The sequence below is a fragment of the Sphingomonas molluscorum genome (assembly GCF_039522995.1).
Taxonomy (GTDB): domain Bacteria; phylum Pseudomonadota; class Alphaproteobacteria; order Sphingomonadales; family Sphingomonadaceae; genus Sphingomonas; species Sphingomonas molluscorum.
The window spans coordinates 386,798-442,693 of the sequence record NZ_BAAAEL010000001.1 but is presented as its reverse complement, the minus strand read 5'-3'; the positions used below and the strand labels follow the sequence as shown (position 1 = coordinate 442,693).

Annotated in this window: 54 protein-coding genes and 1 pseudogene (2 of these 55 only partly in view); 26 read left to right on the top strand and 29 right to left on the bottom strand. The window is 69.3% G+C overall.

Translation table 11 applies throughout. From position 1 onward, the window contains the following. The 8 genes from lptG to ABDZ92_RS02175 form a co-directional block, all read right to left on the bottom strand. On the bottom strand, positions 1–438 hold the 5' end (the start) of the coding sequence (gene lptG, locus ABDZ92_RS02210; protein WP_164521168.1) for an LPS export ABC transporter permease LptG. The gene continues 660 nt to the left of window position 1, outside the view; only the first 438 of its 1,098 coding nucleotides appear in the window; the start codon lies at positions 436–438; its stop codon lies beyond the left edge, outside the window. Then, positions 435–1,634: an LPS export ABC transporter permease LptF gene (gene lptF / locus ABDZ92_RS02205; protein ID WP_206432111.1), complete on the bottom strand. Its 1,200-nt coding sequence runs from the start codon at positions 1,632–1,634 to the stop codon at positions 435–437. Before lptF ends, lptG begins: the two co-directional genes overlap by 4 nt. Positions 1,635–1,913: 279 nt before the next feature. Then, complete coding sequence (gene spt / locus ABDZ92_RS02200; RefSeq protein WP_125959000.1) at positions 1,914–3,176, bottom strand: serine palmitoyltransferase; 1,263 nt, start codon at positions 3,174–3,176, stop codon at positions 1,914–1,916. Positions 3,177–3,237: 61 nt separating this feature from the next. Beyond that, the gene (locus ABDZ92_RS02195) at positions 3,238–3,483 is read right to left on the bottom strand and encodes an acyl carrier protein (RefSeq protein WP_125958999.1); all 246 of its coding nucleotides are present in this window, start codon (positions 3,481–3,483) and stop codon (positions 3,238–3,240) included. A 69-nt stretch (positions 3,484–3,552) separates the two neighbouring features. Next, positions 3,553–4,458, bottom strand: a complete 906-nt coding sequence (locus ABDZ92_RS02190; RefSeq protein ID WP_125958998.1) for an SDR family oxidoreductase — start codon at positions 4,456–4,458, stop codon at positions 3,553–3,555. Next, the gene (gene proB / locus ABDZ92_RS02185) at positions 4,455–5,573 is read right to left on the bottom strand and encodes a glutamate 5-kinase (RefSeq protein ID WP_125958997.1); all 1,119 of its coding nucleotides are present in this window, start codon (positions 5,571–5,573) and stop codon (positions 4,455–4,457) included. Before proB ends, ABDZ92_RS02190 begins: the two co-directional genes overlap by 4 nt. 18 nt (positions 5,574–5,591) lie before the next feature. Further along, on the bottom strand, positions 5,592–6,638 hold the full coding sequence (gene obgE / locus ABDZ92_RS02180; protein ID WP_125958996.1) for a GTPase ObgE: 1,047 nt from the start codon (positions 6,636–6,638) through the stop codon (positions 5,592–5,594). A 29-nt stretch (positions 6,639–6,667) separates the two neighbouring features. Next, a complete protein-coding gene (locus ABDZ92_RS02175; protein WP_125958995.1) occupies positions 6,668–7,261 on the bottom strand; it encodes a TetR/AcrR family transcriptional regulator in 594 nt (197 codons plus the stop codon). 43 nt (positions 7,262–7,304) lie between these two features. On the opposite strand from ABDZ92_RS02175, the gene ABDZ92_RS02170 reads away from it, so the two are divergent. From ABDZ92_RS02170 to ABDZ92_RS02150, 5 genes are all read left to right on the top strand, one after another. Next, entirely contained in the window at positions 7,305–8,153 is an 849-nt protein-coding gene (locus ABDZ92_RS02170; protein ID WP_125958994.1) for a metal-dependent hydrolase, read from the top strand. Positions 8,154–8,391: 238 nt separating this feature from the next. Beyond that, complete coding sequence (locus tag ABDZ92_RS02165) at positions 8,392–8,589, top strand: hypothetical protein (RefSeq protein WP_125958993.1); 198 nt, start codon at positions 8,392–8,394, stop codon at positions 8,587–8,589. 9 nt (positions 8,590–8,598) lie between these two features. Then, positions 8,599–9,330, top strand: a complete 732-nt coding sequence (gene recO, locus ABDZ92_RS02160) for a DNA repair protein RecO (protein ID WP_125958992.1) — start codon at positions 8,599–8,601, stop codon at positions 9,328–9,330. 46 nt (positions 9,331–9,376) lie between these two features. Continuing rightward, positions 9,377–10,423 (top strand): 3-isopropylmalate dehydrogenase, encoded by a 1,047-nt coding sequence (gene leuB / locus ABDZ92_RS02155; protein ID WP_125958991.1) that lies wholly within the window; start codon positions 9,377–9,379, stop codon positions 10,421–10,423. Further along, on the top strand, positions 10,420–11,538 hold the full coding sequence (locus tag ABDZ92_RS02150) for a glycosyltransferase family 2 protein (RefSeq protein WP_125958990.1): 1,119 nt from the start codon (positions 10,420–10,422) through the stop codon (positions 11,536–11,538). The genes leuB and ABDZ92_RS02150 overlap by 4 nt, the downstream gene beginning before the upstream one ends. A 183-nt stretch (positions 11,539–11,721) precedes the next feature. On the opposite strand, the gene ABDZ92_RS02145 is transcribed toward ABDZ92_RS02150, so the two are convergent. Beyond that, entirely contained in the window at positions 11,722–12,966 is a 1,245-nt protein-coding gene (locus ABDZ92_RS02145) for a phospholipid carrier-dependent glycosyltransferase (RefSeq protein ID WP_125958989.1), read from the bottom strand. 130 nt (positions 12,967–13,096) lie between these two features. Here ABDZ92_RS02145 and ABDZ92_RS02140 point away from each other — a divergent pair, with 130 nt between their 5' ends. From ABDZ92_RS02140 to ABDZ92_RS02125, 4 genes are read left to right on the top strand one after another with little or no spacing between them, the layout of a single operon-like run. Then, positions 13,097–14,305 (top strand): trans-sulfuration enzyme family protein, encoded by a 1,209-nt coding sequence (locus tag ABDZ92_RS02140; protein ID WP_125958988.1) that lies wholly within the window; start codon positions 13,097–13,099, stop codon positions 14,303–14,305. Then, a complete protein-coding gene (apaG, locus tag ABDZ92_RS02135; RefSeq protein WP_125958987.1) occupies positions 14,302–14,700 on the top strand; it encodes a Co2+/Mg2+ efflux protein ApaG in 399 nt (132 codons plus the stop codon). Before ABDZ92_RS02140 ends, apaG begins: the two co-directional genes overlap by 4 nt. After that, positions 14,697–15,488 carry a LysR family transcriptional regulator gene (locus ABDZ92_RS02130; protein WP_272695237.1) on the top strand — a complete coding sequence of 264 codons (792 nt, stop codon included), beginning with the start codon at positions 14,697–14,699 and terminating at the stop codon, positions 15,486–15,488. The genes apaG and ABDZ92_RS02130 overlap by 4 nt, the downstream gene beginning before the upstream one ends. Then, positions 15,485–16,039 (top strand): GNAT family N-acetyltransferase, encoded by a 555-nt coding sequence (locus tag ABDZ92_RS02125; RefSeq protein ID WP_241211688.1) that lies wholly within the window; start codon positions 15,485–15,487, stop codon positions 16,037–16,039. Before ABDZ92_RS02130 ends, ABDZ92_RS02125 begins: the two co-directional genes overlap by 4 nt. A 9-nt stretch (positions 16,040–16,048) precedes the next feature. Here the strand turns inward: ABDZ92_RS02125 and ABDZ92_RS02120 are convergent. The 4 genes and pseudogenes from ABDZ92_RS02120 to rplU form a co-directional block, all read right to left on the bottom strand. Next, positions 16,049–17,271 (bottom strand): annotated as a pseudogene (locus ABDZ92_RS02120) (threonine synthase). Between the two features lie 79 nt (positions 17,272–17,350). Continuing rightward, positions 17,351–17,911 carry a GNAT family N-acetyltransferase gene (locus tag ABDZ92_RS02115; RefSeq protein WP_125958984.1) on the bottom strand — a complete coding sequence of 187 codons (561 nt, stop codon included), beginning with the start codon at positions 17,909–17,911 and terminating at the stop codon, positions 17,351–17,353. A 175-nt stretch (positions 17,912–18,086) separates the two neighbouring features. Next, a complete protein-coding gene (gene rpmA / locus ABDZ92_RS02110) occupies positions 18,087–18,356 on the bottom strand; it encodes a 50S ribosomal protein L27 (protein WP_125958983.1) in 270 nt (89 codons plus the stop codon). A 24-nt stretch (positions 18,357–18,380) separates the two neighbouring features. Continuing rightward, entirely contained in the window at positions 18,381–18,707 is a 327-nt protein-coding gene (gene rplU, locus ABDZ92_RS02105) for a 50S ribosomal protein L21 (RefSeq protein WP_125958982.1), read from the bottom strand. Positions 18,708–18,988: 281 nt separating this feature from the next. Here rplU and ABDZ92_RS02100 point away from each other — a divergent pair, with 281 nt between their 5' ends. The 6 genes from ABDZ92_RS02100 to ABDZ92_RS02075 all read left to right on the top strand — a co-directional run bounded on the left by ABDZ92_RS02100 (position 18,989) and on the right by ABDZ92_RS02075 (position 26,332). After that, entirely contained in the window at positions 18,989–20,278 is a 1,290-nt protein-coding gene (locus ABDZ92_RS02100) for a GumC family protein (protein ID WP_164521167.1), read from the top strand. Positions 20,279–20,991: 713 nt separating this feature from the next. Continuing rightward, positions 20,992–21,927 (top strand): sulfate adenylyltransferase subunit CysD, encoded by a 936-nt coding sequence (cysD, locus tag ABDZ92_RS02095; RefSeq protein ID WP_125958980.1) that lies wholly within the window; start codon positions 20,992–20,994, stop codon positions 21,925–21,927. Between the two features lie 124 nt (positions 21,928–22,051). Continuing rightward, positions 22,052–23,971, top strand: a complete 1,920-nt coding sequence (gene cysN / locus ABDZ92_RS02090; RefSeq protein WP_125958979.1) for a sulfate adenylyltransferase subunit CysN — start codon at positions 22,052–22,054, stop codon at positions 23,969–23,971. Beyond that, positions 23,968–24,717, top strand: coding sequence for a 3'(2'),5'-bisphosphate nucleotidase CysQ (locus ABDZ92_RS02085; RefSeq protein ID WP_272695234.1), 750 nt, complete (start codon positions 23,968–23,970; stop codon positions 24,715–24,717). Before cysN ends, ABDZ92_RS02085 begins: the two co-directional genes overlap by 4 nt. Before the next feature lie 18 nt (positions 24,718–24,735). Next, entirely contained in the window at positions 24,736–25,527 is a 792-nt protein-coding gene (locus tag ABDZ92_RS02080; protein ID WP_125958978.1) for a sulfite exporter TauE/SafE family protein, read from the top strand. Between the two features lie 70 nt (positions 25,528–25,597). After that, positions 25,598–26,332 (top strand): cytochrome b, encoded by a 735-nt coding sequence (locus ABDZ92_RS02075; protein ID WP_125958977.1) that lies wholly within the window; start codon positions 25,598–25,600, stop codon positions 26,330–26,332. On the opposite strand, the gene ABDZ92_RS02070 is transcribed toward ABDZ92_RS02075, so the two are convergent. The 5 genes from ABDZ92_RS02070 to ABDZ92_RS02050 all read right to left on the bottom strand — a co-directional run bounded on the left by ABDZ92_RS02070 (position 26,329) and on the right by ABDZ92_RS02050 (position 31,927). Beyond that, positions 26,329–27,057 (bottom strand): metallophosphoesterase family protein, encoded by a 729-nt coding sequence (locus ABDZ92_RS02070; RefSeq protein WP_125958976.1) that lies wholly within the window; start codon positions 27,055–27,057, stop codon positions 26,329–26,331. The genes ABDZ92_RS02075 and ABDZ92_RS02070 overlap by 4 nt on opposite strands. Then, positions 27,041–27,829 (bottom strand): nucleotidyltransferase family protein, encoded by a 789-nt coding sequence (locus ABDZ92_RS02065; RefSeq protein ID WP_125958975.1) that lies wholly within the window; start codon positions 27,827–27,829, stop codon positions 27,041–27,043. The genes ABDZ92_RS02070 and ABDZ92_RS02065 overlap by 17 nt, the downstream gene beginning before the upstream one ends. 825 nt (positions 27,830–28,654) lie before the next feature. Next, positions 28,655–29,683: a glycoside hydrolase family 5 protein gene (locus ABDZ92_RS02060; protein WP_241211687.1), complete on the bottom strand. Its 1,029-nt coding sequence runs from the start codon at positions 29,681–29,683 to the stop codon at positions 28,655–28,657. After that, positions 29,680–30,570, bottom strand: coding sequence for a P-loop NTPase family protein (locus ABDZ92_RS02055; RefSeq protein ID WP_241211686.1), 891 nt, complete (start codon positions 30,568–30,570; stop codon positions 29,680–29,682). Before ABDZ92_RS02055 ends, ABDZ92_RS02060 begins: the two co-directional genes overlap by 4 nt. 19 nt (positions 30,571–30,589) lie before the next feature. Beyond that, entirely contained in the window at positions 30,590–31,927 is a 1,338-nt protein-coding gene (locus tag ABDZ92_RS02050) for an AAA family ATPase (RefSeq protein ID WP_164521166.1), read from the bottom strand. A 148-nt stretch (positions 31,928–32,075) separates the two neighbouring features. Here ABDZ92_RS02050 and ABDZ92_RS02045 point away from each other — a divergent pair, with 148 nt between their 5' ends. The 4 genes from ABDZ92_RS02045 to ABDZ92_RS02030 all read left to right on the top strand — a co-directional run bounded on the left by ABDZ92_RS02045 (position 32,076) and on the right by ABDZ92_RS02030 (position 35,838). Continuing rightward, the gene (locus ABDZ92_RS02045; protein WP_164521165.1) at positions 32,076–33,302 is read left to right on the top strand and encodes a GumK N-terminal domain-containing glycosyltransferase; all 1,227 of its coding nucleotides are present in this window, start codon (positions 32,076–32,078) and stop codon (positions 33,300–33,302) included. A 135-nt stretch (positions 33,303–33,437) separates the two neighbouring features. Continuing rightward, positions 33,438–34,019: a calcium-binding protein gene (locus ABDZ92_RS02040; protein WP_125958971.1), complete on the top strand. Its 582-nt coding sequence runs from the start codon at positions 33,438–33,440 to the stop codon at positions 34,017–34,019. Beyond that, complete coding sequence (locus ABDZ92_RS02035; protein ID WP_125958970.1) at positions 34,016–34,948, top strand: class I SAM-dependent methyltransferase; 933 nt, start codon at positions 34,016–34,018, stop codon at positions 34,946–34,948. Before ABDZ92_RS02040 ends, ABDZ92_RS02035 begins: the two co-directional genes overlap by 4 nt. Next, positions 34,945–35,838, top strand: coding sequence for a sulfotransferase domain-containing protein (locus tag ABDZ92_RS02030; RefSeq protein WP_125958969.1), 894 nt, complete (start codon positions 34,945–34,947; stop codon positions 35,836–35,838). Before ABDZ92_RS02035 ends, ABDZ92_RS02030 begins: the two co-directional genes overlap by 4 nt. Before the next feature lie 492 nt (positions 35,839–36,330). Here the strand turns inward: ABDZ92_RS02030 and ABDZ92_RS02025 are convergent, their stop codons facing one another. After that, entirely contained in the window at positions 36,331–37,230 is a 900-nt protein-coding gene (locus ABDZ92_RS02025) for a TraB/GumN family protein (protein WP_125958968.1), read from the bottom strand. 305 nt (positions 37,231–37,535) lie between these two features. Here ABDZ92_RS02025 and ABDZ92_RS02020 point away from each other — a divergent pair, with 305 nt between their 5' ends. From ABDZ92_RS02020 to ABDZ92_RS02000, 5 genes are all read left to right on the top strand, one after another. Next, positions 37,536–37,979 (top strand): GNAT family N-acetyltransferase, encoded by a 444-nt coding sequence (locus ABDZ92_RS02020; RefSeq protein ID WP_125958967.1) that lies wholly within the window; start codon positions 37,536–37,538, stop codon positions 37,977–37,979. Between the two features lie 336 nt (positions 37,980–38,315). Next, complete coding sequence (locus ABDZ92_RS02015) at positions 38,316–39,182, top strand: glycine--tRNA ligase subunit alpha (protein ID WP_125959237.1); 867 nt, start codon at positions 38,316–38,318, stop codon at positions 39,180–39,182. Further along, positions 39,179–41,701 carry a glycine--tRNA ligase subunit beta gene (gene glyS, locus ABDZ92_RS02010; RefSeq protein ID WP_343761399.1) on the top strand — a complete coding sequence of 841 codons (2,523 nt, stop codon included), beginning with the start codon at positions 39,179–39,181 and terminating at the stop codon, positions 41,699–41,701. Before ABDZ92_RS02015 ends, glyS begins: the two co-directional genes overlap by 4 nt. Positions 41,702–41,798: 97 nt before the next feature. Continuing rightward, the gene (gene ppdK / locus ABDZ92_RS02005) at positions 41,799–44,465 is read left to right on the top strand and encodes a pyruvate, phosphate dikinase (RefSeq protein WP_125958966.1); all 2,667 of its coding nucleotides are present in this window, start codon (positions 41,799–41,801) and stop codon (positions 44,463–44,465) included. Then, complete coding sequence (locus ABDZ92_RS02000) at positions 44,462–44,668, top strand: hypothetical protein (RefSeq protein ID WP_125958965.1); 207 nt, start codon at positions 44,462–44,464, stop codon at positions 44,666–44,668. Before ppdK ends, ABDZ92_RS02000 begins: the two co-directional genes overlap by 4 nt. Before the next feature lie 185 nt (positions 44,669–44,853). Here ABDZ92_RS02000 and ABDZ92_RS01995 read toward each other — a convergent pair whose 3' ends face one another. The 8 genes from ABDZ92_RS01995 to ABDZ92_RS01960 are packed head-to-tail and all read right to left on the bottom strand — an operon-like array spanning position 44,854 to position 52,620. Beyond that, entirely contained in the window at positions 44,854–45,477 is a 624-nt protein-coding gene (locus tag ABDZ92_RS01995) for a hypothetical protein (protein WP_125958964.1), read from the bottom strand. Between the two features lie 34 nt (positions 45,478–45,511). Next, a complete protein-coding gene (locus tag ABDZ92_RS01990) occupies positions 45,512–46,510 on the bottom strand; it encodes a type II secretion system F family protein (RefSeq protein WP_206432110.1) in 999 nt (332 codons plus the stop codon). A gap of 4 nt (positions 46,511–46,514) precedes the next feature. Further along, positions 46,515–47,492, bottom strand: coding sequence for a type II secretion system F family protein (locus ABDZ92_RS01985; protein WP_125958963.1), 978 nt, complete (start codon positions 47,490–47,492; stop codon positions 46,515–46,517). Positions 47,493–47,537: 45 nt separating this feature from the next. Beyond that, positions 47,538–48,824 (bottom strand): CpaE/TadZ family protein, encoded by a 1,287-nt coding sequence (locus ABDZ92_RS01980; RefSeq protein WP_125958962.1) that lies wholly within the window; start codon positions 48,822–48,824, stop codon positions 47,538–47,540. Continuing rightward, on the bottom strand, positions 48,824–49,525 hold the full coding sequence (locus ABDZ92_RS01975; protein ID WP_125958961.1) for a CpaD family pilus assembly lipoprotein: 702 nt from the start codon (positions 49,523–49,525) through the stop codon (positions 48,824–48,826). The genes ABDZ92_RS01980 and ABDZ92_RS01975 overlap by 1 nt, the downstream gene beginning before the upstream one ends. A 20-nt stretch (positions 49,526–49,545) precedes the next feature. After that, positions 49,546–51,063 carry a type II and III secretion system protein family protein gene (locus ABDZ92_RS01970; RefSeq protein WP_125958960.1) on the bottom strand — a complete coding sequence of 506 codons (1,518 nt, stop codon included), beginning with the start codon at positions 51,061–51,063 and terminating at the stop codon, positions 49,546–49,548. A 1-nt stretch (position 51,064) separates the two neighbouring features. Then, a complete protein-coding gene (cpaB, locus tag ABDZ92_RS01965) occupies positions 51,065–52,099 on the bottom strand; it encodes a Flp pilus assembly protein CpaB (RefSeq protein ID WP_125958959.1) in 1,035 nt (344 codons plus the stop codon). Positions 52,100–52,149: 50 nt separating this feature from the next. Next, positions 52,150–52,620, bottom strand: coding sequence for an A24 family peptidase (locus ABDZ92_RS01960; RefSeq protein WP_125958958.1), 471 nt, complete (start codon positions 52,618–52,620; stop codon positions 52,150–52,152). A 47-nt stretch (positions 52,621–52,667) separates the two neighbouring features. Here ABDZ92_RS01960 and ABDZ92_RS01955 point away from each other — a divergent pair, with 47 nt between their 5' ends. Together ABDZ92_RS01955 and ABDZ92_RS01950 are read left to right on the top strand one after the other, a co-directional pair. After that, on the top strand, positions 52,668–53,618 hold the full coding sequence (locus tag ABDZ92_RS01955) for an alpha/beta fold hydrolase (RefSeq protein ID WP_125958957.1): 951 nt from the start codon (positions 52,668–52,670) through the stop codon (positions 53,616–53,618). Beyond that, positions 53,615–54,709, top strand: coding sequence for an NAD(P)/FAD-dependent oxidoreductase (locus ABDZ92_RS01950; RefSeq protein ID WP_125958956.1), 1,095 nt, complete (start codon positions 53,615–53,617; stop codon positions 54,707–54,709). The genes ABDZ92_RS01955 and ABDZ92_RS01950 overlap by 4 nt, the downstream gene beginning before the upstream one ends. Positions 54,710–54,713: 4 nt before the next feature. Here the strand turns inward: ABDZ92_RS01950 and rnhA are convergent, their stop codons facing one another. Continuing rightward, the gene (gene rnhA, locus ABDZ92_RS01945) at positions 54,714–55,175 is read right to left on the bottom strand and encodes a ribonuclease HI (protein ID WP_125958955.1); all 462 of its coding nucleotides are present in this window, start codon (positions 55,173–55,175) and stop codon (positions 54,714–54,716) included. Continuing rightward, positions 55,172–55,896: the 3' portion of a homoserine kinase gene (thrB, locus tag ABDZ92_RS01940; protein WP_125958954.1), read on the bottom strand. Its footprint extends 229 nt past the window's final position; 725 of the gene's 954 nt are visible here — the last part of the coding sequence; its start codon lies off the right edge, out of view; the stop codon is at positions 55,172–55,174. Before thrB ends, rnhA begins: the two co-directional genes overlap by 4 nt.

Genomic DNA, 55,896 nt, shown 5'->3' with positions numbered 1-55,896 from the left:
GTAGTCGACCTTCTCCCACTGGGTGAGCGTGGCCGTTGCGCGCGAGACGATGCGGTCGTTGAACAGGAAGGAGATGGCCGCCACGCCCAGGCTCGCCACCAGCAGCGGGGCGAGCACCTGGTGCGCCGACAGCCCCGACGCCTTCATCGAGATGACTTCGCTGTTTTGGTTGAGCTGCATCAGCGTCAGGATCGTGCCGAGCAGCACCGAGAAGGGTAGGAAGCGCGCGATGATCTGCGGCATGCGCATCGAGACGTAGTGCCAGACCTGCGCATCGGTGTTGCCGGGATAGGCTAGGATCTTGGCGCTTTCGCTCAGCAGGTCGAGCGCCTGGAGCACCAGCACCAGGGCCGCCAGGATGCCGAAGGTGCGCACCAGGAACAGCCGCACCATGTAGAGCGCGATCGTCTTGGACGGGAAGGGGGAGTTGGCCTTCATGCCCGTTTCTCCCGCCGGCGGCGGCCGGGCAGGAAGCGCACCAACGCCTTCAGCCCCTTGTCGAACACCCGTTCCAGGGCGCCGATCGGCTGGCCGCCCGGCACATGGGCGATCGTATAGTACATCCAGAACACCAGCCCGGCGAAGATCAGGAACGGTCCCCACAGCGCGATCGCCGGGTCGACGCGGCCGAGCGATCCGAAGGCTTCGGCATATTCGTTCACCTTGTGATAGGTGACGATCATCACGATCGACAGGAACACGCCCAGCGCCGAGGTCGAACGCTTGGGCGGGACCCCCAGCGCCAGCGCCAGCATCGGCAGCAGGAACATGGTCGCCACCTCCACCAGGCGGAAGTGGAAGTTCGCCCGCGCGCTGGCGCGCGTCTCCGGCGTCTCCCCTTGGTCGCGGCCGATGATCGCGAGCTCCGGCAGCGTGCGTTCGAGATCGCGGCCGCCGCGGGCGCGGAAATTGCCGAACTTGGGCAGGTCGATCGGCAGGTCGTGCGAGCTGAAGCTCAGCACCCGCGGCGTTCGAAAGCCCGGCTGGTCGTGCAGCAGCGTGCCGTTGGTCAGGCGGAAGATGATGGTGTTGGGATCGTCGGTGCCGAGGAACTGGCCGCGCTCGGCGGTTGCCGCCAGCCAGCCGCCGTTCGGCCGCGCCACCCGCACGAAGATGCCGCGCAGCTCGGCGCCGCCCTCATGGCTTTCCTCGATGCGCAGCGTCATGCGGTTGCCGAGGTTGGTGAACTCGCCGATCTTGATCGACGCACCGAGCGCACCCGAGCGCAGCTCGAACCGCAGCCCCTCGTAATTGTAGCGCGCCCAGGGCTGGACGAAGCCGACGATGGTCAGGTTCAGCAGCGCCAGCGCGATCGCGTAAAGATAGGGCGTGCGCAGCAGCCGGCCGTAGCTCATGCCGACACCGCGCAGCACGTCGAGCTCCGAGGTGGTGGCGAGCTTTCGGAAGGCGAGCAGCACGCCAAGCATCAGCCCGATCGGGATGCCAAGGCCGAGATATTCGGGCAGCAGGTTGGCGAGCATCCGCCACACCACGCTGACCGGCCCGCCTTCGGATGCCACGAAGTCGAACAGCCGCAGCATGCGATCGAGCACCAGCAGCATCGCTGCGATGATGAGCGTCGAGAACAGCGGCACCGCGATGAGCCGCGCCATGTAGCGATCGATCGACTTCATGCGGGGGGCGATGTGCTTTCGAGGGCGGTTGCAGGAATCCCGCAGCTATAGCGGAGGGGCGGGCCTGTGCCAGCCCCTCGATCGGTGTTGGTCCCGCGCCGCCGGCAATCCGTCATGCGGACGAGAATGCGCGTTCGACCGCCGCGAAGGAGAAGCCGTACCCCGGCGAAGGCCGGGGTCCAGGTGCGAAGGTCTTGGCAAGGGAGCGCAACGCAACACGCGCCTTCCCAACTGGGCCCCGGCCTTCGCCGGGGTACGGGGACGCTCGAGTTGAGGTGCTTACCCGAGTACGCCCACCGCCTTGCCGGCCGCCTGGAACATGCCCAGCACCTTCTGGATCTGCTCGGGCGTGTGCTCCGCGCACAGCGAGCAGCGCAGCAGGAACGTGCCGGCCGGGGTCGCGGGCGGGCGGGCCATGTTGACGTAGAGGCCACCCTCCAGCAGCGCCTGCCACATCGCCACCGCCTGGGTCTGGTCCTCCAGGATCACCGCGAGGATCGCGGAGTCCGGCGTCTCGGTGCCGAGACGGAAGCCCATGTCCTTGAGGCCGGCGTGCAGCGTGCGCGCGCTTTCCCACAGGCGGGCGCGCTTTTCATGGGCGTGCTGCAGTTTGCGGATCGAGACGGCGGCGGTCGCGACCACGCTCGGCGGCAGCGAGGCGGTGAAGATGTACGGGCGGCAGGCGAGGCGGATCGCCTCGAACTTCGGGTGGTTCGACACGCAGAAGCCGCCGACGGTGCCGACCGATTTGGAGAAGGTGCCGACGATGAAGTCGACGTCGCCCTCGCAGCCTTGCGCCTCGTACACGCCGCGGCCGTTGGGGCCGTAGAAGCCCATCGAATGCGCCTCGTCGGACAGCACCATCGCGCCATGCTTCTTGGCGACGGCGACCATCTCTTTCAGCGGGGCGACGTCGCCGAGCATCGAATAGACGCCCTCCAGCACGACGAGCTTGCCGGCGTCCTTGGGCAGGCGGCCGAGCCGCTTGTCGAGATCGGCGATGTCGTTGTGGCGGAAGCGAACGACCTCGGCATAGCCCTGCTTGCAGCCGTCGTAGATCGAGGCGTGGCTGTCGGCGTCGAGGATGACGTAGTCGCCCTTGCCGGCCAGCGTCGAGATCATGCCGAGATTGGCCATGTAGCCGGTCGAGAACACGATCGCGCCCGACACGCCGTAGAAGTCGCGCAGCGCCTGCTCGACTTCCATGTGGTCGCGGAAGGTGCCGTTGAGCATGCGGCTGCCGTTGGTGCCCGATCCGAACTGGTCGAGCGCATCCTTGCCGGCCTGGATCACGTCCGGGTCGAACGTCATGCCCATGTAGTTGTAGGTGCCGAGCAGGATCGTGTCGCGGCCGGCGATTACTGCCTCGGTCGGCGACTTCACCTGCTCCATGACGATCGCGAACGGATCGGTCACGCCCGTGTCGATCAGCGCCTGGCGTTCGGCGATCAGCGCGTCGAACTTGCTCATCAGGTCACGCTCCGGCGCGGCGGCCGGCGGATCGACGGGGAGCTGGTGCTGGGTGGCGGCGGCTTCGGTCATCTGTGTTTTCCCGGGAACACCATCGGGCGGTTCCGGCGCGCGCCGGTTCGCCCGAACGGCGTTAGTCCTGCTTGAGCTTGGCGACGGCGTCGGTGAGCTGGCCGACGGTCTCGATCTCCGCCTGCATGTTCATGGTGATGAGGATGTCGAACTCGTCCTCGACCGCTGCCACGAAATCCATCACGGTCAGGCTGTCCCATTCGAGGTCGCCCGCGAAGGTGGTGGTCTCGGTCAGCGCCACGCCCTTCTTGTTGAACGGCTCGATCAGGCGGGAGACGGTGTCGAAGATGGCGGCGCGATCGCTCACAGGGCGTCCTTTGCAGATGGGGCGGTTCCTGGGCTGCGTGGCGCAGAAATCCGGCACGATTTTGGCGCTCTATAGCAGCCGGTTGGCGCGATACCATGCCGCGGTGGCGGCGAGGCCGTCGGCGGTCGCGATCCGCGGGCGCCACAGCGCTTCGGGCGGCTGCGTATCGGGCGACGAAGTCCAGTCGGGATGCGCCATATAGGCGGCGCGGTCCGGGGTGAGCTTCGCCTTGTCCCCGCGCGCCAGCCGGTCGAGCCGCGCGCCCAGCCGCAGCACGCCGGCGGGAAGCGACAGCGGCAGCACGCGGCGGCCGACGGCGGTGCCGATCGCGCGCGCAAAGCCGGTGTGCGTCCAGGCGCCGGGCGTGCCGTCGTCCGGTTCGTAGATCGCGCGGCCGGTGTCCTGCCCCGCCAGCGCCAGCAGCAGCCGGGCGAGGTCGTCGACATGGATCAGCGACAGCCGGCCGGCCGGCGGCATCGGCAACACGCCAAACCGCGCGGCGCGGAACAGCTCCAGCATCTCCAGGTCGCCGGGGCCATAGACGGCGGGCGGGCGCACCATCGTCCAGGCGAGCGGGGAGGCGCGCACCGCATCCTCGGCCCCGGCCTTGGAGCGGCCATATTGCGAGAGGCCCGGCTCGCGCGCGGCGAGCGAGGAGACGTGGACGAAGCGTCCGACGCCGGCGGCTTCGGCCGCGGCGAGCACCGCGCGGGTGCCGTCGATGTTGCCGCGGGTGAAGCCCTCCGGCGTCGGCGCGTTCACCACGCCGGCGATGTGGATCACCGCGTCGGCGCCGCGCACCAGATCGGCGAGCGCGTCCGGCGTGTCGAGTGCCCCCTGGACCCAGGTGACGCCCGCCTGCGGAGGCTGCGGCCGGCGGGTGAGCGCGCGCACGCTGTGCCCGGCCTCCAGCGCTAGCGCGAGCGTCCGGCGGCCGACGAAGCCGGTGGCGCCGGTGATCGCGAGGACGCTCATGCGACCACCATGTGGTTGCGGTGGACCAGCGCGGCGCGCGGTGCGTGGCCGAGGATCGCGTCGAGTTCGTCGCTGCGGCGGCCGACGATGCGCACCGCCTCCTCCGCGTCATATTCGCTGAGGCCCCGTGCGACCGGCTGGCCGGCTTCGTCCAGGATCATCACCAGGTCGCCGCGCGCGAACCGTCCTTCGACGCGGGTGGCACCGGCCGGCAGCAGGCTGCGCCCGTCCTGGAGCGCGCGCGCCGCACCGGCGTCGATGTGGATGGTCCCGCAGGCGACGAGGCGCCCTTGCAGCCATGCCTTGCGTGCGGGCTGGGCGGGGCGGGCGACGAACACGGTGCCGCGGCCGGTGTCGGCAAAGCGGGAGAGCGGGCGATCGACACGGCCCGAGGCGATGGCGAGGTGCGCGCCGGCGGCGGTCGCGATCCTGGCTGCCTGGACCTTCGACACCATGCCGCCCGATCCCATGCCGGAGGCGGAGCGGCTGTCGGCCATCGCCTCCACCGCCGCGTCGATGCGCTCGACCCGCTCGATGAAGCGGGCATCCGGATCATGGGTGGGATTGCGGTCGTAGAGCCCGTCGATGTCGGACAGCAGCACCACGCCGTCGGCCCCCGCCGCCTGGCCGACGCGCGCGGCGAGCCGGTCGTTGTCGCCGAAGCGGATCTCTTCCGTGGCGACACTGTCGTTCTCGTTGACCACCGGCACGACGCCTAGCGTCAGCAGCCGGCCGAGCGTGGCGGCGACGTTCAGGTAGCGGCGGCGCTGCTCCAGGTCGTCCAGCGTCACCAGCAGCTGTGCGGCGGTGAGGCCTCGGTCGGCCAGCAGCTCGGCCCAGGCGCCCGAAAGCGCGATCTGCCCGGTGGCAGCGGCCGCCTGCGCATCCTCCAGGCTGGCACGGCCGCCCTTGGGCAGCCCCAGCCGGCGCGCACCGAGCGCGATCGCGCCGGAGGAGACGACGATCACCTGCTGGCCGGCGGCGTGACGCTCGGCGATGTCCTCGACCAGGCCGCCCAACCAGTCGCGCCGGATCGCGCCGCCGGCGTCGACCAGCAGCGCGGAGCCGACCTTGACCACCAGGCGCGGGCAGGCGGCGGGGGCGAACAGCGACATGGGGCTAGGCCGCCTGCCTCAGATCGGCGACCATTCGATCGGATCCTCGCCCTCGTCGCTGTCGTCGACCTGCGGGTTTTCCGGATCCATCAGCTCGATCAGCTGGTCGAGCACCCAGTCGACGCCGACGCCGCTGGCACCCGACATCGGGATCACCGGCGCGCCGCTCGCCTCTTCCAGCTCAGCCGAAAGGGCGGCGATGAGTTCGTCGTCCAGCGTGTCGATCTTGTTGAGCACGACGATCACGCGCTTGTCGGTCAGGCCCGCGCCGTAATTCTCGAGCTCCGCGCGCACGATCCGATAGCTCTCGGCCACGTCGGCGTCATTGGCGTCGACCAGGTGCAGCAGCACGCGGCAGCGCTCGATGTGCCCCAGGAAGCGGTCGCCGATGCCGGCGCCTTCGGCCGCACCCTCGATCAGGCCGGGGATGTCGGCGATCACGAACTCGCGCATCTTGTGGCTGACCACGCCCAGCTGCGGGCGGGTGGTGGTAAAGGCATAGGCGCCCACCTTGGCCTGGGCGTTGGTCACGGCGTTGATGAAGGTCGACTTGCCTGCGTTGGGCAGGCCCACCAGCCCGACGTCGGCGAGCAGCTTCAGGCGTAGCCACACCCAGGCTTCGTCGCCCGGCCAGCCGGTGCCGTGCTGGCGCGGCGCGCGGTTGGTCGAGGTCTTGTAGCTGGCGTTGCCGCGGCCACCGTCGCCACCGCGCAGGAACACCTCGCGCTGGCCGGCGCGGGTGAAGTCGAGCAGCACGGTTTCCTTGTCCTCGGCGAGGACCTGGGTTCCCACCGGCACCTGGATGACCAGATCGTCCCCGCCGCCGCCGGTCTTGTTCGAGCCCGAACCGCCCTTGCCGCGCGGTGCCCGGAAATGCTGGGTGTAGCGAAAGTCGATCAGCGTGTTGAGGCCGGGAACGGCTTCGAACACGATGTCGCCGCCCTTGCCGCCATCGCCGCCGTCCGGGCCGCCATACTCGATGTATTTTTCGCGGCGGAAGCCGACGGCACCCGGGCCGCCCGTTCCGGAGCGGACAAAAATCTTGGCTTGGTCGAGAAAATGCATGGAAGCCGCTTTACGTGCGCGCGGGGCTTTTATCCACCGCCCTCGTGCAGGTCGGCATAGGAGGACAGCAGCCGCTGCCGGGCGAGCGTGCGGGCGCGGTCGCGCGGCAGGCCCAGCGCCTTGGCCATGGCGCCGCCGAGCAGCGCGTCGCCGAGCGCGATCAGGACGAGGTGCAGCGTCTCGTCCGCGAGCGGCAGGTCGCCGAGGCCGGAGTCGGTTGCGAGTTCGTCCACCAGGCGATGGATCGCATCCAGCACCGGATCGAGCAGCTGGTGGTTGCCCGACAGGATCATCCAGCTGGCGAGCGCGCCCGCACCCTGGTGCCCGAACGCGTCAAAGGTGAGGTCCACCACTTCGCTCGGATCGCCCTTGCTGCGCGCGCGCAGCGCCGCGGCGGCGATTTCGGCGGTGATGGTCGCGGCCATGCGTTCGGCCAGCGCCTCCTGCAGCCCGGCGGCCGAGCCGAAATGGTGGAGCAGGTTCGCATGGGTGCGGCCGATCCGCGCGGCGACGGCCTTCAGCGTCACGCTCTGCGGGCCGCTTTCGACCAGCAGCGCGCGGGCGGCCTCGAGCGCTGCATCCCGCGACTCTGCCGAAGATAGGCGCCGGCGCGTTATTGACATGAATGTAAGTAGTTCATAGCTCCAGAATGACTGGAGGAATTTCATGGCGAAGGCAAAGACTCCTGCGGACCTCATGATCACGCCGCGCGACCTGCGCTTCGGGCGTGGGCAGGCGCGGCGGCGCTGGTGGCTGAACGACGATCCGGTGGCGACCGCGCTGTTCAACGCGCTGTCGGTCACCTTCCCCAAGGGCGAGGCGTTCTTCATCGAAAGCGTGCGGCGGTTCCGGGAGGGCGTGTCGCCGCGGCTCGCCGACGAGATCGCCGCGTTCGTCCGGCAGGAGGCGATTCACACCCGCGAGCATGTCGCCTTCAACCGCCACGTCGCCGAGCAGGGCTATGACGTGTCGCGGCTGGAAGCACGGGTGGACGAGGAACTGGCGATCGCCCGCGCGCGCCCGCCGATCGTCTCGCTGGCGGCGACCCTGTGCCTGGAGCATTTCACCGCCATCCTGGCGCACGCGATCCTGGCCGATCCGCGCCATCTGGAGGGCGGTGACCAGAGTGCGGCCGACCTGTGGCGCTGGCACGCGATCGAGGAGATCGAGCACAAGGGCGTCGCCTATGACGTGTGGATGCACGCCACCCGCGACTGGAGCCGCTGGCGGCGCTGGGTGGTGAAGGCGCATGCGATGCTGATCGTCACCGCCCGCTTCCTGAGCGGCCGCACCCGCGGCATCCTCGACCTCTTGGAGCAGGACGGGCTCACCGGGCCCCGCGTGAAGTGGCGGCTGTTCCGCTATGCGTTCGGACGGCCCGGCGTGGCGCGCAGCCTGGTGCGGCCGTGGATCGCCTTCTTCCTGCCGGGCTTCCACCCCTGGAACCACGACGACCGCGCGCTGATCAACAAGGCGGACAGCGAGTTCGCGGCCGCGCGGCTGGCGGTGGCGTAGGGGGCGCACGCCCGCCCCTTCATCTCCAGCCCGTTTGTCTCGAGTAGGGATCGAGCTTGTCGAGAGCCCGTATCGAGAGAGCCGCAACGGCCGACCTCTCGATACGCCGTCTCGACAAGCTCGACGGCTACTCGAGGCAAACGGGTGGGGAGGGGATCCGGAGCAAGGGGGACGGACAAGACGCCCTGCTTGCCTCCCCCCACTGGAACCCCATCGCCCGATGCGGCATGGCGGGCCCATGCGCACCATCTCGCACGATGTCGCCGTCCGGCTCTACCACCTCGATGACGAGGGCGGCGTGGCCACCACCATCCTCTACGGCACGCTGGCCGAGGCGCTGGCGCGCGCGGCGGCCGAGCCGGAGGAGGTCCAGGCCGGCCTCTACCTCCAGACCAGCAACGACGTGGTGTCGTACCTGGATTACTGCGAGGGCTGAGGCGCGCCCATGCACCTGATCGCCGAGGCCATCCTGCTGTCCGTGCGCGGGCATGGCGAGCATGGCGCGGTGGTGCGGGCGCTGACCGAACGCGCCGGGGTGCAGCCGGGCTATGTCCGCGGCGGACGCTCGCGGGCGCTGCGGCCGGTGCTCCAGCCGGCGAACCTCGTGCGCGGCGAATGGCGCGCGCGCACCGAGGAGCAGCTGGCGGCGCTGACGGTCGAGCTGGTCCACAGCCGCGCGCCGTTGTTCGCCGAGCCGCTCGCGGCCGCCGCGATCGAATGGGCATGCGCGCTCACCGCCACCGCCTTGCCGGACGGGCTGCCCTATCCGCGGCTGCACGCGGCGCTCTCGGCGGTGCTCGACGCGGTGGAGGCGGCGCCGGCGGCGCGGGGCTGGGCGGCGGCGCTCGCCCGCTACGAACTGCTGGTGCTGGCGGAGCTCGGCTTCGGCCTCGACCTGGAGCGCTGCGTCGCCACCGGCGTGGACGAGGACCTCGCCTTTGTGAGCCCCAAGAGTGGCGGCGCCGTCAGCCGCGCCGCGGCCTCAGGCTATGAAACCCGGCTGCTCCCGCTGCCCGCCTTCCTGCGCGAAGGCGGCGAGGCGGATTGGCCCCAGCTGTTCGACGCGCTGCGGCTGACCGGCCATTTCCTGGAGCGCGACGTGCTGGTCGGGCGCGGGGCGGAGGCGCTGGCGGCGCGGCAGCGGCTGGTCGAAAGGCTGAAAAGGGCGGTTGCGTGAGCGAGGCGGGCGGGGCAATTCGCGAAACCCAGCCGAAGGGAATGGAATGTCGCTGATCGCCTTGTTGCCCGGAGACGGGATCGGACCCGAAGTTGTCACCCAAGCCCGCCGCGTGCTCGAGGCCTTGTCGCTCGACCTGGTGTTCGAGGAAGCGCCCGTCGGCGGCGCCGCCTATCTGCAGGAGGGGCATCCGCTGCCCGCAGCCACGCTGGCGCTCGCCAAGCGCGCCGACGCGGTGCTGTTCGGCGCGGTCGGCGATCCGCGCTTCGATGCGGTCGAGCGTGCGTTCCGGCCCGAGCAGGCGATCCTGGGGCTGCGCCGCGAGCTGGGGCTGTTCGCCAACCTGCGCCCGGCCAAGCTGTTTCCGGGGCTGGAGGACGCTTCCGCGCTCAAGCCCGAGGTTGCGGGCGCGATCGACATGGTGATCGTGCGCGAGCTCAACGGCGACGTTTATTTCGGCGAAAAGGGCCGGCGCACGACGCTCGAAGGTCTGCGCGAAGGCTATGACCTGATGAGCTACGACGAACGCGAGGTGGAGCGGATCGCCCGCGTCGGCTTCGAGACCGCGCGTGTGCGAAGCAAGCGCCTGTGCTCGGTCGACAAGGCCAATGTGCTGGAAACCAGCCAGCTGTGGCGCGACGTCGTCAACAGCGTCGCCACCGAATATCCCGACGTGCACCTCACCCACATGTACGTCGACAACGCCGCCATGCAGCTGGTGCGCAACCCCGGCCAGTTCGACGTGATCGTCACCGGCAACCTGTTTGGCGACATCCTGTCCGACCAGGCGAGCATGTGCGCGGGCTCGATCGGCATGCTGCCCTCGGCCGCCCTCGATACGGGCAAGAAGGGCCTGTACGAGCCGATCCACGGCTCCGCGCCCGACATCGCTGGCCAGGGCAAGGCCAATCCGTGCGCGACGATCCTGTCGGCGGCGATGATGCTGCGCTACTCGCTCGACGACGAAGCTTCGGCCGAGCGGATCGAGCGCGCGGTAGAGGGGGCGCTGACCGCGGGCGTACGGACGCCCGACCTGGGCGGCACCGCCACCACCGCCGAAATGGCCGACGCGGTCCTGGCTCGGCTGGCGTGAACCCGGCGCTCGCGCTCGCGGTCGTCGTCCCGGTCTTCAACGAGCGCGCCAATGTGGCGCTGCTCGTGGAGAAGCTGGCGGCGGCGCTCGCGGGCCGGGCGTGGGAGGTGATCTTCGTCGACGACGACAGCCCGGACGGCACGGCCGAGGTCGCGCGCGCCCTGGCGGCGACCGACCCCCGGGTGCGGGTGATCCAGCGGATCGGCCGGCGCGGCCTGTCGACCGCGTGCATCGAGGGGATGTGCGCCACCGCCGCCCCGGTGGTGGCGGTGATCGACGGCGACCTCCAGCATGACGAGACGCTGCTCCCGCGCATGCTCGACGCGCTGGAGGGCGACGCGGACCTCGACCTGGTGATCGGCTCGCGCTTCGTGGACGGCGGCGGCACCGGGGAGTGGGACGCCGACCGCGTCGCCAAGTCCGCCTTCGCCACCAGGCTGTCGCGCCGGCTGCTGAAGGCCGATCTGTCGGACCCGATGAGCGGATTCTTCGCGATCCGCACGCCACTGGTGCGTGCGCTGGTGCCGTCGCTGTCGGGGATCGGCTTCAAGATCCTGCTCGACATCGTGACGGCAAGCCCGCGGCCCCTGCGGTTCGTGGAGCTGCCCTATGTGTTCCGCACGCGCGTAGCCGGCGAGAGCAAGCTCGACCATGTCGTGGCGCTCGAGTATCTGATCGCGCTCTACGACCGCATGTTCGGGCGGATCGTGCCCGTGCGCTTCGTGCTGTTCTCCGCGATCGGCGCGGCGGGCGCGGCGGTGCACCTGGGGCTGCTGGCCCTGCTGCTCGAACTCGCGCCGATCGGCTTCGTCGCCGCGACCATCCTCGCCACCGTCGCCGCGATGACGTTCAACTTCTTCCTCAACAACGCGCTCACCTATCGCGACCGCCGGCTGAAGGGCGCGCGGGCGCTGCTCGACGGCTGGGTGTCCTTCTGCCTCGTGTGCTCGGTGGGGGCCGTGGCCAACGTCGGCGTCGCCGCGTTCCTCTACGACGTGCGGGGCGGGGCCTGGGCGGTGCCGGCGCTCGCGGGCGTGCTGGTGGGCGCGGTGTGGAACTTCGCCCTGTCGAGCCGCTTCACCTGGGGACGCTATGGCCGCAGGGCGGCGGCGTGAGGCATCGGTCGGATTGACATCCCTCCTTTCCCGTTTGTCTCGAGTAGGGATCGAGCTTGTCGAGAGCCCGTATCGAGAGAGCCGCAACCGCTGACCTCTCGATACGCCATCTCGACAAGCTCGATGGCTACTCGAGGCGAACGGATAAGGCGAAAGGGCGCAACGCCTGCGCTGAACGTCGCTTCACCGCCAGCTGTCGAACCACATCCACCGGTTGAACGCGCCCGGACCGTCCAGCGGTGCCGCGCTCAGGATCGGCCAGAAGTGGAAGAAGGCGAACAGCGCCGCGAACAGGAAGATCTCGTCCAGGTAGCGGCGCCGGCTCTGCGGAAAGGCGTGAAAGGCCGCGGCGATCGCCACGCACAGGAAGATTCCCGACAGGTGGTAGTAATAGAAGAAGCCGAGCGACTTGGGGATCGCCGCCCAGATCGCCAGCGAGGCCACCCACAGCAGCCCCGCGCCGCCGATCGCGGCCGAGCGCCGCCGCAGCCCCGCCCATAGGCAGGCCGCCACCGCGACCAGGCCACCGTACCAGATCACCGGATTGCCGATCAGCAGCACGCCGCGCTGCACGCCCCCGTCGGGCTCGTAGAAATACCAGATCGGGCGGATCAGCAGCGGCCAGCTCCACCAGTCCGACTGATAGGGATGCGGCGGCAGCAGCTGCGTCTGGCGCTCGTACATATAGTGCTGGAACGGGATCAGCTCGCCCAGCGTCATCGGATCGAGGCGGTAGAAGAAGGCCGGCAGGAAGGTGAGGAAATAGGTGGCGATGCTCACCAGCCCCAGCACCAGCACGGCGGCGAACCCGTTGACGCCGGAGAAATAGCGGTCGCGGTCGCGCCACTTGGTCCAGAGGATCAGCAGGCAGGCAAAGGCGACATAGGGCGCCGCCACCCATTTGGTGCCGACCGACAGGCCGAACAGCACCGCCGACAGCAGCAGCCGCGGCCACACGCGTCCGCGGGGGCCACGCATCGCCCACAGCAGCGACGCGATCGCGCAGGTGACGAACGCGCCGAGGAACCCCTCCAGCATCGCGATCCGCGCCTGGATATAGACGGTCTGGTTGAGCAGCACGAACGCGGCGCCCAGCACCGCGATGCGGGCGCGGCCGAACAGCAGCCACAGGATGGCGAACACGCCCAGCACGGTTGCCGTGCCCGCCAGCGTCGACAGCGCCCGCCACCCGATCGGGTTGTCGCCGAACAGATGGATGCCGAGACCAATCAGCTCCTTTGCGACCAGCGGATGTTCGGTATTGGCCGGCTCCGCGAGCGCCCACAGGGTTCGTGCGGCCGGGACATAATGGACCTCGTCGAAGGTCAGCACCGACGGGGCACCCAGTCGATAGCAGAACAGCAGCTGCGCGGCCGCGCCGATCAGCAGGGCCAGGGTCCACGGGCGATCGCGCAGGCGGGAGAGCATGGCCGTGCTGATAGGTTGGAAGCGCCGCCGGGGATAGGGCGCGCAGCGTAGGCGCCGTACCGCCGCGGCGGAGCATCGGGCCTGCCCCAAGTGCTTGCACGGCCAGCCTCAAGGGAGCAAAGCGAGCGCCATGAAGCGTACCACCGGACAAGACCGCACGATCACCCGCAACTGGCGCCCGGCGACGCAGGCCGTGCGTGGCGGCACCGCCCGCAGCGAGTTCGGCGAAACCTCCGAGGCGTTGTTCCTCACCTCGGGCTATTGCTACGACAAGGCAGGCGACGCCGCCGCGCGCTTTGCCGGCGAGCAGCAGGGGATGACCTATTCCCGCCTCCAGAACCCGACCGTGGAGATGCTGGAGGAGCGGATCGCGCTCTTGGAAGGCGCCGAGGCGTGCCGGACGATGGCGTCGGGCATGGCGGCGATGACCGCGGCGCTGCTCTGCCAGCTCCAGCAAGGCGACCATGTCGTCGCCGGCCGGGCGCTGTTCGGGTCATGCCGCTGGCTGACCGACACGCTGCTGCCCAAGTTCGGCATCGAAACCACCGTGGTCGACGCGCGCGACGCGCAGCAGTTCGCCGACGCCGCGCGGCCCAACACCAAGGTGTTCTTCTTCGAAACGCCGTCCAACCCCACGATGGACGTGGTCGACCTGAAGGCGGTGTGCGGCATCGCGCGCGAGCGCGGCATCGTCTCGGTCGTGGACAATGCGTTCGCCACGCCGGCGCTGCAGCGGCCGATGGAGTTCGGCGCCGACGTCGTCGCCTATTCCGCGACCAAGATGATGGACGGGCAGGGTCGTGTGCTCGCCGGTGCGGTGACCGGCAGCAGTGCCTTTATCAACGACGTGCTGCTGCCCTTCACCCGCAACACCGGCCCGACGCTGTCGGCGTTCAACGCGTGGGTGGTGCTCAAGGGCCTGGAGACGCTCGACCTGCGCATCCGCCGCCAGAGCGAGAATGCGCTCGCGGTCGGCCACTTCCTGGAAACGCGCGTGCCGCGGATCAACCATCCCGGCCTGCCGAGCCATCCGCAGCATGCGCTGGCGATGGCGCAGATGGATGCGGCCGGTCCGATCTTCTCGTTCGAGGTCGATGGCGGGCGCACCCAGGCGCACGCGCTGCTCGACGCGCTGGCCCTCATCGACATCAGCAACAACATCGGCGATTCGCGCTCACTGATGACGCATCCGGCCTCCACCACCCATGCGAGCGTCGCCGAGGACAAGCGCGTCGAGATGGGCATCGGCGAGGGCCTGTTGCGCCTCAACGTCGGGCTGGAAGACCCGCAGGACCTGATCGAGGATCTCGACCAGGCGCTCACCGCGGCGGGGCTGTGAAGGCGTTCTTCCCCTATGTGGCCGAGACGCGCGGGATCACCGTGCGCGTCTCCGTCAGCTATCTGGCGGAACAGTCGGAGCCGGCGCAGGCGCGCTGGTTCTGGGCCTATCACATCCGCATCGAGAACAACGGCGAGCGCGCCGTCCAGCTGCTGACCCGCCACTGGGTCATCACCGACGGCCGTGGCGAACGGCACAGCGTCGAGGGCGAGGGCGTCGTCGGCGAGCAGCCGCTGATCCTTCCCGGCGCCAGTTACGACTATGTGTCGGGCTGCCCGCTCACCACTTCCACCGGATCGATGCAGGGCAGCTATCATATGCTCGACACCGAAGGCGCCGCGTTCGACGTGGTCATTCCGAAGTTTGCGCTGACCGCACCGGCGGTGGGCGCGTGAAGCGGACGCACCTGCCGCTGAACGGCCTGCGCGTGCTCGACGCGGCCGCGCGCCACCTGTCCTTCACCCGCGCGGCGGACGAGCTGGCGGTGACGCCGGCGGCCGTCGGGCAGCAGGTTCGCGCGCTGGAGGACACGCTGGGCGTGGTGCTGTTCCGCCGCACCACCAAGGGGCTGGAGCTCACGCCGGAGGGCGAGGCGGGCCTCGCGGCGCTGCGCGATGGTTTCCTCCAGTTCGAGGAAGCGGTGCGCGCCATGCAGGCGGGCCAGTCGTCCAAGTCGTTGACCATCGCTGCGCCGCGTGACCTCACCCAGAAGTGGCTGATGCCCAAGCTCGCGGAGATTGCGCGCGTCGACCGCGAGCTCCGCTTCGTACTGGTCGCCGCCGACGATGCCGTCGAGTTCACCGAGGCGAACCTCGATCTCGCGATCCGCTGGGGCGAGGGGCCGGGCGTCCACGAGGGCGAGGCGCTGGAGTCCGAGGGGCTGGTGACGGTGGCCGCCCCCGGATCCGCCACCGACACGGTGATCGGCTGGCCGGGCTGCCCGGGTGGCGAGGCGCAGGCGCTGGTGCAGGTCGCCGATGCTGGCCTCGCGATCGACGCGGCGGCCGCCGGTCTGGGGCGTGCGACCGTGCCCGAGCTGCTCGCGCGCGCCGATCTCGCCGCCGGCCGGGTGGTGGCACTCGGGGAGGCGCAGGTGGGGCGGGAGGGCTATTGGCTGGTCGCCCCGCTGCCGCAATGGCGCCAGAAGAAGGTCCGGGCATTGGTCGAGGCGCTCGGCGCGTGAACCCGGTGCCGGCGGCACTGCCGGTGCTGGCGACGCCGCGGCTGCGGCTGCGCGCGCTCGAAGCCGCCGATGCGGAGGCGCTGCACCCGACGCTCTCCGATCCCGCCAGCATGACCTGGTGGTCGCATCCGCCGATGGAGAGCCTGGCGGCGACGCGCGCGCACCTGGAGCGCAACGCCGCCTCCTCCGATTGGCGCAACTGGGTGTTCGTGCCGCGCGAAGGCGGGTCGGCGATCGGCTTCGTCGCGGTGGGCGAGAAGCGCAACGGCGCGTGCGAGCTCGGCTACATGATCGCCCGCGAACATCGGGGCTCGGGACTGGCGCGCGAGGCGGTGTCGGCCGTGCTCGACCACCTCTTCGCCGCCGAGGGCCGCCGCCGGGTGTTCGCCGATACCGACCCCGACAACTTGGCCTCGCGCGCGCTGCTGGAACGCCTGGGCTTCACCCTGGAAGGCCGCCTGCGCGCCGAATGGGAAACCCACATCGGCATCCGCGACAGCCTGATCTACGGCCTGCTGCGCGACGAGTGGCTGGACGCCCGCCCGCGCTGAGGCGCCCGGCTACAGCGTGCTCAGGTCGATCTCGCCATTGCGGTCCAGCCAGTTGTCGGCCGGCGGCATCGGGTACTTCAGCCCCGTCGCGCAGTTGAACAGCACCGTGCGCTCCTCGGGATCGACCAGCCCGTCGGCGAGTGCCTGGCGTAGGCGGCAAGCGTCGCGCCGCCCTCCGGACAGAGCAGCAGGCCGTCCTTGCGCGCGGCCTCGTCCACCGCAGCGAGGATCGCAGGGTCGCCGACCGCAAGCGCCCGGCCGCCCGACTCGCGCACCGCCCGCAGGATCAGGAAGTCGCCTACCGCGCGCGGGACGCGGATGCCGGCGGCGACGGTGGCGGCATCCTCCCAGCGCTCGGCATGTTCCTCGCCCGCCTCGAACGCGCGCACGATCGGCGCGCAGCCGGATGCCTGCACGGCGTACATGCGCGGGCGCTTCGACCCGATCCAGCCGAGCCGCTCCATCTCGTCGAACGCCTTCCACATGCCGATCAGGCCGGTGCCGCCGCCGGTGGGGTAGAAGATCGCGTCGGGGAGCTCCCAGCCGAACTGGGCGGCGAGCTCCAGACCCATCGTCTTCTTGCCCTCGATCCGGTACGGCTCCTTGAGCGTCGAGAAGTCGAACCAGCGGCCCTCGGCGGCTCCGCGCGCGACGATCGCGCCGCACTCGTCGATCTGGCCGTTGACCCGCCAGACGCGCGCGCCCTGCGCGGCGATCTCGCGGACGTTCACCTCCGGCGTCTCCTCCGGGCAGAGCACCACCGTCTCGATGCCGCAGCGCGCGGCATAGGCAGCAAGCGCCGCGCCCGCATTGCCGTTGGTCGGCATCGCGATGCGGGTGACGCCCAGCTCGCGCGCCATCGCCACCGCCATCACCAGCCCGCGCGCCTTGAACGAGCCGGTGGGAAGCCGCCCCTCGTCCTTGACGATCGCGCCCGGGCCGCCCGAGCGCGGGATCGGCACCAGCGGCGTCTCGATCTCGCCCAGCGATACGATGCTCTCGGTCCGTCGGACTGGCAGCAGCTCGCGCCAGCGCCATAGGTCGGTCGGCCGCGCGGCGATCGCGTCCCGCGACACCGCCCGCCCGAGCGCCGCCAGGTCGTAGCGGACGAGCAGCGGCCGCCCCACCCGGGAGAGGCCATGCAGCCGGTCGGCTTCATAGCGCTCGCCCGTCATTGAGCATTCGAGGTGGCTGACGAAGGTCGGCCGATCGCGGTGCAGATTCTCGTTCACACCGCCTGCTTAGACCGCGTGCCGCCGCGCTGTCACGCACCCGGGGGCGGGCCGCCGCACACGACTCGCCCCTCGTCGATCAGGCCGCGAGCGGCGGTGCGTCGCGGGGATCGGGCAAGGCCGGATCGCCCGCGAGCCCGCGCGAATACTGCAGGGCGGGCACCTCGCCGCCGCGCGCGCGACAATGGGCGAGGGCCTGCTCACCGGTCGGGCGGAAGCCCAGCTTGCGCAGCACCCGCCCGGAGGCGGGATTGTCGACGAAGTGGTAGGCAGAAACCTCGGGAATCCGCAGCGTGTCGGCGATCGCAAGCACGGCCCGCGCCGCCTCGGTCGCATAGCCGCGGCCCCAGGCATCGGGCGTGATCCAGTAGCCGAGCTCGTGCGCGCCCGCGTCGCTCCGGTGGAGGCCGGCGCCGCCCACCAGCCGGATGCCGTCGCCCTCGTGTGCGAACACCAGCAGCGAAGGGGTGCGCGGGGCCTGCGGCATGCGCAGGAATGCCTCGGCATCGCCCAGCGCATAGGGCCAGGGCATGCGGCTGGTGTTGCGCGCGACGGCTTCGTGGCCCGCGGCGCGGGCGAGCTGAGGCGCATCCTCGACCCAGCCGGGCCGCAGCGTCAGGCGTTCGGTACGGGCGAACATGTCCGCTCTCCTCTTGCGCGGGCGCCTACGCCGTCATGATGACAGCGGCGCGACCGTTTCGGGCAGAGGGAGCAATAAAAAAGGGAGCCGGGGCGGACCCGTCTCCCTTGTTGGCTGGTCCCGCTGGCTGCGGGACCCGGGTCGCCCTGGTGGGCAACCCGGTTGGTTGCCCTATTTATTCAGCCGCAATCGCCGGCATGTCGACCGAGCAGAATTTACGGCCAAGCTTGCCCTCGCGGAACGACACGCGGCCGTCGACGAGCGCGAACAGGGTATGATCCTTGCCCATGCCGACGTTGGTGCCCGGGTAGAACTTGGTCCCGCGCTGGCGCACGATAATGTTGCCCGCGACCACTTCCTGGCCACCGAACTTCTTCACGCCAAGGCGACGGCCGGCCGAATCACGACCGTTGCGCGACGAACCGCCTGCTTTCTTATGTGCCATGGTTCAAACTCCTCGTGTTCGCGCTCAGGCGGCTGCGCTGTCGTCAGCGCGGCTGTCGCCGATCGCGGTGATCTTCAGGATGGTGTGCTGCTGGCGATGGCCGTTCTTGCGGCGATAGTTGTGGCGGCGACGCTTCTTGAAAACGATCACCTTCTCACCCTTCGCCTGGGCGACGATCTCGGCGGAGACCGTGAGGCCCTCGACCGACTTCAGCTCGCTGCCCTCGCCGGCGAGCAGAACGTCGCCCAGGGTCACGTTGCTGCCGGCGTCGCCGTCCAGCTTCTCAACGACGATCTTGTCTCCGGCGGCGACGCGATACTGCTTGCCGCCCGTGCGCACGACTGCGAACATGGCCCTCATCACTTCCCAAAAGCATGTGCCCGCGCAGGGAAGCCCGGCGCAGGAGAGAGGGCGAGCTAGGCGAGCCCGGCCGTCGTGTCAAGGCGGAATGCCCGCAAGGGGCCGTGCAGGAGGGGCGCAGGCCGGGCGGGAGGGGGCGGTTAGCGCCGCCTGCGGGCGGAGACAAGCCCTGCGCGACTCGGGCGCGAATCACTCGGGAATGGAGTCGCTTCCCGTGGTCGCCGGCTGGGCCGGGTCGTAGCGTGCCGGGGAAGCGGAAGAAGGGGGCGCGGATGGGTGCGGGCGATCTGGTGGCGGCGGTGCTGGTCCGATGGCGGCTGGTGGTGCTGGTCGCGGCGGCGGTGCTGCTGCTGGTCGCCGGCTGGACGCTCGCCCAGCCGCGACTCTACCGCGCCTCGGCATCGGTGCTGTTCAACGTCGCCCAGTCCGATCCCGAAAGCATGGCCGGCGATGCGCCGCAAAGCAGCAACGCCCTGCTCGCCACCCAGGGGGACGTGCTTCGCAGTGCCCGGGTCGCGCACGACGTGGCGGTTCGGCTCGGCGGCGGCGCAGCGGGTGCCGGGGCGGACGGCGCCGGGCTGGAGCGGGTGGCGGCGGCGCTGCGCGCGAAGGTCAGCGTCACCAATGCCAAGGCCAGCAACGTGATGGTCGTCAATGCCGAGGATCGCGATCCGGAGCGGGCGGCGCGCATCGCCAACGCCTTTGCCGAATCCTACCTCGCGCAGGTGCCGCAGCTGCGGGCGGTCGCCGCCCAGGGCTATTCGAGCTGGCTGGAACGCCGCACCCGCGACGTGCGCGGGCGACTCGAACGCGCGCAGGAGGCGCTGGCGCGCTATCAGCGGGAGCGGGGGCTGGTCGGTGCCGGCCGGTTCGATCTGGATGCGGAATCGCTCCGCACCTTGAATGCCGAACTCGCCCAGGCGGAGGGAGCCGCCGCCGAAGCGCAGTCGCGCGCCGGCTCGCGTAGCGTGCCGGAGGTGGCGTCCGACATGGCGGTGCAGCAGCTGCGCACCAGCGTCGCCACCCAGGCGGCGCGCGTCGCCGAACTCTCCCGCACGCTGGGACCGAGCCATCCGGACATGCAGGCTGCCACCGCGCAGCTGGCGGCCCTCCAGGGCCAGCTGTCCGCCGCGATCGGCAGTGCGGCCGAATCGGTCCAGGCCGCCAGCACCGCGTCGCGCCGGCGCGAGGCGAGCATTCGCGCCCGTCTCGCGGCGCGGGAGCAGGCGATGATCGCGGGCTCCGACGACCAGAACCGACTGACCGTCCTCCAGCGCGACGTCGACGCGGCACAGCAGATCTACGACCAGATGCGCCGCGAGATCGGGCAGCAGTTCGTGCGCAGCCAGGCGAGCCAGGCCAATGCCAGCCTGCTCGATCGCGCCGACCCGCCGCGCCTGCCCTACAAGCCCAACCTCCCGCTGATGCTGGTGCTGGGAACGGTGCTGGGCATCGCCGTCGGGCTCGCCTCGGTCATGGGGCTCGAGTTCCTGGAGCCGCGGGTGCGCACGGATCATGGCGTCGAGCTGGCAACCGGTGCGCCGGTGATCGCACTGGGCTGAGGTAGAAGTAGCCCCGGGGTGACGTGGGTGTTCGACTCGAGGTTTTCGTGCGGAGGTCCTGCGTCCCGGCCAAGCAGGAGGCGCGACGCAGCGGAGGAGCGCAGCCGAGTCCGGCTCCTTGTATAGTCGCTTTCGCGCCCGAGCCTCTATGCGCCGCGCGTCCCGTACTCCCGCGGAAGCGGGAGCTTAGGGTTCGAGGCCCCTTGACCGCTGTCTCCCTTCGTTTCCGGAGCTCGCCGCAGGGTGCTGGTGCCTGGAGTGTTAGGGAGCCCATTACCTCCTGGTGTGCCCATGCCCGGCAGTTGATCCCTGAACCTGCGCGGCTCTCACTGGCAATCATCCTGCCCTTCGCGGCCGAGTGCCTCTTCGCCATCATTCGTGAATCATGGACGGCTTCGTTGGGGTAAAAGTCGGTTACTGTATCGCGCGAACGTAGATGCGCGGGCGCTGCATGAGACCGCTCGTTTCAACCACTTCTGACACGACTGCGTCGCCATTCGAGTCTCGCACGCGCAGCACGCCAGCCGCAGGTCACGGCAAGCCGCCGATCAAAGCATCTCTTTTGGCCCCCGAAGTTATCGTTTGTGGTTTCCGCTGCTTTCGAGCCCCTCCTAAAGTTCCGCTTCTACCCGCCCAAGATCTCTCCGGGACGGACGGAGTAAATGGGGCAATTCGCCATTGTATGGCCCGGAACGTTCTGCCAACTCCGGGTCATGAACGCCTCTTCGCCCATTCGCCGGCCGTCCGGGTCCAGCCTCACGCACCTCCAGCGGCTCGAGGCAGAGAGCATCCACATCCTGCGCGAAGTGGTGGCGGAGGCAGAGCGGCCGGTGATGCTCTATTCGGTGGGCAAGGATTCGGCCGTCATGCTGCACCTCGCCAAGAAGGCGTTCTTCCCTGCGCCGCCGCCGTTCCCGCTGCTCCATGTCGACACCACCTGGAAATTCCGGGCGATGTACGACCTGCGTGACAAGGCCGCGGCGGATGCCGGCATGGAGTTGCTGGTCCACCATAATCCGGACGCGATGGCGCGCGGGATCAACCCGTTCGACCACGGCAGCCTGCACACGGATCTGTGGAAGACGGAGGGGCTGAAGCAGGCGCTCGACAAATACGGCTTCGACGCGGCGTTCGGCGGCGCCCGCCGGGACGAAGAGAAGAGCCGCGCCAAGGAGCGCGTGTTCAGCTTCCGCTCGGGGAGCCACCGCTGGGACCCTAAGGCGCAGCGGCCTGAACTCTGGCGCCTCTACAACGCGCGCAAGGCCAAGGGGGAGTCGATCCGCGTCTTTCCGCTCTCCAACTGGACCGAGCTCGACATCTGGCAATATATCCTCGCCGAGGGGATCGAGATCGTGCCGCTCTACTTCGCCGCACCCCGGCCCACGGTGGAGCGCGACGGCATGCTGCTGATGGTGGACGACGAGCGCTTTCCGTTGCGGCCGGGCGAGACTCCCGTCGAACGCTCCATCCGTTTCCGCACGCTCGGCTGCTACCCGCTGACCGGCGCGGTGGAGAGCGAGGCGGCGACCCTGTCGGAAGTAATCCAGGAGATGCTGCTCACCACCACCTCCGAGCGCCAGGGCCGCGCCATTGACAAGGACGAAGGCGGCGCCGGCATGGAGAAGAAGAAGCAGGAGGGCTATTTCTGATGCGGGTCGCGTCCCTTCTCTCCTGCCACCCTGGACCTGTTTCCGGGTTCCTTCCTCCCCGCGCACCGACGCTGCCTGCGGCGCGGTGGATGCTGAAACACGTTCAGCATGACGAGGCCTGCTGATGTCCGTGCTCGACGATCCGATCTACAAGACCGACGCCCTCATCGCCGAGGACATCGACGCCTATCTGGAGGCGCACCAGAACAAGACGCTGCTGCGCTTCATCACCTGCGGGTCGGTGGACGACGGCAAGTCGACGCTCATCGGCCGGCTCCTCTATGATTCGAAGATGATCTTCGAGGATCAGCTCGCGGCGCTGGAGAACGACAGCCGGCGCATCGGCACCCAGGGCCAGAACATCGACTTCGCGCTGCTGGTCGACGGCCTGGCCGCGGAGCGCGAGCAGGGCATCACGATCGACGTCGCCTACCGCTTCTTCGCGACGGAAAAGCGCAAGTTCATCGTCGCCGACACACCCGGCCATGAGCAGTACACGCGCAACATGGTCACCGGGGCCTCCACGGCCGATCTGGCGGTGATCCTGATCGACGGGCGCAAGGGCGTGCTCACCCAGACCCGCCGCCACAGCTATCTCGCCCACCTGATCGGCATCCGTCACATCGTGCTGGCGGTGAACAAGATGGACCTGGTCGGCTATGATGCCGATCGGTTCGCGGAGATCGTCGCCGACTATCGCGCCTTCGCGAGCTCGATCGGCATCGAGGACTTCACCGCCATCCCCATCTCGGGCCTGGGCGGCGACAACATCGCCAGCCGCTCGGACCAGACGCCCTGGTACCAGGGGCCGACGCTGATCGAGCATCTGGAGACGGTCGAGGTCGACCTTGCCGCCGACCGGCGCCGCCCGTTCCGCATGCCGGTGCAGTGGGTCAACCGCCCCAACCTCGACTTCCGCGGCTTTGCCGGCCTGATCGCCAGCGGCACCGTAAAGCCGGGTGATGCGGTGCGCGTGCTGCCTTCCGGCCGCACCTCCACCATCGCCCGCATCGTCACCCTGGACGGCGACCTGGAGGAGGCCGGCGCCGGCCAATCCGTCACCCTCACGCTCGCCGACGAGATCGACTGCTCGCGCGGCGACGTGCTGGTGGCGGCCGACGCGCCGCCGCAGGTTGCCGACCAGTTCCAGGCGACGATCGTGTGGATGGATGCGGAGGATCTGCTCCCCGGCCGCGGCTATTGGATGAAGATCGGCACCCGCACCGTCAGCGCGACGGTGCAACCGCCCAAGCATGCCGTCGACGTGAACACGATGGCCGAGTTGTCGGTGAAGACGCTGGGCCTCAACGACATCGGCGTGGCGGAGGTCTATACCGACCGCGGCATCGCGTTCGAGCCCTATGCCGACAGCCGCGACCTCGGCGGCTTCATCCTGATCGACAAGCTGACCAACGCGACCGTCGCCGCGGGCATGCTGCAGTTCGCGCTCCGCCGCAGCCAGAACGTGCATTGGCAGGCGGTCGAGATCACCCGCGAGGCGCACGCCGCCCAGAAGCACCAGGCGCCCAAGGTGCTGTGGTTCACGGGCCTGTCCGGATCGGGCAAGTCGACCATCGCCAACCTGGTCGAAAAGCGGCTGCATGCGCTTGGCAAGCACAGCTTCCTGCTCGACGGCGACAACATCCGCCACGGGCTCAACAAGGACCTCGGCTTCACCGATGCCGACCGCGTCGAGAACGTCCGCCGCGTGGGCGAGGTCGCCAAGCTGATGGCCGACGCCGGCCTGATCGTGCTCACCGCCTTCATCTCGCCGTTCCGGGCCGAACGCGAGCTGGTGCGCGGCATGCTGCCCGAGGGCGAGTTCGTCGAGGTGTTCATCGACACGCCACTTGAAGTGGCCGAGGCCCGCGACGTGAAGGGCCTCTACCGCAAGGCGCGCGCCGGCGAGCTCAAGAACTTCACCGGCATCGACAGCCCCTATGAGTCGCCCGAAACGCCCGACATCCATGTCGACACCACGCGGGAGACGCCGGAAGCCGCTGCGGAACGGATCGTCGCACAGCTGCTCGGCACCGCAGCGTGACGACGCTGGCGGAGGACGCCGCGCTCGCGCGCCGCGTTGCCGAGAGTGCCGGCCGGCTCTTGATGGAAATCCGCGGCTCCGGCCTGTTCGCGGGCAAGGCGCTGGGCAAGGCGGGCGATTGCGTCGCCAACCGCTTCATCCTGGAGGCGCTGGCGCAGGCGCGCCCCGACGACGCGATCCTTTCCGAAGAGGAGCAGGACGACGCTGCGCGGCTCTCGGCGGAGCGCGTGTGGATCGTCGATCCGCTCGACGGCACCCGGGAGTATAGCGAGGGGCGCAGCGACTGGGCGGTGCATGTGGCGCTGTCGGTCGGCGGCCGGGCCGCGGCAGGCGCCGTTGCGCTGCCGGCGCTCGGCGTGACGCTGGCGTCGGATACGCCGCCGGTCCTCCCGCCGCCACACCGCGGCGCACAACGCATGCTGGTGAGCCGCAGCCGTCCGGCCGAACAGGCCGTCGCCGTCGCGCAGGCGATCGGCGCCGAACTCATCGCGATGGGATCGGCCGGGGCGAAGGCGATGGCAGTGGTTCGCGGTGAGGCGGACATCTACCTCCACACCGGCGGCCAGTATGAATGGGACAATTGCGCGCCCGTCGCCGTCGCCGCTGCGGCCGGGCTGCACGTCAGCCGCATCGACGGCCAGCCGCTCGTCTACAATTGCGCCAACCCCTACCTCCCCGACCTGCTGATCTGCCGGCCGGAAGCCGCGCCCCGCCTGCTCGCGCTGGTCGCCGAGCGGTCGGCCTAGCCGCCGCAGCGGGGGGCGATGGACCTGTACAATGTGATCGCCGGCCTGGGTGTCGGGCTGCTCGTCGGCGTGACCGGCGTGGGCGGCGGATCGCTGATGGCACCCATCCTGATCCTGCTGCTGGGGGTGACGCCGATCACCGCGGTCGGCACCGACCTGTGGTTCGCCGCGATCACCAAGTCGGTCGGCGGCTTCATCCATCATCGCCACCGCGGCACCGACGGCGGCCCGGACTTTCAGGTCGTGCGCCGGCTGTGCCTCGGTAGCCTTCCTGCCGCCGGGCTTACCCTGTGGGTGCTCGCGCGGACCGACACCCATGCGATCAAGGGCGGGCTGATCCTGCACGCGCTGGGCGTGGTGCTGCTGCTGACGGCGGGGGCGACGCTGCTGCGCCCGCGGCTGCAACGGGCGGCGATCCGCTTCCGCGCGCGCTCCGCCGCCCGCTTCCACCACCTCCAGCCGCCGCTGACGGTGCTCGCGGGGGCGCTACTGGGGGTGATGGTGACGCTCACCTCGGTGGGGGCCGGCGCGCTCGGCGCCGTCATCCTGTTCGGCCTCTACCCGCTGCGCCTCACCACGCGAAAGCTGGTGGCGACCGACATCGTCCACGCCGTGCCGCTGACCTTGGTCGCGGGGCTGGGTCACCTTTCGCTCGGGAACGTCGACGCGCCGCTGCTCGGCGGGCTGCTGGTGGGCTCGATCCCCGGCATCATCGCCGGCTCGCTGTTCGCGTCCCGCGCCTCCGATCGCGTCCTTCGCCCCACCCTCGCGCTGGTGCTGGTGGTCACCGGGCTGCGCTTGCTGGCCTGACCGCGTTCGAGCGCTTGACCCGGCCGCTGCCGCGGGACAGGTTGATGCAGGTTTAGAGGAGTGGGTCCGCATGGGGGTCGACACCTACGGCAGGAGCGCGCGCCAGCGGCTGCGCTACGCCAATGTCGCCATCGCGCTGCACTGGGCGATCGCCGCGCTGATCCTCTACAATCTCACCTCCGGGCTGCTGCGGCCGGTGCTGCCTCGCGGCTTCTTCGCCTTCCACGTATCGTCCGGGATCTCGATCCTGGTGCTGACGCTGGTCCTTGTCGGCTGGCGGCTCACCCACCGACCGCCGCCCTTCCTGCCCATGGCGCGGTGGGAGAAGGGGCTCGCCAAGGCTGTCCACTTCCTGCTCTACGCCGCCATGGTGCTGATGCCCTTCTCCGGCTGGGCGATGATCTCGGCCAATCCGCCGGCCGACTCGGCCGGTGCGGCCTGGGCGGCCGAGAACCCGCCCGGGGCGCCCCCTGCACCCACGCTCAAGCCCGACACGACCTCCCGCGGCGGCCCTGCGGGAGAGGGCAAGGGCGGCGGGCTGCCTCCACGCAAGCGCGGCCCGACCGAAATCTGGGGCCTGTTCCCGCTGCCGATGATCGGCCCGGTCCAGGAACTCGGCCGCACGCCCGCTGGGGTGCCGGAGCAGCGCACCGTGCATGAACGCATCGAGACCTTCCACGCCATCGGCGCCTGGATCCTGCTCGCGCTGCTGCTGCTCCACGTCGCCGGCGCCCTCAAGCACCAGTTCGTCGATCGCCAGCGCGAGCTCGCTCGCATGGGGCTGGGCCGGCCCGAGCCGCGCTAGACCTCGTACAGCATGTAGGGCTTGCCGAACTGCTCGGTCAGCACGAACTGCGCGACGTTGTGGACGGGGATGCCGCGCCGGGTGCGCCCCTCATAGCTGCCGCGGTGCGCATGGCCGTGCAGCACCAGCCGGACGTTGTCGAAGCGGTCGACCGCATCAGCCAGGCGCGACGAGCCCAGGAACGGCCAGATCTCCTTGGGCTCCCCTTCCACGGTAGCAGCCACGGGAGAGTAGTGGAGCAGCGCCACCGCGCGGTCGGTGCGCAGCGTCCGCAGCGCATTCTCCAGCTTGCGTGCCTCGGCGAGCGATTCATCGACGATGTCTTTGATCGCCTTTTCGCCGAAGGCGCCCAGTTCGGCGCGATCGAAGCCGCCGACGAAGCCCTTCACGCCCGCAAAGCCGACCCCGGCGATCTCCACCGCCTGCTCGTCGAGCACTGTCACGCCCGCGCCCTGGAGGATGCGCACCACCTCCTCGGGCTGTCCGCACTCGTAATCATGGTTGCCGAGCACCGCGACGACCGGGATCGTGCAGTAGCGCAGGTCCTCGGCCAGATTCTCGGCCTCGCGGGTCCGACCGAAGTTGGTGAGATCGCCCGTCAGCGCCAGCACGTCGGCCTTTTCGGAAATCTCCGCAAACAGGTCACGGTAGCGGTTTGCGTCGGCGTCGTTGACGTGCAGGTCGCCGGTCGCGGCCAGGACGATGCGCTCAGGCTTTTCGCTCATGCTGCTCCTCAAGTCCCTTGCCGACCACGTCGGCGAAGCCCCAATCACAGATGTCGATGAGGTAGTCGCGCGGGCTCAGCAGCCGGCCGCGGCACACCTTCACATTGGCCGGCGGCAGGTCCGCCTGCAGCCGCGCGCGCTCCATCAGTTCGTCGAACAGCCAGCGCGGCACGCAGTCGCGCTCGGTCGGGTAGATGAAGCGGAAGTTGAGCAGGTGGATCAGCAGCACTTCCCACTGCAGCTCCATGGTGGCCAGCAGCCGCTTCCAATCGATCTCGTCGTGCTTCTTCAGGATGACGTGCGCGACGTCGGCACCGTCGTAGCGATAGCGATCCTGGATGAAGAGCTTTGACAGGATGAACTCGGTCGGCGGCGTCACCGGCACCGTGCTGCCGTAGATCTCCACCTCATAGGTGTCGCGGAACCAGTCCTCGGTCACGGGGATGCTGGCCGAGGACAGGTTGTAGATCACGTCGAAGAAATGCTCGCCCTGCCAGACCTTGCCGATCCAGCGATCGTCCTCGACCTCGATCTCGTAGCCATGCTGCTTGAACCAGGCGAGCAGCCGCGGCGCGTCACCCGCCTTGCAGAACACGTCCATGTCCTTGGTCGGGCGGATGATTCCGGTGTGACAGCTGAGCGCATAGGTGCCGGACAGCAGATAGGGCACGCCCGACTCGCCCAGCAGCCGGAGCGAGTCGGTGTAGAAGCCTTGCGAATGGGGCGGAGGATCGAACGCGGACGCATCCAGCACCGGGGGTGTGTCGGTCATGCGCACGCGGTTTCCTTCCCTGATCTGCCGGGGGGGTGGCAGGACGGAAACAACGGGCTGCCGGGACAAGCGTTCCGGATGGCGCCATTCCGGCAGGTCGTGCCCGGCCGGGCGAACGGCTCCGGCCGCGGCCATGCGACCGCGGAAAGTTAGTCGAAAGTTAGTCCAAGAACAGGCTCCGCGCACTCCCGGCGAAGCGCCCGCGCGGCGGCCGCGGCCCGCGGGAGAATCGGCAACGGGATGAGGGCCTTGGTCCAACACCGCTTCCGCCTCCTGGAGAACGAAACTGGGTTTAGCGCGCGCATTCTCCGGTAGGAAAGACGGGCGTGGCGTGTGTCCGGAAGCGGACGTGCTGTCCTCGCGGCAGGAGCAGGGCCTGACGCCCGTCTGCGTTCGGATGCGTGCTGGCGGTGCTGGCGAAGGACGAGGCAACCCATCATCTGCGCTGGGCGGGTCCGCGATGTATGCGAACGCCACCGCCGGGGATCGGGCTTCGGCAAGGCTACCTTTGCTTTGGAGCCTCGCTTAGCAGCAAACGTGCTTGCGACGATCCAGCAAGCGACAAGAACCTTCGAGTGGGTTCCGTCTCCTGATTTCGCCGCGACAACAGCGATGAACGGGACCACGGCGTTGGCGAGGCAAGTGTTGGCCTCCCCGTCGGGTGCAGTCCGCAGAGGATCGTCTGCGCTCGATCGCATGGGCGCGGAGCTTCTTCTCCGGAGTCGGCAGGCCGGCGTCCTAGGGCGACGGAAGGAGGGCGCGCTGCCCGCTCGGGCTCGACGATCCGGAGAGACGACATGGACTCCCTCGTCGCCGCTGCGCGTCCTATCGCGCCAGGTGGCGGCGTAGGACTCGCATCTGCGGCCGCTCGCCGCCCGTGCGGCTCGGCTGCACGCTGAAGGCGTAGCTGGCCGGCCACCAGGGACCCGCTGCCCAATAGGTCCAGCCGGACCAGACATCCCCGTTCCGGTCCATATAGGCGAGCATGCGGTCGAGGGTTGCCAGGCATTCGGCGTCGCCGCCGGCGCCGAATTCGGCGAGGAAGCCGCGCGCCCGCACCGAGCGCAGCCAGGCGGTGGCAGCACGGAGTCGGTCGACGCCGGTATCCGGGCCGCCGCAGCCGGGGAGGGTGCCGGAGGAGTCGCTGTCGAAATACTGGTGCATTTCAAATGCGAAGTTGCCGCCGGGGTCGCGAAACCCGGCAAACGCATCGGCATTGGAGCCGCCACCGCCGGTGCGCGTCCAGCTGTGGGCGCCGGTCCACTTCGTACCGGGCACCAGCACCAGATTGCGGGCGCCCGTGGCGCGGATCACGCTCACCACCCGATCGACGATCCTGCGCCAGTCGGTGGCGGCAATGCCGTGTGGCTCGTTCATCAGCCCGAAGGCGACACGCTTGCCCTTGTAATGCGCGGCGAGGCGCTTCCAAAGATCGACCAGCCCGTCGGCGACCACCGGCTCCGTCACGCTGCGGCCGGCATATCTGCCGTAGTTGTGCACATCGAGGATCACCGTCAGTCCGTAGGCGAACGCCCTGGCGACAACCGCATCGAGCCGCCCGACTTCCTCGGGTGAGAGCGCCTGCGAAAGCCCGGGCTGAACGCGCTCCCAGCGGAGCGGCACGCGCACGACGTTCATGCCCGCTTTGGCGAACGTCGCCAGATCGACGTCCCGCGGGTAGAGATAGTCCTTGCCATAGACGCCCGGGCGCCTTGCAGGCTTGAACTCGCCGCCTGCGAGGTTGACGCCGGTCAGCTGCGGCCTGGCCTGCGCGGCAGCGACGGCGGCGGCGGGCGCGGGCAGCAGCAGCGCGACGAGGAACGGGAGCACGACCGTGCGAACGCCGCCGGTCACGGCACGATCACCGTCCCCAGCAGCGGCACCCCGCTTTCCTCCAGCAGCATCGTCAGCCGCTGGAGCGGGCGGAGCGCGCTGGCGTTGCGGCTCGCCAGGACCAGCGCGCCGTCGAAGCCGCTCAGGATCGTGTCGACCGCGCCGAAACGGGTCGACTCCCCGCGGGCGGAAAGGCTGAGGAGGAGCAGCCGGTACCGGCCGACGCGGCCTTCCAGCGCTTTTGCCAGCGGTTTGCGCTCGATCAGCTCGGCGCCATCCGCCGCTGCGGGACCGGCGGGCAGCAGCGATAGGCGCTCGATCGCGGTCGGCCGGACGGCGGCGCGTCCCTCCGCCTCTTGGAGCAGCGTCGACAGACCCGCTTGGTTCGCTGTGCGAAAGAGCCGGTCCTGCGCCGGGGCATGGATATCGCCGTCGATCAGCAGCGTCGGCCAGCCGAGCTGCGCGCAGACGACCGCGAGGTTCGCCGACACACATCCCACCTCCACCGTCGTGTCGAGGCCGATCACCGCGACGGCTCGGCGGTCATCGGGGGTGTCGCTGTGCCAGCGGCTCGACAGGGCGCTGCGTAGGTCGCGGATGCGAGCCACCGCGTCGCCGCCGGCGTCGAACGCGGCAAAGACGGACGGGTCGACGCGAGGGTCGCCCGGATGCAGCAGAGAACCGTGCCGAAGCGCTCCCGTTGCGGCACTGCGGGACGCTGATGCACCGTCGTGCACCGCGCCTCCGACCTCCCGCGGATGCAACGCCATCGGATCGCTGAAGGAGTCGAAGGGCGGCATACCCGGCGACGGCAGCGGGCCTCGACCCGAGTCGCCGGGGGCATCGTTCGGCCACAGCCGCACGCCTTCCGGGCTGCGTGCATCGAATGCGGTGGAGCGCAGTCTCATGGCAGGACTCTCCCGATTTTCATTCTGCGGCCGCCATCGCCGGCCGATGCTCGGAGGCTGCGAGCTGAAGCCGCGCGAGCAGGAACTGGGGTGCGAGCGAGTCCGCGAAGACGGCGGTGCCGGCATCGTTGAACAGCAGAGCGGGGGCGAGCGCCTGCGGTACCCGCTCGGCGGCAACCGTCTGATGCGCGGCGGCATCGCAGGCGAGCGCCCGCAGCCGCTCGCGAAGATCGGCAAGCCGGCAGAGGCGTTCGAACAGCGCGGCGGCGGACGCGTTGACGCTGGCCCATTCCTCGAAACTCGCGGCCAGTCCGGTGCGCACCGCCGCCACATCGACCGTGTCGGTGCCGGCCTCTGCCGCCGCCAGGCCGGCTGCCTGGCAGAACAGGCGGACATGATAGGGAGAGCCCGCCGCGGCGGCGCCGATCAGCACGCGCGCCTCGGCAGGGAAGAGCATGCCGCTGCGCCGCGACCCCTCGTCGATCACCGCCTCCACGGCGCGCGATCCGAACGGGCGGATCGGCACGGCGGTGAGGTGACGGCGCAGCGACGGGTGGGCCTCGAGCAATTCGTCCACATCGGCGGCGATTCCGACGAGCAGGAACTGGAGCGGGGCGCGTGTGTCGGACAGCAGCTTCAGCAGGCTCGCCATCTGCGCCTTCGTCTGCGCGTTTTCGATGCGATCGAACTCGTCCACGATCAGGAAGACTCGCCGCGCGAGCCCGGGCGCGGCCGCGCTTACGAAGTCGCGCGCCGTGAAATCGCGCTCCGCGAGCGCGGCAAGTGCGGCCCGGCCGGCGGGACGCGCCTCCGCCTGCAAGAAGGGAAGATAGGGACGCAGCAGGTCCACGAACTCGGTGTCGCCGGTCGCTGCGTGATAGAGGGCAACGCATTCTGCCTCATCGGCAAGATCGCCGAAGATCCGCGCGAGCGACGTCTTGCCCGAGCCGCGGGCACCGAAGATCACCGCATGCTGGCGCCGCTCGACCACGCCATCCACGAGCCGGTTGAGCTCGGCCATGCGCCCGAGCAGTTCGTAGCGGTCGTCCACCGGCTGCGCGGCATTGAAGGCGGCGATGACGCGGGCGCGCTGCGACCGGGCCCCCATCGCCGCCGCAAAGCGCTGCGCCGGAGCCTGGGTGCATTCCGCCGCGGGGCGGACCGGCATTGCATCCATGTTGGAAACAATCGCCGTGTCCGGGCCCGCCGGCGCTTCCACCGGGATTGCCGGTGCGCTGCGGTGGTGCAAGGCCGAGGGGGCAGGCGACGGCCGCTCGTTCACCGCCCAACGCACGATGCGATGGACGGCGCGTCGAACCTGGTGCCACCACCCGCGTGTCTTGCCATCGTCTGCCATGTCCAAGTCGTACGGCGCATGCGGCAAGTAGAAAAGTGGACGGGTCCAACAAGTACGGCAGTATTGAACCAATCCAGCATTGTGCGGACCTGGAAGCCGAGCGAGCGTGACTGGCAGCTGCGTTGCAGCCGGTGGATTGAGGGGCGGGATGGCGGCCGATATTTTGTTCGACAGCGGAAAAGACGGCAGCGTGGACTCGCCTGCCGCATTCCTCTTCACCCAACAGACGATCGGCCTACAGGCGCGCAAGACCAGCATGGTGTTCCTGGCGGAGGCGCTGGTGCGGCGGGGCTACCGGGTCCATGTCGTCACCGTGCAGCTGAGTTGGCTCAGCGGGCTGCGGCGAGGGAGCAAGCTCGGCGCCCTGCGCGGCGTGCCCCGCAATCGCTGGTACGCGGCCGACGGAATGCGGGGATTCCTGTGGGTCCCGCCGGTGCATCCGGTGGGTGCACGCCGCCGGCTGTGGCAGTGGGCCGCGGCACCGCTGATCGCCGCCTACTCCGCCCTGTTGCCGCGCGCCGTGGTGGAGCCGCTGCAGGCTGCGGAGCTGGTGGTGATCGAAAGCTGCGCGGCGGTCGCGCTGTTCCGGCGCATCCGCCGGATCGCCCGACAGGCGCGGATCCTCTACAGCATGAGCGACCGGTTGACGGTGGTGGGCATGCATCCGGGGCTCGAGCGACGGCTGCGGGCGGACGCGGCGGGCTATGATCTGGTGCGTGTCCCCGCGGCCGCGCTGCTGGATGACCTGCCGGGCGCGCGCGCGGCGCTTGTCCGCCATGGCATCGATCGGCGCGCCTTCGACCGCGTCTCGGCCTCCCCGTACAGCAGCGGCCCGAACGCGGTGCTGATCGGCGACATGATGCTGGACCAGCCACTGCTGGAGCGGCTTGCCGGTGCGTTCCCCGACGTGCGGTTCCACTATTTCGGGCGCACGCCGCTCGCGTTCCCGCTGCGCGCGAACCTCACGGCATGGGGGGAGCAGCCGTTCGAGCGACTCGTGCCGTTCGTCCAGCATGCGGACGTTGGGCTGGCGCTCTATCGGCGCGTGCCGGGGCTCGCCTACCTGGCCGAATCCAGCCTGAAGAACCTCCAATATCGCTACTGCGGGCTGCCGGTGGTGGGGCCGGCGTTTGCGATGCGCGGCGTGCCGGGGGCGCTGTCCTATGACCCGGATTGCCAGGAGAGCGCGGCGGATGCGCTGCGTAGGGCGCTGGAGAAGGGGCGAGGCCCTCCGGAGGCGGTGGCGGATTGGGACGAGGTTGCCGGCGAATTGCTGGGCCTTGTGGGCGCGGTGGGAGCAACTTCGCCTCCATCCATTTCGGACCTCCAAAATGGACGAATTGCCCAGCCCAATCGGAGCAATCTCCGGAGATGAGGCTGTGCATGGAATTGCAAGAAGATGAACTTCGGAAGTAAATTGCGCCGCGGTGCGTAGTACCGATTTCACAAACTATTCAAATCAGGCAAGTCGCCTGATAGACGATACTGCGCCCTTTGTCGGGAGGTAAGCATGGCCTATTATAACGGTACTTCGGGTGACAGCGTGATCGTCGCGGATGGGAACGGAGAGGACGTCCTCAAAGGCGACGCCGGCAATGATCGTCTGAACGGCACCCATGGCACGGACCGGATCAAGGGCGGGTCGGGCAACGACAATCTCGCCGGGCAGCAAGGCAACGACTATCTGCAGGGGGACGCCGGCGACGACATCCTCTTCGGCGGATCGGGAAGCGACTTCCTGTTCGGTGGATACGGTGCCGACAAGTTCGTCTTCGACGACTTCAACCACAGCGACGGCACGAACGACATCATCAAGGACTTCAAGTTGACGCAGGGCGACACGCTCCTGCTCAAGAACGGGGTGACGATCACCGCCGCGGTGATCACCGATCTTCCCGACAGCCTCTACGCCGACAATGAGCGGCCGGACATCCGCATCACCCTCACCTCGGACAACGGCTCGACCCAGCAGCTGTGGCTGGCGGACGTGATGACCGAAAAGGACAATGCGGCGCAGGACCGTCAGATCGCCGCGCTCGAGGATTATCTCGAGAGCCTGGGCTACACCGGCGGCCTCGCGTTCGCGGCGTGAGCGAGGCACCGGCACTCCGGCTGGTCTCGCAGGATATCGGCTCCGCCTCGCGCGGGGCCGGTATCCCGGCCGACCACGAGCCGATGACGGCGCTCGAGACGCAGGTCGTGGTGCCGTGTCCGTTGTGCGACCGCCGGGAGGCGTGGGGCTGGGGATGCGAGAACGGCTATTCGGCGGTGAAGTGCGTCGGATGCGGGCTCGTCTATGTCTCGCCACGCCCGGCCAATGAGACGATCAGCGAGGCGACGCGCACCGGTCAACACCGGCATGAGGTGGGCGCGATGTCGGTGGTCTACTCGCCCAGCCGCCGCAAGCTCGCGCGCTATCGCAACCGGATGCAGCGGGTGCTCGCCGGCGAGATGGGGAACGATCCGGTGACCTGGCTTGACATCGGTGCCGGCTTCGGCGAACTGCTTGAGGCGTTGCGGGACGTGCTTCCTGCCGGCTCGCGGATCCGGGGAATCGAGCCCATGGCGGCCAAGGCGGCGCACGCGCGGGCGCGTGGGCTGCCGGTCACCTCCGAACCGCTTGCGCAGGTGACCGAGCGGTTCGACTTCGTGTCGCTGATCAACGTGTTCTCGCACTTGCCGGACCCGGGCAGTTTCCTGTCCGACCTCCGTCGGCTGGTGCGCCTCGGGGGCACTCTGGTGCTGATGACCGGGAATGGGGCCGAGCTCGACAGCGCGGACAGCTATCCCGACCGGCTCGACCTGCCCGACCATCTGGTGTTCGCCGGGCGTCCGCAACTCGACGCCTTCCTCGGCGAGGCGGGGTTCGAACCCTATCGTCGCGACCTGGTGCGGCTGGACACGGCGAGTTGGGCAGCCAAGGCTCTGATCAAGAAGACGCTCGGGCAGCCGGTGCCGCTGGTGATCCCCTACCGCTCCCGGTTCCGAGACATGCTGTACCTCGCAAGGCGGGTGCGATGAGCGTTGCGCTGCGTGACCGGCCGGAGGTCGACGCCGGTGCGGCCAGCGTGCCGATCGACTTCCTGGTGCTGGGCGCCCAGAAGTGCGGCACCACCTGGATCCACCACGTGCTGAGCCAGCACCCCGGCGTCTTCATCCCGCCGGCCAAGGAACTGCACTTCTTCAACAAGTCGTCGGCGCTTTCGCGAGGATGCGGCTGGTATGCGGACCAGTTCGCCGCTGCCGGGGCGGGACAGTTGCGCGGGGAGTGCACGCCGAATTACCTGTGGAATCACCTCGATCCCCGCGACCGGCCGGTGCCGGGCGAGCACCATGATCTTGCGCCCAAGCTGGCCGAGCTGCGCCCGCAGCTGCGGCTGGTGGCGACGCTGCGCAACCCCGTCGACCGGGCAATCTCCGCCTTTCACCATCACATCAACCAGGGGCGGATCGCGCCGGATGCGCGCATCCTCGACCATCTCTGGACGCTGGGCATCGCGTCGATGGGCATGTACGCGCGCCACCTGCGGCACTGGATCGACGCGTTCGGGCGGGAGCCGCTGATGGTGCTGATCTATGAACAGGACGTCGCGCCCGACACGGTCAAGCCCGCGACGGCGCAGCGGCTGTTCGCCCACCTCGGCCTGGCGCCGTTCGAGGTGCCGTCGCTCTACGAGCAGCTGAATGCGCGCCGAAGCTATCTGGCATTGCGGCTCGCGCGCCATTTGCCGCCTTCCGGACTAGCCGGGCGTGTGGTGCGTCGCGGAATCGAATCGGTGACGCCCGCGCGCGTGGATCGCCTGTTCCGCTTCGGTGTGTCGAAGGAGGAGCGCGTGGAGCTTTCGAGACTCTTCGCCCCGCACCAGGCGGAGCTGGAGGCGCTGCTCGGGCGACCGATGCCGTGGGGATGATGGCATCCAGCAGCCGGTCGGTCCCACCCGCCAGCGCTTCGCCATTGCACGAAGCGGTGTGGCAGGTTGGGTGGTTCCTATGCTCGGGCAGTCGCGCCATGGCGCGCCCGATCGCGGCATCCGGAACTGGGCGTTCGGCACACTTGGCCCATCGATGCGGGACACGGCTCGCCGCCTGTGGGGCAACGGCGCCGCGATGGCGTGCGACTTGGAAGTCGCCAAGACCCGATCGGCTTGTGCTGGCGCTGCACCAGGCAGCAGAGGGGGAAGCGGTTCGCCCGACAATCAGGAGGATGGCACCGAAACGCAACGATTAGCCGGTGCGGATTCGAGCGGCTCACGAAGCTGGGGCGGTGCAACGGTCGAGACGCTGGCTGCCGCCGCTGCCCGCCAAGGCCCCGCAGCCGGTGCGGAACTGTGGCGGCAGCGCCTCTTCGGCCCGATCGCTGCTCACTGGAGGATGCCGGTGCCGCTGCGCCCCGATCAATTCTCTCAAGGCTTCGTCGGCGCAGGGGTGAGGCGGCGGACGTGCAGCCCCTTGGCGGCGAGGGCGTCCTGGAGCGATCCGGGGCCGACGAGGTGGCCGGTGCCGACTGCCATGAAGACACGGCCCGGTCGCTCCATGCGCCGCGTGACCCAGTCTGCCCAGGCGGCGTTCCGGTCGGCGAGCACGCGCTGCTGCACGGCATCCGAAGTCTGGCGCAGGTCGTGGGCGATGATCGCGGCGAGGGTGTCGGTATCGCCGCGGCTCCACGCCTCGGCCGTGCGGCGCATAAGATCGGCGGCGGCGTCCTGCCCGTCGAGGACGCGGGTCAGCATCGCGATCTGCTCGGCCTCCGGCAGCTGGTCGAACATCGCGATCTGGTCGCGCTGGGTCTCGAGGCCCTCGATCGGCTTGCCCGCACGCCGAGCGGACGCGGTGAGCACGGCCTCCACGCCCGCTTCCCGGCTGTAGCCGGTCCGGCGGAGCGGCAGGATCGAGAGCGAAGTCGCCGCCAGCCACGGGTCCATGCGGTCGAACGCCCCTTCCGGATAGCCGGCTGCGCGCGTCGCGGCGGCCAGCTTCTCCGCATAGCCGGGAGGCAGGCGCTCCGGGAGCGGGGGCGCATCGGCCGGCGGCGCCACGCGGCGGAGTGCCGCCTGCACCTCCCCCTCGGGCGGGGCGACCAGTTCGAGCACCAGCGCGTCGCTTTCCTCGAACGCGCGGCGTACCGGCCCCTGGAACCAGGCGAGGTCCGGGCGCAGCTCGTGCACCGATCCGAACAAATAGACGATGGTGTCGGCATCCTGGACCGCCCACAGCGCCGGCTGCGGCGGCGGTCCTGCCGGGCGCGCGGCAGGGCCGGCGAAGAACAGGACGAAGGCGGCCAGGAGCAGGCGGACGAGCGGCATGCCGGTGTTCTTAGAGGCTGGCGGGTGCGAGCAGAAGCGGGCCGATGTGCCGAACGCAGCATTGTCGCCGACGCGATCCGAATTTCGCGCGATTTGTGCTTTGTCGACCGAAGGCCCGGGGTCGTCGGCCTGGGGCTGCGCCAATCCAGCTTTCCCGGAAGAGGAAGCTCATGCACGGATCGTGAAATTGGGCGGGAAGCGGACCGCAGCTTTTGGACGGCAACGACGCGTAGCGGACATCCATCCGTTGCGGAACATAGAAGGCTCGGCCAAGAGCCGGCTGCTACTAATCGGGAGCGCTAGCATTGACGGTTCGCCAAGCCACCATCGCCGATCTGGACACTCTCGTTTCGTTGTTTGATGCGTACCGCCAATTTTACGGACAGCCTTCGAATCCCGCTGCTGCACGAACATTCTTGAAGGACCGATTGGAGCATCAGCAGTCCGTGATCCTGCTTGCACGCAAGGACGGGCGCGACGTCGGCTTTGCGCAGCTTTATCCGAGCTTCTCGTCTGTCAGATTATCTCGAACCTTCATCCTCAATGACCTGTTTGTCACACCCGACGCGCGTGCGTCTGGCTTTGGCAGGATCCTGCTAGATGCTGCCTGCACCTATGGCCGGCAGATTGGCGCGGCACGGTTGTCGCTCTCAACCGCGGCCGACAACGCGAATGCTCAATCCTTACATGAGCGCGCTGGCTGGACGCGGGATACCGAATTCTATGCTTACGACTTCGTGCTGACGTGACGGCGGTTCATGTCTATGCGCCAAGCCCGGAATCGGATTCATCGTCGATGCTCAATCCGCACTTCGGAGGGATCTATTACCCACGGTTAGAAGACCGCGCCGCGCTGGTTGATGAGTCGTGGTGACATGGTCGCCATGTAATGGAGCCACCCGGGCGCGGTCAGCGGGAAACCGCTGGAACGGGTGTTGCGCCTGCCGCCCTCACTCCGGCGCTTCCCAGCCCGGTAGCTGGGCGGCGGTATCGCCATCTCCGGGCGTCGGAGAGGCTCGATGCTTGACCCCTTTCAGGCCATGGGTCAAAGCGCGGCCGTGTCCGAGCCACTCAGCTTCCAGCGCATGATCCTCACGCTCCATGACTATTGGAGCGATCGGGGCTGTCTCATCCTCCAGCCGTACGACATGGAGATGGGCGCCGGCACCTTCCACACCGCCACGACGCTGCGCGCGCTGGGGCCGGAGCCGTGGAACGCCGCGTTCGTTCAGCCGTGCCGCCGCCCCACCGACGGGCGCTATGGCGAGAACCCGAACCGGCTGCAGCATTATTACCAGTATCAGGTGATCCTGAAGCCGAGCCCGGCGGACCTGCAGGAGCTGTATCTCGGCTCGCTGGCGGCGATCGGCATCGACTTCACCCGTCATGACATCCGCTTCGTCGAGGACGACTGGGAGTCGCCGACGCTGGGCGCCTGGGGCCTGGGCTGGGAAGTCTGGTGCGACGGCATGGAAGTCACCCAGTTCACCTATTTCCAGCAGATGGGCGGGTTCGACTGCAAGCCGGTGGCGGGCGAGCTGACCTACGGGCTCGAGCGGCTCGCCATGTACATCCAGAACAAGGATTCGGTGTACGACCTGGCCTTCAACGACGCGGGCGTCACCTATGGCGACGTGTTCCACGAGAACGAGGTCCAGATGTCGACCTGGAACTTCGAGGTCGCCGATACCGACACGCTGTTCGACCAGTTCCGCAAGGCCGCGGCCGAGTGCGAGCGGTGCCTTGCCGCGGGCCTGCCGATCCCGGCGTACGAGCAGGCGATCAAGGCCAGCCACACGTTCAACCTGCTGCAGGCGCGCGGCGTGATCTCGGTCGCGGAGCGCCAGGCCTATATCGGCCGGGTGCGCGACCTTGCAAAGGGCGCATGCGCCGCGTGGATCGAGAAGAAGACGCCCGAATGGCAGGCGCGCTTTCCGGGGTGGACGGCATGAGCGATTTTCTTCTCGAACTCCGCTCGGAGGAAATCCCGGCGCGCATGCAGGAGCGGGCGCGCGAGGACCTGGCCAAGCTGTTCGCCGCCGAACTCGGCAAGGCGGGGCTGAAGGCGGCGGAACTCGTCACCTATGCAAGCCCGCGCCGGCTGGCGCTGATCGCGCGCGGGCTGCCGCTCGCGACCGAGGCGGTGCGCGAGGAAGTGAAGGGTCCGCGCGCCTCTGCGCCGCCGCAGGCGCTGGAGGGTTTCCTGCGCAAGACGGGCCTCACCCGCGAGGATCTGGTCGAGCGCGACGGCGTGTTGTTCGCGGTGACTGACAAGCCGGGCCGCGCGACCGCCGAGGTGCTGGCCGAGGCCGTGCCGGCGGTGGTCCGTGCGTTTCCGTGGCCCAAGGCGATGCGCTGGGGCGCGGCATCGGTATCGACCGAGAGCCCGCGCTGGGTGCGCCCGCTGCAAGGAATCGTCGCGCTGCTCGACGACACGGTCGTGCCGTTCGAGGTGTTCGGGGTGGCGTCCGGTGCGGCGACGCTTGGCCATCGCTTCCACCACCCCGGTGCCATCACCATCGGATCGGCGCACGACTATGTCGAGAAGCTGCGCGCCTGCCACGTCATCGTCGACGGGGCCGAGCGCCGCGCGAGCATCGCGGTGGGCGCCAAGCTTGCCGCGCAGGGCGCCGGGCTGACGCTGGTCGAGGACGAGGGGCTGCTGTTCGAGAACGCCGGCCTCACCGAATTCCCGATGCCGCTGCTCGGCCGCTTCGACGCAAGCTACCTGTCGGTGCCGCCCGAGGTGATCCAGCTCACCGCGCGCGTGAACCAGAAGTATTTCGTCTGCCGCGACGGTGAAGGGCAGCTTGCCGACGCGTTCGTCTGCACCGCCAACATCGATGCCGAGGACGGCGGCGACAAGATCGTCGAGGGCAATCGCAAGGTGCTGGCCGCACGGCTGTCCGACGCCAAGTTCTTCTACGAGACGGACCTGAAGACGCGGCTGGAGGACCTGACCCCCAAGCTGGAAAAGATCGTCTTCCACGAGAAGCTCGGCACGGTCGCCGACAAGGTCGATCGGGTGGCGAAGCTCGCCCGCTGGCTGGTGGAGCAGGGCATCGTCGGGGCGCGCGAGGCGCCTGCGCATGTCGAGTTGCCGCTCGATCCGTCGTCCTCGCCGATCGACGCACGCGACATCGCCGCGGGCACCGCGAGCGCCGATCGCGCGCGGCTGGCCGACATGGCCGAACGCGCGGCGCGGCTTGCCAAGGCGGACCTCGTCACCGGCATGGTCGGCGAGTTTCCGGAGCTGCAGGGTCTGATGGGCGGCTATTATGCCGCCGCGCAGGGCGAACCGGCGGAAGTCGCCGAGGCGATCCGCGACCATTACAAGCCGGTCGGGCAGGGCGATGACGTGCCGACCGCGCCGGTGACGGTGGCGGTGGCGCTGGCGGACAAGCTCGACAGCATCACCCAATTCTTTGGCGTGGACCTCAAGCCGAGCGGCTCCAAGGATCCGTTCGCGCTGCGGCGCTCGGCGCTTGGCGTCATCGCCCTGCTGCTCGACAACAAGCTGCGGCTGCCTCTGTCGCAGGTCGCAGGCGAGGACGTGCTCGACTTCTTTGCCGATCGCCTGAAGGTGCAGCAGCGCGAGGCGGGGGTTCGCCACGACCTGATCGACGCGGTGTTTGCGCTGGGCGGCGAGGACGATCTCGTCCGGCTGCTGGCGCGAGTGCATGCGTTGCAGGGGTTCGTGACCACCGAGGACGGCACCAACCTGCTTGCCGGCTACAAGCGTGCGGCCAACATCCTGAAGAAGGAGGGCTACACCACCCCCGATCACCCCCGTACCCCGGCGGAGGCCGGGGCCCAGGCCCGCACTCTCCCGGATCACGCCGCGCGTGAGTCCCTGGACCCCGGCCTTCGCCGGGGTACGAAAGAAGAAGGGACGGCGGAAATCCCTGCGGCCGCGCTGGGCCAGCGCCGCAGCGTTGCCGCCAATGCTCCGGATGCGACCGACGCGTCGGTTCCGACCGGCAGCACCGGCACGCCCGGCAACCTGCGCCACCAGGACGAAGAGGCGAACCAGGCCGTCGACCGCCAGGGCACGACCGAGCACGATGGCACGGCGCATCCCTTTGCCGGCGGCCGGCCCGACGGCATTCCCCAGACCGGCGAGGAAGACCCGCTGGTCGAGGTGGAGCAGGGCGAATTCACCGGCTCCGTCGCCGCCTTTGCGCGCAGCGAGCGCGCGCAGTCGCTGTCTTATGAGCCCGAACCGGCCGAGGATGCGCTGATGGCGGCCCTCGACGTCGCCGAGCCGCGCGCGGCCAAGGCGATCGCCGACGAGGATTTCGAAGGCGCGATGGCGGCACTCGCGTCGCTGCGTGCGCCGATCGATGCCTTCTTCGACCAGGTGACCGTCAACGACGCCGATCCCGCCAAGCGCACGGCACGGCTCGCGCTGCTGGCGCGGGTTCGGGCGGCGGTGCATCGCGTGGCCGATTTCTCCCGGATCGAAGGATAGCGGACAGCCCGAGGCGCTGATGCTACCCTTCGCCCGAAGGTCTGGTTTGTGATCCTCCTCCCCAGGGAACGCACTCCAACCCACGCAAGGAACCACGATGACGCAGTATGTGTACCGTTTTGGCGGCGGAGTTTCGGACGGGGGCTCCGGCGACAAGACGCTGCTCGGCGGCAAGGGCGCCAACCTCGCGGAAATGGCGTCGATCGGCCTGCCGGTGCCGCCGGGGTTCACCATCTCCACCCAGATGTGCACGCGCTATTATGAGGAGGGGCAGAGCTTCCCCGACTCGCTGCGCCAGGAAGTGGCCGAGGGGATCGCGCACATCGAGGGCGTGACCGGCAAGACGTTCGGCGACGCGGCCGACCCGCTGCTGGTGTCGGTGCGCTCGGGCGCGCGCGTGTCGATGCCGGGCATGATGGACACGGTGCTGAACCTGGGCCTCAACGACCAGACGGTCGAGGGGCTGGCGACCGCGTCGGGCGACGCGCGCTTTGCCTGGGACAGCTATCGCCGCTTCATCCAGATGTATTCGGACGTCGTGCTTGAGCTCGATCACGGCCGCTTCGAGGAAGCGCTGGAGATCGCCAAGGAGGACAATGGCTACAACCTCGACACCGAGCTGACCGCCGAGGACTGGCAGAAGCTGGTCGCCGAATACAAGGCGCTGGTCGAGGAACTGTGGGGCAAGCCGTTCCCGCAGGACGTGCACGACCAGCTGTGGGGCGCGATCGGCGCGGTGTTCGGATCGTGGCAGGCGGAGCGCGCCAAGGTCTATCGCCGGCTGAACAACATCCCGGGTGACTGGGGCACCGCCGTCAACGTGCAGGCGATGGTGTTCGGCAACATGGGCGACACCTCGGCCACCGGAGTCGCCTTCACGCGCAACCCGGCGACCGGCGAGAACGCCTATTATGGCGAGTTCCTGATCAACGCGCAGGGCGAGGACGTGGTCGCGGGCATCCGCACGCCGCAGTACCTTACCAAGGCGGCACGCGAGGGCGCGGGCGCCAAGCCGCTGTCGATGGAAGAGGCGATGCCGGACGCCTATGGCGAGCTGGCGGCGGTGTTCGACCGGCTGGAGCGGCATTACCGCGACATGCAGGACATCGAGTTCACGGTGCAGCAAGGCAAGCTCTGGATGCTCCAGACGCGCTCGGGCAAGCGCACCGCCAAGGCCGCGCTCAAGATCGCGGTCGACATGGCCGAAGAGGGGCTGATCACGCGCGAGGAGGCGGTCGCGCGCGTCGACCCGGCGGCACTCGACCAGCTGCTCCACCCGACGCTCGATCCGGATGCGCCGCGCGACGTGCTGACCAAGGGTCTGCCGGCATCGCCGGGCGCCGCATCGGGCGTGGCCGTGTTCGACAGCGACACCGCAGAGCGCCGTTCCGCCACGGGCGAGCCGGTGATCCTGGTGCGCGTCGAGACCTCGCCGGAGGACATCCACGGCATGCATGCGGCCAAGGGCATCCTGACCGCGCGCGGCGGCATGACCAGCCACGCGGCGGTGGTCGCCCGTGGCATGGGCCGGCCGTGCGTGTCGGGTGCCGGTAGCCTTGCCATCGACAGCCGTGCGCGCGTGATGCGCGTCGGCACGCGGGAGATCCGCGAGGGCGACACGCTCACCATCGACGGCTCGACCGGCGAGGTGATGGCGGGTTCGGTGCCGACCGTGCAGCCCGAGCTTGCCGGCGACTTCGGCACGCTGATGGAATGGGCCGATGGCGTCCGCCGCCTGAAGGTGCGCGCCAATGCCGAGACGCCGCTCGACTGCCGGACGGCACGCGACTTCGGTGCCGAGGGCATCGGCCTTTGCCGCACCGAGCACATGTTCTTCGAGGGCAGCCGTATCACGGCGGTGCGCCAGATGATCCTGGCGGAGGACGAGAAGGGTCGCCGCGCGGCACTCGACAAGCTGCTGCCGGAGCAGCGCCGCGACTTCATCGAGATCTTCGAGGTGATGGCGGGGCTGCCCTGCACGATCCGCCTGCTCGATCCGCCGCTGCACGAGTTCCTGCCGCACCAGGAGGCGGAGTTCGCCGAGGTCGCATCGGCCGCGGGCGTGGGCGTCGAGCAGCTCAAGCGCCGTGCGGCCGAACTCCACGAGTTCAATCCGATGCTCGGCCATCGCGGCTGCCGCCTGGGCGTGACCTACCCCGAGATCTACGAGATGCAGGCGCGCGCCATCTTCGAAGCGGCGTGCGAGGTCGCGGAGAAATCGGGCGAGGCGCCGATCCCGGAGGTGATGATCCCGCTGGTCGGCACGCGCAAGGAACTGGAGCTGATGAAGGCGGTGGTCGACAAGGCGGCTGAGGCCGTGTTTGCCGAGAAGGGCCGCACGATCGAGTATCTGGTCGGCACCATGATCGAGTTGCCGCGCGCGGCGCTCAAGGCGGGCGAGATCGCCGAGGTGGGCGAGTTCTTCTCCTTCGGCACCAACGACCTGACGCAGACGACGCTGGGCGTCAGCCGCGACGATGCCGCACGCTTCCTCGGCACCTATGTCGACAAGGGCATCTATGCGCGCGATCCGTTTGTGAGCCTGGACGTCGAAGGCGTGGGCGAGCTGATCGAGATCGCGGCGGAACGCGGGCGCAAGACGCGGCCGAACATCAAGCTCGGCATCTGCGGCGAGCATGGCGGCGATCCGGCCTCCATCGCTTTCTGCGAGACCGCTGGTCTCGACTATGTCTCGGCGTCGCCGTACCGCGTGCCGATCGCGCGGCTGGCGGCGGCACAAGCCGCGCTGAAGGTCCAGGCATGAGCATGCGCCGCTCAGGCGAGGGGCAGAAGCTGACGCGGGAGGGGTTCGACCGGATCGGGCCCTTCCACCCCTATGTCGTCTGGGCGGCGATCCTGCTGTTCGACCTGCTGGTGGTGCTCGCGATCCTGGCGGCACTCACCATGGCCGGCGACCGGATCGAGGACCAGCTCTGGCCCGGCGGCACGGAGTGGGTGACGATCTAGGACGGCACCCGGCCGCCTTCTTCAACTGTACCCCGGCGTAGGCGGGGGCCCAGCTTCGATGGGATCGGGTTGGATTGCCAACGCCTGCTTTCCCAACTGGGCCCCGGCCTTCGCCGGGGTACCGTTGTGTGTAAGGGCGAGATTGTCACCCCAATCGCTGCCAAGCGATTGTCCGGAGGACGTTCTTACCCCCAGCGGCGGACGTGTTCGTCGTCGCGGCCTTCGCGGATCATCGCCGCCTGTTCGCGCCAGCCTTCGCGGGCGATGGTGCCGGGGGCGAGGCGGAGCTGGACTTCGAGGGTCTGCTCGTCCTCGGCGGTCATCGTCTCGATGCCCTTGAAGGTCTTGATGCCGCGATCGTTGAGCTCGCGTTCACGAACTTCGTCGATGCCGCGGATGCGCGACAGATTGTCGCGACCCCAGCCGAACCAGCCGCCCAGCCCCTCGTGATGGCGATGCGAGTCATGCGTGTGCGACGTCGCCGCAGCGGCCGCAGTGGTGGCCGCGACCGGAACCGCGGTGCCGGCAACGGTGCCGGTGGTGCCCATGGGTGCGGCACGCAGCGCACGATCGCGCTCGGCCTCCAGCTCGCGGATGCGGGTATCGCGCGCCTTCAGCTCGGCCACCGTCTCATCCCGGTAGCGGCGGTGCTCGATCTCCTCGGCATGGTGCCGCTCGCGCCACTTGCGGCCTCCCGAACTGGAGGCGAGGCCGAACAGCCAGCCTGCGACCAGACAGAGCACGAGGACGAGATATTGAGTCGGCGTGTGGAACAGCATGGCGGCCTCCGGATCGATTCGGAGCGTCAACGACGCGGGCGAGCCCTGCGTTCCTTGAGGATGCCTACTGCGGGCTCAACGCGTCGGAGATCGAGCAGGCGGCGGGACCCAGGATTACCACGAACAGCGTCGGCAGGATGAACAGGATCAGCGGCACCGTCATGATCGCCGGGAGCCGCGCGGCCTTTTCCTCGGCACGCATCATGCGCTCGTTGCGAAACTCTGCCGACAAGACGCGCAGGGCCGAGGCGAGGGGCGTGCCGTATTTCTCCGTCTGGATCATGGTGGTGGCGACGCTGCGGATCGCATCCAGGTCGATGCGCTGGGTCAGGTTCTCGAACGCCTGGCGCCGCTCGGTGAGGAAGCCGAGCTCGATCGCGGTGAGCGAGAACTCCTCGCCGAGCTCGGGATAGGCGCGTCCGAGCTCACGTGCGACCCGCCCGAAGGCGGCATCGACGGTCAGGCCCGCCTCGGCGCAGATCACCAGCAGGTCGAGCGCGTCGGGCAGCCCCTTGCGGATGGCGTCCGACCGCTTGGTGATGCGGTTCTTCAGGTAGATGTCGGGGGCCTTGTAGCTCGCGACCAGCGCAACCGCGACGACCAGATAGGACTTGAGCGGTCCCCAGGTGGCGAAGGTGTCGGTGCCATACACTATGAACGCCACGGGGCCGCCGATGAGGATCGGCAGGACCAACCGCCCGAAGATCACCGCCACCGCCCATTCGCGCGAACGGATGCCGGCCTGGAGCAGCTTGGTCTGGGCAGCCTTGAGCTGTTCGTCCTGCAGCACCTTCAGGGACGACAGGGTGGCGCGCATCCAGTCGGTCGTCTCGTTCTTCTTGACGAGTTGTGCCCGGCGCCGGGACACCGGCGCGACGATGCCGGCCTTGAGCTGTTCGCGCCGCTCGTGGAGCGCCTTGACGCGCTTGGACATGGGATCGCGTACGGACAAGGCGGCATAGATCGCGATCAGCACGGCGAACGCGGCGACGCCGGCGAGCAGCGTCGCCACCATCAATACGTCCACGCCCATGATAGTCGGGCCCTCGGGGTTGCTCAGCATCGCGTCAGATCTCGAAACTGACCATCTTGGCCATGATGAAGCCGCCGATCGCCATCCAGATGAAGCCGCCGACACCGATGACCATCAGCCGCTGGTCCACGAAGAACTTGGCGAGATAGTCGCTGTTGACGAACCAGATGAGCCCGAACACCACGAACGGCAGCGAGCCGACGATATAGGCGGATGCCTTGGATTCGGACGACATCGCCTTGATCTTGAGCTTCATCTGCGATCGCTTGCGCAGCACGTCGGCGAGGTTGCTCAGCGTTTCCGACAGGTTGCCGCCGGTCTCGCGCTGGATGGCGATGGTGATCAGGAAGAACTGGAACTCCGGGGTGCCGATGCGATCGGCCGTTTCCTGAAGCGCCGCGTCCAGGGTGCGGCCGATGCGCATGCGGTCCGATACGGCGCGGAACTCCTCGCCGACAGGACCGGGCACTTCCTGGCCGACGACGCCCATCGTCTCGGTGATCGGCAGGCCCGAGCGCAGGCCGCGGACCAGCAGCTCGATCGCGTCGGGGAACTTGGCGGTGAACTTGTTGATCCGGCGATTGATCGCCATGCCGACCACCTTGTGTGGAATGCCTGCCCCCAGGAACAGGCCCACAAACAGGCTGAGCAGCAACGGCATGCCCCGGCTCCACAGCAGGATCGTCGCCGCGATGGCGATGCCGAGCGTCGCCATGCCGTACTGGCCGACGGTCCAGCTCTTGCCCGTCATCGACAGCCGCTTCTGGAGCTGGGCAGGGTTGGGCAGCAGACGCCCCGCGGCCACGTCCATGCGCGTGGCGCGCGCAGTCGTGATCCGGCGGATCTGTGCTTCCATGCTCGTGCCGGAGGCTGCCGCCTGGTGCCGCTCGCGCACCGCGGCGAGCCGGCGCGCGCGGGCCTTTCCCGTGGACGGGCCCATGAAGGCGAACGCCAGCAGCAGCAGGACCAGCGCCGATCCCAGGATCATCAGCAGGAACGGCATCGGGTTCATGCCCGCCGTCCCCTGATCTGCCTCGTGCCCCGCATCCGGCCGCGCCTATCGCTTCGCCGGCTTTGCAGCGAAGCGTGAACGGAACTGCCCCAGGCGGCCGAGCAGCGACGGTGCCCCCGCGCCCGGTGCGGCCGGGCGACCCGCGCCGCCCTCGCCGAGTGCGTCCGCGACCGCCACGACCTGCGCTGCCAGGTCGACCAGCGGCGCGATCGTCTTGGACCCCTTGCCCACGTCTGCCATCGGCTTGCCGAGCTTCGCGGCCTGGGCCGCAAGCTTCTGGTCGAACGGCAGCTGATAGTCGACCGGCCGCTCGATCGAATTCTCGAAGTCCTTGCGGCTGATCTCCAGCTGCTGCGCTGGGTGCACCCGGTTCGCGACCACGAAGACCGTTGCCTCCGGCGCGTTGCTCTTGAGCCAGGAGAGGATGCGGATCGCGTCGCGCGCGGCGGCGAGCGTATATTCGGTCACCACCACGACCACCGGCATCTCCTGCGCCAGTTGCGGATGGTTGACCAGGATCGAGCGCGGCAGATCGACCACCGTGCATTCATAGGCGCTGCGCATCTCCTCACGCAGGCGGCGGAAGACGCTGCCGTCGGTCAGCACGGGGCTGCTGATCGGCGCTTCGGCAGAGAGGACGGCCAGCCGGTCCGAGGCGCGCACCATCGCGCGCTCGATGAACAGCCCGTCGATGCGACTGGGATTGTCGATCGCGTCGGTAAGGCCGCGCCCGGGCTCCAGATCGAGCGCGAGCGCATCGGTGCCGAAGTGCACGTCGAGGTCGAGGAGGGCGGTGCTGCGCCCGGCGCGCTCGCTCACCAGCCAGGCGATCGAGGTCGCGATCGTCGAGGCGCCCGCCCCGCCGCGCGTGCCGATCACCGCGACGGCACAATGCGGTCGCTGCACCGCCGCTGCGGCCGCCTCGCTCGCCTTGGGGGCGGCGAGCGTCGCCTGCGCCTGGGTAAAGGCGTCGCGCACCGCGTCCGGGTTGAGCGGCTTCAACAGATAATCCTGGATGCCGCTGGCGATCAGGTCGCGGTAGAGCCGGACGTCGTTGACCTGGCCGGTCGCGATCACCGCCGTACCCGGCTCGCACACCTCCGCCAGCGCGTTGATGTCGTTGATCGGATCGCTGGATTCCGAAAGGTCGACGAACAGCACGGTCGGGCTGGAGGCGACGGAGAGCGCCTGCACGGCACTGCGCAGGTTGCCGCGCTGCACCCTGTCGGCGGACCAGCCGAAGGCGTGGACGATCGGGCGCAGCGTGTCGGCAGAGGCTTCGTCGGTGACGAAGCCGGCGAAGGGATCGCGATTGGCGGGACGGCTGGCCATCAGTTGCCCGCCGATCCGGTGGTGCCGGCGCCAATGCTGCCGCCAAGGCCTCCGCCGGCGCCGCCGGTCGTGTTGCCGCCGCCGGTGCCCTGGTTGCTCGAGCCGCCTGCGCCGCTGGGTGCGGCACCGCGATAGGCCTGGATTGCACGCGTGGCGTTGACCGGATCCGTGATGCCGGTGCCCGACTGGCCGTGGATCAGGTCCTCGGGTTGCGCGACCATGGCAGCGAGATTGGAGTTCACGGCGCACCCGTGATTGGGACTGGTGTGCGAATCGAGGGTGAAGCCGTTTGCGGGATCGGCCCGCGGGCAGGTCGGCACGCTGGCGGACGCGCGGGTCAGGACGACGCGCACCGTGCCCGCCGCCACGCCACCCGGCGCCGGCGAGGCGGTGTCGGCAAGCAGCAGGCCGTAGCGTGCGGCCTCGGCCGCCACCTGCGCGCGGGCACCGGTGGCGCCGGCGGGATCCTCGACGGCGATCCGATCGCCATATCCGGGCTTCAGCGCGGCCATCCAGCCGGCCAGCCGCCCAGCCTCTCCCTCGCTCAAGCCATAAGGAGTGGTCGCCAATTCGACCGCATAGTCGCTGCGCGTGACGACCGGCTGGTTGACGGATTCCAGGCCGCGGTGGGCGTTGGGATCGCAGGCGGCGAGGAGGAGGGCGGGGGCGCAGAGCGCCAGGGCCGCAAGACGCGAGTACATGTTCTTCTCCATCGGCGGCGTCATTGATTGCTGAAGCCCGGGGTGGCGGACCGCTTCTTGCGCTTGCCCGATCGCTCTTCGGCGAGCACCGGAAGGCCGGGGCCGGCCGGCAACGGGGCGCCGACTACGGGCGCGCCGACCACGGGCGGAGGCGCCATGGTGGGCACCGGCCGCGGCCCGCCAAAGGTGGGGCTGGTGGCGTTGCCGAGCAGCACGCGATCCGCGTCGTCGGGCGCGCGATAGGCATCGGTGGGCAGCACGATGCGGTTCGCGTCGACCGGCTTCACCAGATACGGCGTGATGACGATCACCAGCTCCGTCTCGTTGCGCTGGAACGCGTTGGACCGGAACAGCGAGCCGATGATCGGCAGGTTGGCGAGGAACGGCGCTTGGTTCACCGAATTGTCGTGCGTGTTCGACAGCAGCCCGGCGATCATGAAGCTCTGGCCGGAGCCGAGTTCCACCGTCGTCTCCGCACGGCGCGTGGTGAGCGCGGGGATCGTGATGTCGTTGAGCTCCACCGAACCGGTGCTGGTGATCTGCGATACCTCCGGTCGGACGCGCAGGGAGATGCGGCCATCCGTGAGGACCGTCGGCGTATAGGCGAGGCTGACGCCATATTGCTTGTATTCGACCGAGATGCTCCCGAGCCCGCCCTGGCTGATCGGGATGGGGATCTCGCCGCCTGCCAGGAACGTGCCCGTCTCGCCCGAGACCGCGGTCAGGTTCGGGTTGGCGAGCGTCGTCACCTGGCCGTTGCGTTCCCCCAGGTCGAGCGAGGCGAGCAGATCGAGCCCCAGCAGCCGACCGGCAGCGCCGATCGTGGTCCCGATCTCGGGAACGCCGGGAGCGGTGAAGCCGGTCCCTCCGGAGGGCAGGGTCTCGATGGTGCCCTGGCGACCCTGGCCGATGTTGAACAGGAACCCGCCCGTGCTGTCGCGCGAGGTCAGGTTGACGCCGATGTTCTTGACGTAGCTGCGGCTGACCTCGGCGATGCGGACCTGCAAGTTCACCTGCAACGGCGTGGCCGTCTTCAACCGGCTGAGCACGCGCGTGTTCTCGCCCACGAATGCCTGCGCCAGGGACTGCGCCTCTGCCACGTCCTCGGGAGAGCGGACGGTGCCGGTCAGCAGCACCATGTTGTTCATGGGCGTGGCGACGATCTGCGCCTCGGGCATGGCGAGCGCGAGCATCTCACCAAGCGTCGTGATGTTGTTCCCCACGCGGACGGTCGCCGCATAGACGGTCGCGCCGCTGCGGGAGACGGCGTGGACGGTAGTCTCGCCCGGGGACTTGCCGAACACATAGAGCTGCCGGGCCGAGCGGACCTGCACGTCGGCGATGCGATCGTCGGCGACGAACACGTCCGTCATGCCCGCAGGCAGGTTGATCAGCTGGCCCCGGCCGGAGTTCATCTGAACCACCGGCGGCGAGGGTGCGGCCGTCTGTGCGTTGAGCGGGGCGGGCGCGGCCATTCCGGTCGCCAGGGCGGCGATCAGTGCGAGCGGCGTGCCCAGCAGCCTTGCCTGGATACGCATGTCAGTTCCTCCCCCCGACCGGGACAACGGAAACCGCGCTGCCACGCGCGATGCGGACGCTCGGCCCGGTGACGGCCATGGCGCTGCCGGCGGCACCCGGCATGGTCGGGAAGACCGCCGGTGGCGCCCGGTCCGTGTTCTGGGGCTTGCCCGGCACCGAGCTGCGCTGGAAGCGCGAGACGTCCGCGCCGGTCGACACGGTGCTGCCACCCTCGACCGGACGCGCGGCGAGGCGCGCGAGGGCGGCCCGTTCCGCGTTGGGATCGTCGCTGTCGGGAAGACCGGCGTCTTCGCCGCTTGCGATCGCTTCCTCGAGTTCGGTGCCGCTGTCAGCCAGCGAGCGGAGCGAAAGGGAGATCTGGCCCACGGCCTGAGCCACGGAGATCTTTTCAGCGATGCGCGGGGTCGCCTCAAGCGTCACGGTCGAGAAGGTGTTGACGACCGTGTTCCCCTTTTCATCGACCTGCTTGTCGGTCCGCTGGTCGGTGGCGAGCACGCGCAGGTTGCGCAGCATCGTCTCCGAAGCCTTCAGCGGCGGGCCGTCGCCGCCACCCTCGATGTTCTGGGTCAGGATCAGGTCGACGCGGTCGCCCGGGAAGACGAAGCCTCCGACCGCTCCCTGCGCGGAAACCGGCACCGTCACCGCCCGCATGCCCGGGCCAAGCGCCGCCGCCAGGAAGCCGCGGTCGCCCGGCTTCACCAGCGCGCCCTGCGTGATCGGCTGGCCGGCGGGAATCGGATAGCGGACCACCGTTCCGACCAGCTTCGTCGCGTCCGGCGACCCTTCGGTGTAATAGGCATCGGTGACGAGGTCCTGCGGCCACGGCTGAAAGGCGAGCGCGCCGGCATCGATGATTGTGCCCACCGGGAGCGCGCGCTTGGCGACCAGCACCTTGGGGCCTGCGACCACCGTCGGTTCGCCGGCTGCGGTGGCGGTAGGGGTCGATGCGCCCTGCATCAGGCTGCGCGCCATGAAAGCCGTAATGGCCGCCACGAAGAGCGCGCCCACCAGCAGCAGGACTTTACGAGAATCCATGACGTCGAGACCTTTCCGTCCCTAGGCAGCGATGTTGCGGCATTAGGCAGTCACCGGAACTGGTTAAGAATGGGTTCGCGGATCACGAGGAGCGCCGCCAGCGCGATCGCAACCCCATAGGGTATCTCAGGAAGTTGTTTCTTTTTTCTCAACAGCTTGTCGGCGACCATCAGCAGAGTAAGGGCGCCGCCCAGCAGCGACATCAGCACCAGCATCCACAGCAGCGGCTGCGGCGGCAGCCACAGCGCCAGCGCGCCGATCAGCTTCACGTCGCCGCCCCCCATCTGCCCGAGCCAGAAAGCCCCGACGAACAGGCCGAAGACCGCCACCGCCACCGCCAGCTGGATCGCGACGCCCGGCCACAGGCTGAGCCCGCTCGCCATCCACCAGCCGGGGGCGAGCAGCGCGATCAGCGCGTTCTTCCAGTTCGCGATCTCCCGCGTGCGGACGTCCTCGATGCCTGCGGACAGCAGAAGGACCACCAGCGCGAGCAGCAGAAACGAGGCAAGGGACAGCGGCATCGTCCAAGGGCCTAGACGCAGCCGCTTACGAAACCGTAACCGGGGGCATGGCTGCCCACGCCCTGTATCGCCGCGCGATTCCCGCCGCGGCGCGGATTACCCGATGGCATGCACCCGACGGGTGGGTGCATCGCCGGTTCGACTGGCCAGCGGCAGAGGGTGCCCGCCAGCGCGGCGCCATGCTGTTTCAGGTCGGGCGCGGCGACATATTCGAGAAATATCTGGAGAGCTTCGCCCACTGGCGTGCGTGCGGCTGGTCGATGACGAGCTTCGACTGGCGCGGGCAGGCGGGGTCGGGCCGGCTGACCGACGATCCCCATTGCGGCCACATCGATTCGTTCGACACCTATGTCGACGACCTCGCGGCCTTTGCCGCCGCCTGGCGGGAGGAGCGGGCGGGGCCGCACGTGATGGTCGGCCATTCGATGGGCGGGCACCTGGTGCTGCGCGCCCTGGCAGAGGGCCGGGTGACGGCGGATGCCGCAGTGCTGGTCGCGCCGATGCTGGGGCTGAAGTCGCCGGTGGGCCCGCGTTTCGGCGAGGGTGCGGCGCGGCTGCTGGCCGGACTCGGCCGCAGCAGCCGCCGGGCGTGGCGCGCTAACGAGCGACCCTTCACCCGCGCCGCGCGCCAGACGCTGCTCACCTCCGACCGGGCGCGCTATGAGGACGAGCTCTGGTGGATGGAGGCGAACCCGGCCCATCGCACGGGCCCGCCGAGCTGGGCGTGGGTGCTGGAGGCGTTCCGGTCGACCCGCACGTTGAACGCGAGCCCTGCGCTCGCCACGCTGGACGTACCGGTCCAGCTGCTGGTGGCGGAGGGGGATGCGCTGGTCGATCCCAAGGCGGCGCTGGCGGTGGCGGCGCGGCTCAAGCGGGGAACCCTGGTCCGGTTCGGACCGGAGGCGCGCCACGAACTGCTGCGCGAAAGCGATGCGATCCGCGATCGCGCGATCGGCGAGATCGACCGCTTCCTGGCCGAAGTGCTGGTACCGGCGTGACCCGCCGGGTCGCCATCGTCGGCGCAGGCATGGCCGGCGCCAGCCTTGCCGCGAGCATCGCCGGTAGCGACTCGGTTGTGCTGCTGGAGGCGGAGGGGCATCCGGGCTTCCACGCCACGGGCCGCTCGGCCGCCTTCTGGTCGGAGACCTATGGCGGGCCGGGGGTGCAGCCGCTCACCAGCGCGTCGGGGCCGTTCCTCCACCGGCCCCCGCCGGAGTTCGGTGGCGAACCGTTCCTGGCCGAGCGGGGCGAATTGATGATCGCGCCGGCAGCGGATCCGGCGGCACTGGACGCGTTCGAGGCGCGGTTTGCCGGGTCGGGGATCGCGATGATGCGCGAGGATGCGGCGGGGCGCGTGCCGGGCCTGAGAGGCGGATGGCAGGGCCTGTGGATGCCGAGCTGCGCGGACATCGACGTAGCGCGATTGCACGGGGCCTTCCTCGCCCGCGCGCGCCGGCTGGGCGCCACCCTGCGCTGCGACGCGATGCTGGTGGAGGCGCGGCGCGAGGCGGGAAGCTGGCGGCTTCGGCTGGGCGATGGCGGGGTGGTGGAGGCCGACGTGCTCGTCAATGCGGCCGGCGCCTGGGCGGACCGGGTGGCGGCGCTCACGGGTGCGCGGCCGGTTGGCATCCAGCCCTATCGCCGCACCATGGTGCAGCTGCGCGTCGATCCGCCCGCACCGCCGTCCCTGCCGGTGGTGATGGACGCGGCGGGTGGTTTCTACTTCAAGCCCGAGCCCGGGGGGCGGGTGTGGCTGACGCCGCATGACGAGACGCCGGCCGAGCCCGGGGACGTCGCGGCGGAGGAGATCGACGTGGCGCTCGCGATCGATCGCATGCAGCGCGTGGTCGACTGGCGGGTCGAGGCGGTCGAGCGGCGCTGGGCGGGCTTGCGCAGCTTCGCGCCGGACCGACTGCCGGTCTATGGCTGGGACCCGCGGGTCGAGGGGCTGTTCTGGTGCGCCGGGCAGGGGGGCTTCGGCATCCAGACCGCGCCCGCGGGCGCGGCCCTGTGCGCGGCGCTGATGGGGCGGGGGACCGTGCCGGCGGGCGTGGACGCCGCTCTCTACCGTCCGGAACGGTTCGGCTGACGCCTCAGGCGGCGGCGCTCCGGCTGCCCACCGCCATCGCGGCGTCGCTCGCGAGCTTGTCGGCGCGCTCGTTCTCCGGATGGCCGGCGTGGCCCTTCACCCAGACCCACTTGATCTGGTGCGGCTTGGCGGCGGCGAGCAGCGCCTGCCAGAGCTCGGCGTTCTTCACCGGCTTGCGATCGGCGGTCTTCCAGCCGTTTTTCTGCCAGCCTTTGATCCACTTGGTGAGCCCGTCCATGACGTAGCGGCTGTCGGTCGACAGCGTCACCTGGCACGGCCGCTTGAGGGCGTTCAGCCCCTCGATCGCGGCCATCAGTTCCATGCGGTTGTTGGTGGTATGCGCTTCGCCGCCCGACATCTCGCGCTCGTGCTCGCCAGAGCGGATCACCACGCCCCAGCCGCCGCGGCCGGGATTGCCCTTGCACGCGCCGTCGGTGAAGATTTCGACGGGGGTCAGTTCGGTCATGCAAACGCGTTCCTGTTGTTCTCGTACCAATCGAGCCGCCGCAGATAGGCGAGCGGGTCCTTGCGCGTCACCAGCGCATCGGCGGGGGTGTTGATCCAATCCCAAGCGCGCGTCAGCAGGAAGCGAATGCACGCCCCCTCCGCCAGCACGGGCAGCGCCGCACGTTCGTCGGGCGAGAGGCCGAAGCCGGCTTCATACCCCGCCAGCAAAGCGCGTCCAACGGCGGGGTCGAGCGGCGTGCCGGTGCCGTCGAAGCTCCACGCGGAGTGCATCACGGCGAGGTCGTAGGCGCGCACGTCGGTGCAGGCGAAGTAGAAGTCGATGAGGCCGGTGACTTCGTCGCCCAGCATCAGCACATTGTCGGGGAACAGGTCGGCGTGGATGGCGCCGACCGGCAGCTGGTGCGGCCAGGCGGCGAGCACCCTGTCGAGCGCGCTTCCCACCCGATCCCGCAGGCCCGGCTGGATGCTGTCGAGCCCGGACGCGCATTGCTCGAACAGCTGCGGCCAGGTCTCCACCCCCATGGAGTTGGGGCGGGTCGGGGCAAAGTCGGTGAGCGCCGCATGCATGCGCGCCATCGCAGCGCCCCCGGCGCGGGCCTGCGCCGGCGTCGGCTGGCTGAGCGATACGCCGGACAGGAACTCGATCAGGCAGGCGGGGCGCCCCTCCAGCGTCTGGATCACCGTGCCGGTGCGGTCGGGCAGCGCGGGCGGCACCGGAT

Coding starts and splice junctions, on each gene's coding strand:
- glyS (WP_343761399.1), top strand. CDS start 39,179: ATGAGCGATTTTCTTCTCGAACTCCGCTCGGAGGAAATCCCGGCGCGC.
- ABDZ92_RS01990 (WP_206432110.1), bottom strand. CDS start 46,510: ATGCTGAGCAACCCCGAGGGCCCGACTATCATGGGCGTGGACGTATTG.
- ABDZ92_RS02075 (WP_125958977.1), top strand. CDS start 25,598: ATGGGGGTCGACACCTACGGCAGGAGCGCGCGCCAGCGGCTGCGCTAC.
- ppdK (WP_125958966.1), top strand. CDS start 41,799: ATGACGCAGTATGTGTACCGTTTTGGCGGCGGAGTTTCGGACGGGGGC.
- ABDZ92_RS01955 (WP_125958957.1), top strand. CDS start 52,668: ATGGCTGCCCACGCCCTGTATCGCCGCGCGATTCCCGCCGCGGCGCGG.
- ABDZ92_RS01985 (WP_125958963.1), bottom strand. CDS start 47,492: ATGAACCCGATGCCGTTCCTGCTGATGATCCTGGGATCGGCGCTGGTC.
- ABDZ92_RS02025 (WP_125958968.1), bottom strand. CDS start 37,230: ATGCCGCTCGTCCGCCTGCTCCTGGCCGCCTTCGTCCTGTTCTTCGCC.
- ABDZ92_RS02030 (WP_125958969.1), top strand. CDS start 34,945: ATGAGCGTTGCGCTGCGTGACCGGCCGGAGGTCGACGCCGGTGCGGCC.
- ABDZ92_RS02040 (WP_125958971.1), top strand. CDS start 33,438: ATGGCCTATTATAACGGTACTTCGGGTGACAGCGTGATCGTCGCGGAT.
- ABDZ92_RS02165 (WP_125958993.1), top strand. CDS start 8,392: ATGCGCACCATCTCGCACGATGTCGCCGTCCGGCTCTACCACCTCGAT.
- proB (WP_125958997.1), bottom strand. CDS start 5,573: ATGTCGCTGTTCGCCCCCGCCGCCTGCCCGCGCCTGGTGGTCAAGGTC.
- recO (WP_125958992.1), top strand. CDS start 8,599: ATGCACCTGATCGCCGAGGCCATCCTGCTGTCCGTGCGCGGGCATGGC.
- rnhA (WP_125958955.1), bottom strand. CDS start 55,175: ATGACCGAACTGACCCCCGTCGAAATCTTCACCGACGGCGCGTGCAAG.
- spt (WP_125959000.1), bottom strand. CDS start 3,176: ATGACCGAAGCCGCCGCCACCCAGCACCAGCTCCCCGTCGATCCGCCG.
- ABDZ92_RS01975 (WP_125958961.1), bottom strand. CDS start 49,525: ATGTACTCGCGTCTTGCGGCCCTGGCGCTCTGCGCCCCCGCCCTCCTC.
- ABDZ92_RS02145 (WP_125958989.1), bottom strand. CDS start 12,966: ATGCTCTCCCGCCTGCGCGATCGCCCGTGGACCCTGGCCCTGCTGATC.
- ABDZ92_RS02050 (WP_164521166.1), bottom strand. CDS start 31,927: ATGGCAGACGATGGCAAGACACGCGGGTGGTGGCACCAGGTTCGACGC.
- cysD (WP_125958980.1), top strand. CDS start 20,992: ATGAACGCCTCTTCGCCCATTCGCCGGCCGTCCGGGTCCAGCCTCACG.
- ABDZ92_RS02045 (WP_164521165.1), top strand. CDS start 32,076: ATGGCGGCCGATATTTTGTTCGACAGCGGAAAAGACGGCAGCGTGGAC.
- ABDZ92_RS02100 (WP_164521167.1), top strand. CDS start 18,989: ATGGGTGCGGGCGATCTGGTGGCGGCGGTGCTGGTCCGATGGCGGCTG.
- obgE (WP_125958996.1), bottom strand. CDS start 6,638: ATGCATTTTCTCGACCAAGCCAAGATTTTTGTCCGCTCCGGAACGGGC.
- ABDZ92_RS02115 (WP_125958984.1), bottom strand. CDS start 17,911: ATGTTCGCCCGTACCGAACGCCTGACGCTGCGGCCCGGCTGGGTCGAG.
- ABDZ92_RS02000 (WP_125958965.1), top strand. CDS start 44,462: ATGAGCATGCGCCGCTCAGGCGAGGGGCAGAAGCTGACGCGGGAGGGG.
- ABDZ92_RS02065 (WP_125958975.1), bottom strand. CDS start 27,829: ATGACCGACACACCCCCGGTGCTGGATGCGTCCGCGTTCGATCCTCCG.
- ABDZ92_RS02015 (WP_125959237.1), top strand. CDS start 38,316: ATGATCCTCACGCTCCATGACTATTGGAGCGATCGGGGCTGTCTCATC.
- ABDZ92_RS02170 (WP_125958994.1), top strand. CDS start 7,305: ATGGCGAAGGCAAAGACTCCTGCGGACCTCATGATCACGCCGCGCGAC.
- ABDZ92_RS02055 (WP_241211686.1), bottom strand. CDS start 30,570: ATGAGACTGCGCTCCACCGCATTCGATGCACGCAGCCCGGAAGGCGTG.
- rplU (WP_125958982.1), bottom strand. CDS start 18,707: ATGTTCGCAGTCGTGCGCACGGGCGGCAAGCAGTATCGCGTCGCCGCC.
- ABDZ92_RS02070 (WP_125958976.1), bottom strand. CDS start 27,057: ATGAGCGAAAAGCCTGAGCGCATCGTCCTGGCCGCGACCGGCGACCTG.
- leuB (WP_125958991.1), top strand. CDS start 9,377: ATGTCGCTGATCGCCTTGTTGCCCGGAGACGGGATCGGACCCGAAGTT.
- rpmA (WP_125958983.1), bottom strand. CDS start 18,356: ATGGCACATAAGAAAGCAGGCGGTTCGTCGCGCAACGGTCGTGATTCG.
- ABDZ92_RS02175 (WP_125958995.1), bottom strand. CDS start 7,261: ATGTCAATAACGCGCCGGCGCCTATCTTCGGCAGAGTCGCGGGATGCA.
- ABDZ92_RS02140 (WP_125958988.1), top strand. CDS start 13,097: ATGAAGCGTACCACCGGACAAGACCGCACGATCACCCGCAACTGGCGC.
- ABDZ92_RS02080 (WP_125958978.1), top strand. CDS start 24,736: ATGGACCTGTACAATGTGATCGCCGGCCTGGGTGTCGGGCTGCTCGTC.
- lptF (WP_206432111.1), bottom strand. CDS start 1,634: ATGAAGTCGATCGATCGCTACATGGCGCGGCTCATCGCGGTGCCGCTG.
- cpaB (WP_125958959.1), bottom strand. CDS start 52,099: ATGGATTCTCGTAAAGTCCTGCTGCTGGTGGGCGCGCTCTTCGTGGCG.
- ABDZ92_RS01960 (WP_125958958.1), bottom strand. CDS start 52,620: ATGCCGCTGTCCCTTGCCTCGTTTCTGCTGCTCGCGCTGGTGGTCCTT.
- cysN (WP_125958979.1), top strand. CDS start 22,052: ATGTCCGTGCTCGACGATCCGATCTACAAGACCGACGCCCTCATCGCC.
- ABDZ92_RS02190 (WP_125958998.1), bottom strand. CDS start 4,458: ATGAGCGTCCTCGCGATCACCGGCGCCACCGGCTTCGTCGGCCGCCGG.
- ABDZ92_RS01980 (WP_125958962.1), bottom strand. CDS start 48,824: ATGGCCAGCCGTCCCGCCAATCGCGATCCCTTCGCCGGCTTCGTCACC.
- ABDZ92_RS01970 (WP_125958960.1), bottom strand. CDS start 51,063: ATGCGTATCCAGGCAAGGCTGCTGGGCACGCCGCTCGCACTGATCGCC.